Here is a 54,557-nt window from a genome sequence, read left to right on the forward strand (position 1 = left end):
CCAGGCGAGACGAACTGTCCCATCTGCCGCAACGGGTCCTTAACGCAACGGTAAGCACACCACTACCAGCGGATACCCGAATGCGGCAGACGTCACCCTCGATACCTGTTACCCAAGGTAACACTTACCGTCCGCTGATCCGAGCCTTCATCGCGGCAAGCCTCGCAGCGAACTCTGGAGTGTCGATCGAAGCGACCTGTGGGATCAGCTCGAGTTCGACCGCTTCCGCGTGGTCGTGCATTGCATCGGTCGCCCGCATCGTCGCCTTGATCGTCCGGACGAGTTCCGCCGGCGCCTCGGCAGAGGCCCTCGCCAGCTCTTTGGCCACCGCCAGTGGGTCTTCGGCCCTGGCGTAGGCGAGTCCGTGCGCGACGGCCTGGTCGGCGTCCAGGATCTGCCCGAACAACGTCATCGCCGTGGCGGTCTGAGGGCTGGTGATCCGCTGCAACATCCACGTCATGCCGCCGCCGGGATGGATGCCGAGCTGCAGGAACCGCGCGTCGAACCGCGCCTTGGGCCCGGCGATCCGGACGTCCGCCGCGAGCGCGAGGTTGAGCCCGGCACCGACCGCCGCACCGTTGACCGCGGCGATCGTCGGGATGGTGGCGTTGGCCACCGCGAGGAAGCCCTGGTAGATCTTCTTGAGGCCCTCGTCCTTGGAGTTGCCGAGCTGGGTGAGGTCCGCGCCGGCGCAGAACGCGGGCGGCGCACCCGTGATGACCAGCGCGTTGGCCACCCGTTCCGCTTCCCCGACCTTGTCCGCGAGCTCCTGCGACAGGTCGATGGTCAGTGCGTTGCGCCGCTCCGGATCGTTGATGGTGATCACGGCGACGGAATCGTGGTGCTCCAGCAGAACCTCAGCCATGCCCGAACCCTAAGGCGCCAGCGGCCGGTCCAGGAGCCGGGACAGCACGACCGTCGACACGGTCCGGTCGATGATCTCGACGGCCCGCAGCCGCTCCAGCGCCGTCTCCAGGTGGTGGATGTCCGCAGCCCTCAGGTGCACGATCGCGTCCGCGGCCCCCGACACCGTGTAGGCAGCGCTGACCTCGGCCATCGGCTCCAGCCGGTGCTGGATGTCGTGCGGCGCGACGTTCCCCTTGCAGTGCACCTCGACGAACGCCTCGGTACCCCACCCCAGCGCCTCCGGGTCCACCACCGCCGTGAACCCCCTCAACACCCCCGTGTCCAGCAGTTTGTCGACCCGCCGCTTCACCGCGGGCGCGCTCAGCCCCACCTCCTTGCCGATCTCCGCGTAGCTGGAACGGGCGTTGGCCATGAGGCACGAAATGATTCGCTGGTCGATGCTGTCCACACGCAACATTCTGCCCTAGTTAACGCAATGTCGCGGCGTTGTTCGATGGTCTAACTGCCGTTTACATTTCGATCCATGACCGTATCCATCTCCGGGCCCGGCGAGCCGATCACGCTCGACATCGCCGCACCCCTCACGGCGGCACAGGATCTCCTTCCTGGGCGCGTGCCCACGACCCGTCGGTACCTCATGTGCCCGCCGACGTACTTCACGGTGGAGTACGCCATCAACCCGTGGATGGATCCCACCCAGCCCACCAGCACAACGCTGGCCGTGGAGCAGTGGACCGCGCTCAAGGAGACCTACGAGCGCCTGGGCCACGACGTACAGGTAATCGAGCCGGTACCGGGCCTCCCGGACATGGTCTTCTCAGCGAACAGCGGCACCGTCATCGACGGCAGAGTCCTCGGCTCCAGGTTCAGAGCCTCCCAGCGCTCGGCCGAAGCCGACCACTTCCGCAGGTGGTTCCTGTCGTCGGGCTACAAGTCCGTCGTCATGCCCACCGCCGTGAACGAGGCAGAGGGCGACTTCACCTGGACCGGCTCCCTGCTCCTGGCCGGCACGGGCTTCCGCACCGACCCCGGCGCACACGGCGAGGCCCAGGAGGTCCTCGGCGTCCCGGTCGTGTCCCTGCAACTGGTCGACCCGCGCTTCTACCACCTCGACGTGGCGCTGTTCATGCTCGACGACCAGTCCCCGTCCCCCCTGGTCGCCTACTACCCGGAGGCCTTCTCGCCGGGCTCACAGCAGGTACTGCGCCGGTTGTTCCCGGACGCCGTGATCGCCAACGACGACGACGCGGTGTGCCTCGGGCTGAACGCGGTGTCCGACGGCAGGCATGTCGTCATGCCGGTTGAGGCGACGCATTTGGCTGAGCAGGTGGCGCGGCGCGGGTTCGAGCCCGTGTTCGTGGACATCTCGGAGCTGCGCAAGTCGGGTGGTGGCCCGAAGTGCTGCACGATGGAGCTGCGCGGCTGACCTCGCCCACGCAGTCGTCGCCGAATGCCCCCGTCAACGACGCCGGGGGCATTCGGCTTTGTTGGCTACTCCTCGTCCTCGTCGGACGATTGTGAAGATGTGTCCGCGCCGCCAACCGGGTCCTTTGACTCCGCACGGGCGCCCTGGATTGTCTTCAACGCCCCGCCTTCCTTGCGCCACATCGCCAGAGCGCTGCGGTAATCGCGCTTCTCCGGATAAAGGATCGCGTAGCCGGGCAAGGCTGTCGCTTGCCAGCCGTGTGGCAACGCCTCGACGGCAAGGCTCAGCAATTTGCTGGCGGTCAAGGAATCCGAAGGCACCTGAACAATGATGTCCGTCAGCTCACGTACGTTCTGGTCGAACCGGAGCAAGTATGGGAGAGCCAATTTCACCGCGTCGAGGAACTCGTCGATCTTGTACGGTCGTACTTCCAGCCCATGGACATCTTTCATGAGGTCGATGGGGTACAATGCGTCGAAATGCTTCGCTGCTACCAGGGAACCGTCGCGATTGCGTCCCGGATCTTTGTTGCCGAAGCCGTTGGTGTTCCACGGCACTTCGCCAATCTTTCGATACTTTTTGATCAGCAATGTTTCGGGTGCGGCGGCTTCCAAGTCTTCGTCAACGTACAGGCACAAGAACCCGATCGTAAGCGGGTCTATGCCTGCCCTTCCTGAAAGTTTGATCAGGTGGTTGCGGAGCCGTGTTCGCAGATCCTTGCTTGCCTTACCCACGTAGACACGCTTGTCGCCTACGTAGAGTTCATACACCCCGGGACGGCTTTGGAGGGTGTCGACCTGTCCTGCTATGAGGGGTGCTGGTTCAAGTAGTGACAAGGCTTCGGCAAGCTGGTCAGCCAGCGCGCGTGTGATGCTGAGCTTGAACTCCGCACTGGCATTGGGGAACAAATCGCCGGTCATGTTCGGAATCTACCGCACGCTGTTGGCGATTCAAAGTGCAGCTGGTATCGGCGAGTCAGACCTTGTGCAACCGCAAGTGTGGTCGATCATCTTCTATGGCTCGTCATGGAATGGAATCTCGGCAGTAGACACGTGGCGATAGTCCGGAGCATTTACGCCAATTCGACGCAGTTCGGCAAGAAATCTTTCCTCGTCGGACACGAGTAGCCGCTTGTCTCGAGTGCCGCGTTTCGGGAGACCCCATATCACCGGTGGCTTTTGCTCTCTCAGCTCGACAATTGCATTATCTCGATCTTCACTCTCGTTCATTAAGGAGATCTCGACCCCCTTGCGAACGCGTGCTCGTACTTCATCGAGTGTCAGTTGTCGGTTGGGCAATTCGCCGGCACGTCGTCGGCCTGGATGCATGGTGTCCCAGGTCGACTTGGGGTTCTTCCTGGCTTCGCCAGAAGGGTTCGATCCGAAGCCGTTGATGACGGAGTTCCACAACACTGGCCGATAGGTGCGAAGGAGCGCGCGCTCTCCTAGTACGATCCAAGCATCCTCCAGCGGAAGATACCTGACTTTGAAATCTTCTTGGCGCAGATTGCCGTTGATGGATGCTCCGACTTCTCCTATCGACCTCGCGTGCTCCCTAATACGCTGATACAGTTTATCGGAGCCATAATCAGGCTCGTACCCGTAGCTGCTGGTCTCGGCTGCAGCCTTTCCGACATAAACGGGAATCTTATGATCGTTGTAGTAACTCTCGACGAGTGGTCGGTACTCGGGAACGCGATCTCCCACGTAGTACAAGGCGTACAGTCCAGCGCCTGAGAACCGCCGGGGTGGGAAATCTTCTGGTTCCTGCTGCTCGAGGCGATCGCGCAAGATCGAGCCGATCGCGATTGGGTCCAGCGGGTTGAACGGGTCCGTCCTTGGCGATTGTCTGGGCTGCGATTGAGGCACGGGTCACCTTTCAACAGATCGCTGAATGAATCGGCTGTGCTGCGGAAGTATGTCGGCGACGCTTGGTGTGGTAGTGGTTGCGACGGATGCCGGACTGCCTGGACGTGAACTCGCCGCACGAGCGTCGGCTCGGTGGTTGTGTTGATCACTGACAACAACCCTATGGCGTTGCCCACTCGAGGTCGACCCGTTTGAGTGATCTGCTTGGATATCGGTGATCTCCGCGGTATGATTCCAGCATGGTTGACCAGCCAAAAGAAGCGTCGCAGCCTCGCACCAGTGTTGAACTTTTCGCCGGTGGGGGCGGCCTTGCCATGGCGGTCCACCAGGCAGGCTTCCGCCCCTTGCTCTTCAACGAGTTCAACAACCGTGCTTGCGAGACGCTCGTCGCGAGCGCGAAGAAGACGCTTGGGGTCGATGGGCTTGAGCGCAGCTTGGAAACCAAGCCGAGCCCTCCGGAGGAGGGCAAGCCCGCCCCGCTTTACCCCGGCGATGTTCGCGACCTCGACCTAAGTGCCCTCCAGGGCAAGGTGGATATATTGGCTGGCGGACCACCATGCCAGCCTTTCAGTGCTGGAGGCATCGCCAAAGGTGATGAGGACAAGCGCAACATGTTCCCCGCCGTGTTCAAAGCAGTGCGCGAGATGCGTCCCAAAGCGGTCATCTGTGAGAATGTCCGGGGGCTGTTGAGGCCATCATTCGCGGAGTATTTCCAGTACATCCAGAATGAGCTCCGTCTACCGTTCGAGAAGCGCAATGATGAAGTCTCGTGGCAGGAGCACAACTCCCATCTTACGAGCATCCTCGGCAAACTGGCAGATGAAGATGGGAACCCTGATCACTACAAGGTGGTCATGGTCCCCGTGAACGCGGCGAATTATGGCGTGCCGCAGGTTCGCAACCGCGTCGTCCTGGTGGCTTTCAGGTCTGATCTTGGCGTCGACGTGGATGCTTTTGAGAAGGATGTCAAGACCGAGCGCTTCTCCGAAGCCGCACTTCTTCGGTCCATGCGCGATGAGGACGGATCCTACTGGCAGCGGCATGCGAGTGTGCCGGATCATGTTCGCGAGAAGGTCAGAGCACGGATTCCTAAGGTAATCAGAGAAGATGACTGCCGACCGTGGCGGACGCTCCGCGACGCGATCCAGGGATACGGCACAGATGTGAAACTTCCTGCGCTTCCTGCTGTTGATTTGGCGCGGCTGGACGAGAAGTTCGACTTCGGCAAGGAGATCGATGTGGTTGATCACATCGGGTGGCCAGGCGCTCGTATCTACAAGGGCCACACACCCAACGACCTGGATCGACCCGCGAAGACGGTCAAGGCTGGCGTGCACGGTGTCCCCGGTGGCGAATCGGTGATGCTGCTCGACGAGCGAGTCCGCGACACCTCGGTAGAAGGTGGCTGGACCTACCTGCATCGCTACATGACCGTGCGCGAGACCGCCAGAGTGATGAACTTTCCTGATGAGTGGCTTGGATCGGGTCCTCGTGGCGAGCAGATGCGTCAGCTGGGAAATGCAGTTCCTGTACTTCTCGGCGAGTTCTTTGCCAAGGCAGTAGCAGACGCACTGGCTGCTGCAGGGCACTGATCGGCATGTCTGAGAAAACTCCGGGAAAAGGCTGGAAAGAGCGATTTCCTCCAGAACGCGCGTACAAGCGCAGGGCCGATGCTCCGTCTCCCGCCATCGAGCAAGATCGAGCCGCCGGCGGTCGTCATCGGCGAAATGTCGAGTTGGGCGACGGACAGCACGCGTGCGGTTCGATGACGCTGCGTCTGTATCGGCGAACCAGGCGCATCCGTGCCTATCTTCGGTGGTCTTTCGAAGGAAAGACGCAGGAGAAGTACGTGTGCGAGGTGGAGTTTGACGCCCGCGGGAAGAACTTGACTGAGGCATGGCGGCAGGCGCGCCTGAAAGGGTTGCTCGCGGACGAGGTTCTGCCGCCTGGCTCGAAGGCCTCTTCTGTAGAGGTCCGCGCTTCGATGCGAGGGAATCGAGGTAAGGACACCCGGCCTGAGTTGATGCTCCGCAGCCTTCTTCACCGGCGTGGCCTGCGCTATCGGGTCGATGCGCGGCCAATCGCGGATGTGCGTCGCAGGGCCGACGTCGTCTTCCCCGGTAACCGCGTCGCGGTCTTCGTCGACGGTTGCTTCTGGCACGGTTGTCCAGAGCACCATCGCCCAGCCACGAAGAACGCGGACTTCTGGCGGGAGAAGATCGACGGCAACAAGTCCAGGGACGTCGAGACGACGAGGACCCTGACGGACGCGGGCTGGACCGTCATCCGCGTGTGGGAGCACGACGACGTGGAGCAAGCGGCAACTCAGATCGAGGAAACCGTTCGTCGAACACGTTTGTGATCAGACCTCCAGCGCCCACCGCACGAAGCGCATCGCCGAGGTGAAGCCCGCTCGCTCGAAGATGCCGAACGCCCCAGTGAAGTTCTCCGAATCCACGCTCAGCAGCGCGCGGTCATAACCCTGCTCGGCGGCCGCCCGAAGCGCATGGCCAAGCAGAGCGCTCGCAACGCCACGGTTCCGATAGGCAGGCAACGTCCCGATGACCATGAAGTGCGCGTCACGAACACCGGTGGCCTCGGTATCTGCCTCCCAGTTCATCGTCACCAACAGCCCAGCCGCCACCCCGCCACCATCGCGCAGCAGGAAGCTGGCGGAGGGCCGGAACGTCTGGTTGGTGACCTTGTTCCTCCAGAGCTCCACTGGCATCGGCGTCGAGCCCCAGTTCTCGCGGTACGCCTCGTTGCGCACACGCCGGAACTCCTCGTCGGTCGCCTCCGACCACGGTTCGATCCGCGGGTCTTCGGACAGCCCGACGTTCAGGAGCGCGTGCTCCATGCGCTGGAAGTAGCGGACCGGGGTGAATCCGGCAGCACCGAGCAGTTCCGGCACGCCCGAGATGTGCTCGGCCTTGTGGACGTTGATCGCGAGCCGAAGCGTCGGGTGGTGCAACGCGTGCAGGACGCGGGCCGACTCGATGCCGGCCTGCACCAGCCGGGTGCCGATGCCCTGGCGGCGATACGTCGGGTGGACGCCGCCGTCCAGGGAGACGCGGTGGACCTCTGAGGCGGTCGGCCGGTACTGGATCTTCATGTAGCCGACCATCACGTCGCCGTCGAAGGCCGCGAGGCTGCCGCGTTCCAGGTCCGCGTACGGATCGACCAGCTCGGTGAGGGTGTCCTCCGCCGTGTAGTTCTCACCGATCTTGTCGACCGCCTCGATGGCGTTGAGGAGGTCGGCCGACGTCTCGGCGTCATCGCGGCTGAGGGCGCGCCAGGTAAGGCTTGCGATCACGCGCCGAACGTAATCAGGCCCGCGCGGGCCGTCTCCCGAGTTTGTGGTCGGCAACTGGTGGCCTCAGTAACTTCGGACAGGTGCCCAACATCCTCGTGATCGGCTTCGATCCCCACACCATCCCCGGCTTCGACCCGGCCCCGGTAGCCGCCGGCATCGAGCACGCCAGCAGGGCGTTCGCCGAACTCGGCCTCACCGAGGACCTGTTCCTCGTCGACTTCGCGGAACTGGACGGCCGAGCCCAGGCCAAGCTCATCGAGAAGCTGGAGAACAAGCAGTACGACGCGGTCGTGGTCGGCGGCGGCATCCGCAAGGGACCCGGTCTGCTGGAGCTCTTCCAGGTCGTCGTCAACGAAGTGCACTGGCGCCAGCCGGACGCCGCGATCGCCTTCAACGACAGCCCCGGCGACAGCCCGGACTGGGTCCTCAAGGCGCTAGAGCAGAAGCGCAAGAGTTAACCCACAACATCGGGTGAACCGGACGGGCAGCCTCTCCGTACCCCTCGTCAGACCCAGAAAAACGCTGTCCAGCGATCAAGTCCCCGCAGGTCAGCACCTCACACCCCAACACAACTACGAAGCGTGACAGCACCACTCGATCGAGTGGTCGTGGACGTAACCCATAACGAGAGCCGGACCAGTACCGAACTAACAGACAGCTCCGCCAGTTCGTCAGGAGGCAACGATGAACTTACGCAGGACGCACACGGCTTGTTGACTGTCTGTCAGCAACGGATAGCCCAGCTCATCGGAAACGTGACGAGAGTCACCCAACGGGCGCTCAAGCTTGCCTGCGCTCGTGACGCGAGGTTACGTTCTCGCCCGCCGATAACGGTTTGGTCACCGGCAGGACACAGGACCAGTAGTACCTAGGGTCCAAAGTCCGGCTCGGAATCCCCCGCCGAGACAGCCCGGTGGCCAAGCTCCCCGACGCAGGAGGCTCCCCCTTGGCCCGGCACAGCAAGGCCGATGGCCGAACCGTGTACACGGTCGTGCCCAAGCAAGAAGTCAAGCCCGGCGCTCATCGCGTCGAGGACGACAAGGTTCCGCTTGCCCACCGTGTGAGCGCGATCGTCGTCGCCGCAGGTGTCGCCGCCGGCACCGCGGCCATCGCCAACGCCGCCACCAGCGGTACTCCGACCGACCTTGCCGCGGGTGCGGCCGAGCTGGGCGCTCTTCCCGACCAGCAGGTCAAGACCATCCAGACGGTTCACGACGTGAACCCTGGCAGCCAGGTCGGCCGTCTCCTGCAGTTCCAGCAGATGTACGCGCAGCAGACGTTCGAGCAGGCCACGAAGGTCGCCGCGGACGCGCACGCTCAGCGTGAGGCGGCTGCCAAGGCCGAGGCCGAGCGTCAGATCGAGATGCGCAAGCCCGCCAAGCAGCGCGAGGTCGAGGCCTGGATCAAGGACGCCATCAAGATCCTGCAGGCCAACGGCACCAACATCGACAACGGCTCCGTCGACGAGATCTACACGATCATCATGAAGGAGTCGAACGGCAACCCCAACGCCGTCAACAACTGGGACTCCAACGCGATGCGCGGCACGCCGTCCAAGGGCCTGATGCAGTGCATCGACCCGACGTTCCGTGCGTACAAGCTGGCCGGCTACGACAACATCCTCGCGCCGGTCGACAACATCATCGCGGGCGTTCGCTACACCTACGCGCGCTACGGCGGCTTCCACAACCACCCAGGTCTGGTCAACATGAACCTGGGTGGCGGATACCTGGGGTACTAAAGGACCCGAATTCGTCGTGTCGGGGTGCGGGAAACCTATCGGCGGACGATGCTGTCAAACAGGTTCACCCACAAGCATGGCGGCCCTAGCGGGCACACGCCCGGTAGTGCTCCCATCGAACGCGATCCCCGAACGCAGGGAGTGGCCGATGAACGAGCAACAGGCACGCGACGACGAGCTGGAGAAGATCCGCTCGGAGGCGACGAGCTGGCTGGCCAAGATGGCCAAAGCCCAGCACCGTCCCAGCGTCGAGCAACGCAGGCCTGAACACGACGCCATGACACCCGCGAAGAAGTAGTCAGGAAAACGACGGAAGCGCCCCGGTCACGACCGGGGCGCTTCCGTTTTCTCCGAGGCAGCGCCAGGCGTTCACAGGGGCGGAGCCTCCCGCTCGAACGCGGCCCACAGGAGCTTCAGCGGGTGGTCCGCCGGGTGCTTCGCCAGCGCGTCGGTCCGCGCGAACACGCCCACGAGCCGTTCCAGCGAGTCGTCGACGAGCTGGACCACGCGCAGGCCGCTGCCCTCGCGCAGCTCGTTGTTCGCCGCCACCACCCCGAGGCCGGACGTGACGATCATGGCGCCCTTGACGAGGTTCGAGCGGAGCAGGGAGATGCCGTACTGGATCTCGTCGATCTCCGCGGCGATGTCGAGACCCTGCCGGTAGTCGGGGCCGAACCAGCCGCGCAGGAACTCGGCGATCAGCCCGGCGCCCGGCACGACCAACGGCACCGACCGCAACGCGGGCACGCGCACGCGGTCCCCGACGACCGTCTCCGGCAGGTTCGTCAGCAGGGCGAGGCCACCACGCCGCCACTGGATCACCTCGAACTCGGGGCGCTCCCAGCCCTGGCCTGCCCGCGTCACGACGCTGCCGCAGACGACGTCGACCTCCTGCGTCTCCAGCTTCGTCCAGATGTCCTTGGTGCGGATGTGCACGACCTTGAGGTCCACGTCGCGCTCGCGGAACTCGTCCGCCACGTGGTGCCACGCCTTCGCGAGCGTGTCCAGCATGTATCGGGTCGTGCCCACGGTGACCGTCGTGCCGAGCTTGCGGCGGCACTCGTGAATTCCGTCCAGCCACTCCGCGAGCGTCTCCCGCGCCAATTCGACGATCGACTCACCAGTCGGCGTGAACAGCACGTCTTTTCCGCGGCCCTGCTTCACCACGAGCGCTTCGCCGCACAGTTCCAGGAAGTTCCTGTTCAACGTGTCGAGCTGCTTCTGCACGCTCGACTGCTCTCGTCCCAACGCCCTGGCCGCGCGTAGGGCCGAACGGGTCTCATGCACCGTGAGCAGGGTCCTGAGCTGGTCCATCGTGGTATCCAGTAGTGCACCGGGCATGTTCAGCAAACGGTGCAGCGAGGTGCTGGTGGGAAGCACCAACTGGGACGAGCCGGACATCGAGACCCTCTCTTGTGTTCTGTCGATCAGCTGAACTGAACTTGACCACATTTCGCCGACAAATTATCTGCAGATCCTGTTGGCAAATCCCTGGACACTTATGTCGCGGTGTACAAAGCTATCGGCGGCGACCACGCGTGGGAGCCGATTCCGGGGGGAATCATTGGGGGGTGGGGGTCCGCAGGTGCAAGCCGGCGGGCCCCCAAGTATTACCCTCGGCAGTTGTGACGGCTTCCGCTCGCCTGGAATGGGGCACCACCTACCAGGTCACCGTGCTCGAACTCGGCCTCGCCTGCTGCGGGGTCGAAGTGATGGCAGCTCTCGACCGCCTTCCCGACCTCGGCGTCACGCCGGTCGACGGCGCGGGCGAGGCGCACGTTCTCGTTGTCTCCGGCACCGTCACGGACGTCATGTTGCCCGCTGTCCTCCGCAGTTACGAGGCCATGCCCGAACCCCGTTACGTGATCTCCGTGGGCGCGTGCAGCAACACCGGCGGCCCGTACTGGGATTCCTACAGCGTCACCAAGGGAATCGACCAGGCCCTGCCGGTCCACGTCGCCGTTCCCGGTTGCCCGCCGCGGCCAGAAGCACTGCTCGAAGGCCTGAAGGCACTGCACCGGCTGGTGAACGCATGACGACCCCGAAGACGGCGTTCGGCCAGACCGTCCACCACGTGGAACTCGCCGACTGGCTCGCCACGGCCACGGCCCACCACGCCGACGGCTACGTCATGTTCGACTGGCTCGGCGTCGAGGACGCGGGCCGGCCGGGCGCCGCAGGTCAGCGCCACGCGGTGTTCCTGCACGTCATCAACCCGCAGACACGCGAGGGCGTGATGCTGCGGACCGAAATCGCCGAGGCCGACGCGCTGCCGAGCATTGCCCACCTCTGGAAGGGCGCGCAGTGGCACGAGCGCGAAGCGGCGGAGATGTTCGGCGTCACGGTCGACGGCAAGCCTGAACACCTGCTGCTCCCGGACAGCTTCGAGGGCCACCCGCTGCGCAAGGACTTCGTGCTCGCCTCCCGTGTCGTGCGCCCGTGGCCAGGCGCTCTCGAACCGGGCGAGGACAACACGAGCGCCCCGAGCCGCCGCCGCACCGCACCACCTGGCGTTCCGGACCCGTCCTGGGGCCCGCGCCGCGAAGAGGAGCCGCAGTCGTGACGAACCTTCCACCGCGCACGAGAGGCGTCATCGCGCTGCTGGAGGCCAACTGCACGGTCTGCATGATCTGTGCGCGCGAGTGTCCCGACTGGTGCATCCACATCACGTCGCACACCGAGGTCGAGCAGCAGCCCGGCAGCGCCCGCCCGCGCAGCCGCAACGTGCTCGACCGGTTCGCGATCGACTACGGCCAGTGTCTCTACTGCGGCATCTGCGTCGAGGTCTGCCCGTTCGACGCCCTGCACTGGGCGCCGGAGTTCGGCTATCCGGGCACGGGCTCGATCGACGGCGAGGGTGCCGTCGCGGAGCTCGTCCACGAACGGGACGTGCTGTCCACATGGGTCGAGAAGGTGCCGCCGCCACCCCCGCTCGACCCCGCCGCGGAGGCCGCGCCCGAAACGGCCACCGGAACCGGACGGCGGCCTGGTTCGTTGAGGGGTTGGACGTAAACCCGGAGGCGAAAACCGTGCACAAGCACTTCAACGGGTTGAAGACGGCCGTGTTGCTCGGCGGGATGAGCGCGCTGATCGTTCTGGTCAGCAGCCTGTTCGGCCGGACGGCACTGGTCATCGGCCTGGTGTTGGCCTTGGGCGTGAACGCCTACGCGTACTTCAACTCGGACAAGCTCGCCCTGCGCGCGATGCGGGCGATACCCGTGTCGCAAGTGGAGCAGCCAGTGCTCTACGCCATCGTGCGTGAGCTGTCGCAGAAGGCGCGCCAGCCCATGCCGAGGCTCTTCCTGAGCCCGACGATCGCGCCGAACGCGTTCGCGACGGGCCGCAACCCGCGCAACGCGGCCGTGTGCTGCACCACGGGCATCCTCGACCTGCTCGACGAACGTGAGCTGCGTGCCGTGCTCGGCCACGAACTCGCGCACGTCTACAACCGAGACATCCTGATCAGCTGCGTGGCCGGCGCGCTGGCCGGCGTGATCACGATGCTCGCGAACCTGGCCCTGTTCGCCGGGATCTTCGGCGGCGGCGACTCGGACGACGACGGCCCCGGTCCGCTCGGCCTGCTGCTGATCGCACTGCTCGGCCCGATCGCGGCGGCCGTCGTGCGCCTGGCCGTGAGCCGCTCGCGCGAGTTCCAGGCCGACCAGTCGGGTTCCGAACTCACCGGCGACCCGCTGGCACTGGCCTCGGCGCTGCGCAAGATCGAGCTGGGGACGCGGGCGGCACCGCTCGCGCCGGAGCCGCAGGTGGTGTCGCAGAGCCACCTGATGATCGCGAACCCGTTCCGCACCGGGGAACAGTTCTCGAAGTGGTTCTCGACCCACCCGCCGATCGCCGACCGCATCCGCAGGCTCGAAGAGATGGCGCGCAGGGCTGGTTAACGCCCTGCCTTCGCCACGGCCATGAGGTACTCGCCGTACCCGGACTTGCCGAGCTTCTCGCCGAGCGCGTAGCACTCCTGCGCGGAGATGAAGCCCATCCGCAGCGCGATCTCCTCGGGACACGCGATGCGCACGCCGGTCCGGTGCTCCAGCACCTGCACGAACTGCCCGGCCTCGAGCAGCGAGTCGTGCGTGCCGGTGTCGAGCCACGCGAACCCGCGGCTCAGTTCCACCAGCTGCGCCCGGCCCTCGTGCAGGTAGGCGAGGTTGACATCGGTGATCTCCAGCTCGCCGCGCGGCGACGGCTTGAGCTTCCGCGCGATGTCGACCACACCGTTGTCGTAGAAGTAGAGCCCGGTGATCGCCCGGTTCGACTTCGGCTTCGCGGGCTTCTCCTCGATGGACAGCAGCCTGCCCGTCGCGTCGACCTCGCCCACGCCGTACCGCTCGGGGTCCTTCACCTGGTAGCCGAACAGCACACAGCCGTCCAAAGAGGACGCGTGCTGCTGCAGCGTGGTGGCGAAACCCTGGCCGTAGAAGATGTTGTCGCCCAGGACCAGCGCCACGTCGTCGTCCCCGACGAAGTCCGCGCCGATGACGAACGCCTCCGCGAGCCCGTTCGGCGCGGCCTGCTCCGCGTAGGAGAAGGCCATGCCCCACTGGGACCCGTCACCGAGCAACCGCCGGAACAGCGGCAGGTCGGTCGGCGTCGAGATGATCAGCACCTCGCGGATGCCGGCGAGCATCAGCACCGACAGCGGGTAGTAGATCATCGGCTTGTCGTACACCGGCAGCAACTGCTTGGAGACGGCCTGCGTGATCGGGTGCAGACGCGATCCACTGCCACCGGCGAGGACGATGCCCTTCACCGGTAGTTGGTGAACTGGAGGGCGATGCCGAAGTCAGAACCCTTCAGCAGTGCGATGACTTCCTGCAGGTGGTCCTTCTTCTTGGCGGACACCCGCAACTGGTCGCCCTGGATCTGCGCCTGAACGCCCTTGGGCGCCTCCTCGCGGATCTTCTTGGCGATCTCCTTGGCCTTCTCCGACGTGATGCCCTGCACGAGATTTCCGGTGACCTTGAACACCTTGCCGGAGATCGCGGGCTCACCCACCTCGAACGCCTTCATCGAGATGTTGCGCTTGACCAGCTTCTCCTGGAAGACGTCGATCGCCGCCTTGCAGCGCTCCTCGGTCTCGGAGGTGAAGGTGATCGCCTCCTCGCCGGCCCAGGCCACTGTGGTGTTGGTCCCGCGGAAGTCGAAGCGGGTACTCAGCTCCTTCGAGGCCTGGTTGAGCGCGTTGTCGACCTCCTGCCGGTCCACCTTGCTCACCACGTCGAACGACGGGTCCGCCACGACTTCACTCCTCAACGCTCTCGGGATCACAGCCAGCGTCGATGCTACTGGGGGACCCCGATTTGGGGCCTCCCGGCGGGGTTATGTATTGTTCTGCCCGCACCGTTACGGCGGTGTGGGGCGGGTTGCCCGAGCGGCCAATGGGAGCGGACTGTAAATCCGTCGCGAAAGCTACAGAGGTTCGAATCCTCTACCCGCCACAACAGCACAAAGACCCCCGTGACCAGGCATGACAGGTCACGGGGGTCTTTGCGTGTTGTCCGGCTGTGTCCGACCGATTCCGGCGTTCTCCGAGTGGCTGTACCGAGGACGTACCGAAGTTATGCGGCGGTCGGTCCGCCTAGCGCAGCCTGAACGCGCTGCCGCGCCGTCTCCTCTCCACCATCAATGCACTTGGCGTACGTGCGCAGCAGCACATTCAGGCTGTGACCTGCCCACGCGGCGACCCGAGGTGCCTCAACGCCCGCGTTCAGCCACATAGACACACAGGCATGGCGCAGGTCATACGGCCTCTTGGCGAGCGGTGACGCGGCGACCGCAGGCGTGAACGCTGCCTCACGCGCCAGTGCCCACGTGCGGCCGTAGGTCGAGCTGCCGATGCGTCCGCCGCGCTCTGCAACGAACAGCCGGCCGCCTGGCGCGGTGGCGAACTCGTCGAGGTGCGCGTGAAGGATGAGGGCCAGTTCGGGGGAGCAGGGCACCGGACGGCCCTCGGTGTCCTCGCGGTGCTTCAGCCCGCGTTCCTCGTCGCGTTCTCCGCTGTCCGTCCATTGGGGTCCAACTTCCGGCGCGGCACCGTCGAGGTGGATCTCTCCCCAGTCGCGCACTTCCCAGCGGCCAACCGACTCGTTCCACTCGCGAGGCGGTAGCGCCAGGTGGCTGCGCCGGACGTTGCTCACTTCCTCCGGTCGCAGCCCAGCGAAGTACATGAGCGCGAAGAACGCGACGAGCTTGCGGCCGGTGCGCCCACCGTTCGGCACCTCGCGCAGAACCGTGCGGAACTGAATCGGGTTGGCGACCGATCGCCGGTCAACCTGGTGAACCACGGTCTTGCGCTTCTTCAACTTCACCTCGGTCAGAGGGTTGTCAGTGAGTGCCTTCCTTTCGACGGCGTAGTCGAGCGCGTTGCCGAACGTCGTGCGACGCAGCCGAATCGTGTCTGGCGCGGCACGCTTCCCGTCGAGCTTCTTCTCGTACTGCGTGGTGACTTGCCGCAGAACGTCCGGCTTTGCGAGGTCGGAAACCGGCCTCGTGTTCCGCGAGAGCCACTCCAGGGCCGTTGCGATGTCGTTCGGCTGCGTCACCGACCGCTGATTGGTGTTGAGAGCGACACGGAGCGCTCGACGCAGCACCGAGTGTTCCGGCCTGCCTCGATCGGTCGTGAGCATTGCCTCCGTTACCGGGGCCAAAGCGTCCGCGATGGACTTGCGGTGCGTCGGCGCAGCATCCGGCCACTTCATGTCTACGAACGAGCACACGAGGTCGAACCACGACATAGCGGTTGTGTCCTTGCGAAGCATGGAGACCGGTAGGCCGGTTTCGACGCAGAACGCCTCACCCTTGTTGGCGGCGGTCAGCAGCTCGGCACGGACGCTGCTGGCGAGCGCGTCGGTCTTAAACGGCTTCTTGAACCGTTGACCTGCCACCGACCACTGAACCCAATGAGTGGTCGTGCGCTTGCCCTTGTACACGTCGATCACGTAGATGCGGACGTCATAGCTTGTCGTCGTCACGCTGCCACCTCGCAAGAGCCGTACCAGGATTCGATGTCCGAGCGGTTGAACCGCAGTTGGCCGTTCGGCAACTTGGCGTGACGCGGTGCGAGACCCTTTGCCAACCACTCGTAGAGGGTCGAGCGCGACACCTTGAACTCCTTGCAGAACTCGGCAACCGTCAGCAATTCGCGTCGGCTCATGGCTGTTCCCCCTCCGAGTTCTCGTCTGCCTTCGTCTCGGGCAGGTAGCGCGCCCATGCGTCGCCCAGCCCGTGAGCGCCGTCGATGACGTAGCCCTTGAATGTCTTGGCGCCGTTCTTGAACGCGGTGACCTTGACGCCGTAGGCGCTGAGTTCCGTGGCCAGTTGGCGGGCGTTGATGGGCCGGCCGTAGAAGTCGCCCCACGGTGCTTCTTCCATGCTGTGCAGGACGGCGAGGATTTCGACGGTGCTCATGCGGGAGACGCCACGGTCGGCGAACACGGTGCGGAGATCGGAGAGCAGCCGGATTCGGTCGGACGTCGGGTTGGTCTGTGCGGCTGTCACGAAGTGCAGGCACGCGGCACGCGCGGTCTCTGGCCAATGCCCGCCCGCCATGTCCGCGATTGCGAGTAGCGGTTCCCAGATTTCGGCTGCGCGGTCGGTGACGCCCTCGGGCATGTCGGGGTAGGCCGCGCCGACGCGTTCGCCCACCACTTCCATCCACGTGGCCAGGGCCTCACGGATCGGTGCGGACTGTTCCTCCACCTTCCGTTCGCGGAACGCCTCGACTCGTTCGTCGGGACGTCGCCGGCGCATGTGGATGGTGATGGCGCGGGTGGTGATGGTGTCGGGCATGTTCCCGGCGATGCCCGCCAATGCGGCGGGGGCGTAGACCGGGAACCGCTCGATCACCATGTTCCCCGCGTCGCCCTTGCAACGGGCCACGGTCGCGGAGCGCTTGTAGCCGGCGTTGACCAGCGCGCGGAGGTCTTCGTTGCCGCCACCCTTGTTGTCGAAAATGGCGTCGACCTCGTCGAACAGGATGGTGAGCGGTCCGGCACCGACCATGCGGAACAGCGCGGCGGGCGTAGCCGAGAACGTCATCTCCGGCGTACGGACCAGGTGACGGGCGACCTCCAGAACGCGGGTCTTACCCGAGCCGGGCTCCGCGCTGGACAGCACAACGCGCGGCGTGATGTAGAAGTGCTCGGCTCCCCAGGTGTGGGCGTACCAGAGCGCGAGCATGGGCGCGCAGTGCTCATCGGGGAAGGCGTTGAACCGCGACAGAAACGCCTGGACGTCGTCGAGGATCTGCGCGCCGTTGAGCGTGGTCGTGGTCATGCCGCGTGCCTCCAGTTCGTGTCTGCGGTGACGATCAGGCGGCCGACGAGTTCGGCGACGTGGGGGACGACGGCGTTTCCGAGGGCGCGCAGACCGGGGGCAACCACCCGCTTGGAAAGCCCATGAGCCACTCGACCCACTGCGGGTTCAGGTATCCACCGCTCTGGCCGCGCATAGCCACGCGCTGTTCCAGCGCCGGCGCGTCCGCCCTGTACTGAGGCCTGTAGGTGCAGTGGTTGTTGGCCATCGACGCACGCGGGGTGGGCCAGTAGGAACAGGCGGTCACGTGCGTGTGGAGCACCCACGGAGCACGCGGAAACAACTGTCCACTGCGCATCGAACCCGAGCTGGTGAAGGTCACCGAGCATCCATGCGAAGGCGTCTCGATCTCGAACGAGAGCTGAGACGTTTTCCACGAGGACGTAGCGGGGTCGAACCACGCGTACGACGTTGGCCATCCACGGCCATCCCCAGCGTTCGTCGTCGATGCCGAGTCGACATCCGAGTTTGCTGAAGGGCTGGCAGGGAAAGCCGCCGGCGACGAGGTCGACGCAGGGCCGTTGCTGGGACTGCCACCACTCGGGGGCGGTGCGGACGTCGTCATGACGGGGAACCTCCGGCCAGTGTCGGGAGAGCACTTCTCGGCAGTAGGGGTCGAGTTCGACCTGTCCGGTGACGGTCATCCCGGCGCGTTCCAGGCCGAGTTCGAGACCGCCGATGCCGGAGAACAGCGAGAGGACGTTCACGCCGCACCTCGCGCGTCGAACATGGGCGTGGCGGCCGGGGCGGGACGTTCGGCGCCCGGCATCTGACGCGGCCGTGCGGTGCCCTCGGTGATGCCGTTGCGGATGCTGCGGCGCACCTTGGCCTCGGTGCAGTCGCACTCCCCGTTGATCAGGGGCGCTGCGGCTGCCACGAGGTGAGCTTCTGCTGTAGCCGGAGGGAGAACGCCCGCGCCGACGAGTTGCCCGAGGGCGATGCCCGCGACGAACGCTGCCCTGTCGTGACCGCCTGAGACGGCCGTAGAGAGCTTGCGGCACTCTCCGTCGACTGCGGCGGTGACGTAGCGGGGCAACCGTTGTGAGGGCACCACAACGGGCGCTGAGACGGCCGTACGCGGCCTGGGAGTGAGGCAGTGGACCAACCACACCGGGAGGGGCAACGGCGCGACGTCGTTGGTCGGCCAGTACGTGCCGTCCGAGGTGGTCGAACCCGGAGCGACGACGTAGCCGCCGTGCGCGCGGGTGTCGACCTTCCATCCGAGGCCGTTGCCGTGCTCTCCCTCGGTGTTGCGCAGCTCCACAGTGGACGGCTCACGGAAGTACAGATGCGTCCCGCCACGGGCGGTGCGGACCGTCCGGGTCTCCCACGGGACGTCTTCCCGTGCCTCCGCGCAGAGGGCGGCGAACACGTCGTGGCCGTCGCGAATCCCCTCCCGGCTCCAGCGTGGCGGAGGGACGTCGGTGGGTGACTTTGGGGTGTCGAGGTCGATCACGACCAAGCCGCTCGGTCCGGTGGCGATGCCGATGTTGAATGGCCCTGCCGACCAGCACCGCTCGATCACGTCCAGGTCGACGGTCGCGCGCTGCTCCCACCCGAGGTGCCTGGCGCGGCACACTCCGGTCCGGGGACACCGCTCCGCGCTGTGCAGGGCGGGGCGCTTGGTCTTGGCGCGCAGAGGGAAGACGTAGAGGCCCGTCTGTGCGGCGGTGAGTGCGTGGTGCATGAGCCTGTCGCGGTCTCGTGAAGCGCTGCTCATCACATCTCCCGAGGTGACTGTGCGTAGTCGCATGTGGGTGTGCGAGGGGGAGGCCTAGGACCCGCGAACGAGTCCAGGCCGTGGCTTTGGGGGTGTTTTCGCTGGTAGGGCGTTCCGCGGACTAGAGGTGCTAGTGCGCAGGCCAACCGATGTGCGCGGCCCTAGTGGCTGCCCCTAGGGCTAGGGTCGGTGACGGCTAGAAGTCAGCCGATCCCTAGCCCGGAGCATGTTCACCGTGCGTGATCGATGCGGGCCGACTGGGCGGCCACGACGGCGTCGCGCTTGTAGCCCTGGCGGTTCTTCTTCTCGCCCTCGGGCGTGGTGCCCCACACCTGCGTCGGCTCGACCCCGTAGGCCTTGAGCGCGCCGGCCAGCGTGCTGCCCGTCCACCCGTCGTAGAACTCCGGCCGCATCTCCGCGAGCCGCGCGAGCACGACCTCGGTGTGCGCGCCGGCCGCGTTGCCCGCCACGGCGGTGAGCGCGTTGGCCACGTCGTCCAGGACGCTCCCGGTCGTCTCCACGGTCGGTGCCTCTCCGGCCGCCATGCCCTTGAGCAACCCGAGCGCGGAGCGCAACGCCCGTCCCCGGTCGCACATGACCTCCACATCGGCGGAGGACAGCAGGTGCGTGCGAGTGATTTGGCCACCCTGCTCGGCAAGCTCCGAGTCGTCCGACCCGAGCAGGATGCCAACACCCTTGTGGGAGCGCGAGAGCTTCGAGGCGTCCATACCGGCCTGGTAGCTGCCGGCACCGAGGATGGTGTCGGAGGCCTGCCACGTCATGACCTTCATGGCGAACCGGGAGCCGATCTGTCCACGCAGGCTGTCCGGGATGACCTTCCCGTCCGGCTTCTGCGTCGCCAGGATCAGCATGTACCCGGCCGCCGGGCCGACCTTGACCAGATCCGTAAGCAGCGCAAGGACTTCCGCACCGTACTCGGGGTGCTCCAGGTACCGCTGAACCTCGTCGATCGAGAGCACCGTGAGCGGCATGTTGAGGCGCTTGTTGCGTGCCATCGCCGGCGTGAGCTTGGCCTCGGGGCACACGTCGACCGGGAGCTTGGCCATGCGCTCGAACCGGTCGTTCATGTCCGCGACCATCTTGCGCAGCGTCGTGACGAGTAGCTCCATCACCTGGTCACGAACGCCCGCGCCGTAGGCCACGGCGACCTTCTCGAACGCCCGCCACGCGCCGTCACCCTTGCCGTTGAACACGAAAAGCTCGACATAGGGGTCGAGCGCGGCAGCGGCGGTCGGGATGCGGGCGCTGAACGTCTTGCCCATGCGCGGGATCGCGCCGACCAGCAGCGACGACCAGATCAGCGGCAACGTCACCTTGCGGTCGCGGGCGTCCAGGCCGAACGGGATCGGCTGCCAGAAGTCGAACTCTTCCATGCCCGCCAACGGAGACGTCACGGGCTTCTGCGCAAACACGTCCACATCAGACACCCACAACCGCACACGACGTGCGGAGACCTGGTCAGGATCGATGAACACCGTGATCGGGTTGACGTTCAGACCAGAGGCGAGCGACTCGCGCTTGCCGACAGCCTGAGCGGCATGCTTGCCGTACGGAAGATCGACCACGGCCAGCCAGCCGCGTCCGTCGCGCTGGATCGGCTGCGCGAACGTGACCGGGGTGTCCTCCTTGCACAAGCCAGCACCGACGAACGCCCGCACCACCACGTCCGGCGTGAGCTTCGAGGCCTGCTGACCCAGCACAGCGGTCTTGACGATCGGCTTGTCCTCACGCCGTCCGAGCAACCCGAACGCGATGATGGAGACCACGACCGTCCACATGAGGACCGTCTGCATGGCCTCGGGGTACATCAGCCACACCACGCCCAGCCCGAGGGCGGACAGGAACGCGGTGACTGCGCTGACCCGCAGCCGCGTCCGCACGTGGTCGTCACGCTGCCTCGACAGCGCGAGATAGGCGGACGGGTCGGCAGCGTCGATAGTGGACTGACGCAGCGCGCGGGACTCCGTGTCGAACGCCCAACGCTGCCACGTCATCACCGCGCGGCCCATTCCGCGGGGAGACGCTGCGGTGAGCTTGAGCGTGTACAGCGGGACCCGAACAGCGTGGTAGCGGGCCGTGTGGTGGCAGTAGGTCCACGCCCACCGCACGGTCGCCTGGAACTGGTCGCGGTCGGCAAGCCACGCCGGGATGATCGGCAGCAACTCACGGCGGGCAGTCCCCGCCAGCACCGCCGGCACACCCGCGTTCGGTGCCTCGTCCTCGTCGACGATCTCGCCGTCGAGCACCTCGACCTCATTGGCCTCGGTGATCTCGACCAGCGCACCCGAGTCCTCGACCTCGTCAGCGTCGGTCTGCTCGGTGGAGGGAAGGGGGAAGGCAACCACGTTGCTCACCTCCGTGTCGTCGGTCAGGTCGGTGTCGTGGGTGGGGTGGCTCATCGCTGCGCCTCCGTGTCGTCGTCGTTCAGGAGGTGGGTCAGCGCAGCACCACAACCGAGCACGACCACCGGAAGGCAGGAGACGAACGTGGTGATCCACCACGGAGCCGTGGTGACGCCGGCCGCGACCATGAGGTGGTAGGCCACCTGTCCGGCCGCACCGAGGATCAGAGAGCCGATCGCGGACCAGCGGGCGAACCTGCGGGCCTTGTTCGACCGGGTCCGCCCGGACAGCCAGACCCGCAGGGCGTACGCGGCGTAGGCCTCGACACCGATCGGGAGCGTGATCGCGGAGTTGATGACGAACGAGTCCGCGATACCCGGCAGCAGCCGGATCGGACCGAACCCGGTCAGCTCACCCAGACCCACCCAGCCACCCCAGATGGCCACGAACGCACCCGCCGCGAGCAACAGCAGCGGCCACGACCGAACCGGCTTCGCTGGCGCCGTAGCCACCGCGTCGACCGTCTCGCGCTGCTCCACAGGAGCGGGAACCGGGTCCGCAACCGCGCTGACCTCGACAACGGACGCGGCCTCGACCACGGGGGCGGGAACCGGCTCGTCTACTGCCACGGGCTCGGGCTCCGTGCTGGTCTCCTCGACCCGAGCGGGCTCGGAGACGACCGGGGTGGGCTCGGTGGCGGGCACCGAGTGCAGGCGGACCACCGGGGCCACCGTGTCAGCCGCGTCCGGATTGGTGGGGTCGAACCCAGCCTCCTCCAGCGTCGCGAGCACGGCGTTGGCCTTGGGCGCGCCCACCTTGAACTCGGTCTTGATCCGGTTGCGGGAGGGGATCTCGCCCTGCTCGATCGCGAAGGCCTTCACGCGCTCGGTCAAGTCGTCCACGTTGATCGGGTACGCGCTGGTCATCGCTTGCCTCCCTTGGCATGGGCGTGCTCGGTGGTGGTGACGGTCAGGGTCCGCACGACTCGCGCGGAGGTGACGAACGCGGGCACGGCCAGCACGACCGCGATCACCCGCCAGTCAGTGGCGTTGGTGAGAATCAGCCACTGCACGCCACCGATCACGGCCGTGCCCAGCAGCGTCCGCAGCACGTTGCCGCCCGTCCGCGACACCTGCTGCGTCTTGCGCACGGTCTTGGCGGTCGCGCGCATCACGGCGATCAGGGCGAGCACCCCGAGAACGAGGGCTACGAGCATCCACGGCTCGATCCGATCCACGATGGTGTTCACCGCCCGTCCTCCTTGCTGCGCAAGCTGATCGCGGTCTGAGCGGCCTTGGCGGCGAAGTGCCGCGCCTGGTCGTGCTCGGGGTGGTCGGGGTCCTCGGTGATCGGCCGCAACAGCTCGGTCTTGAGCTCGAACCAGGCGGCCACGACGTCATCGGCGGCCGACACGTCCGGGGTCTTCTCGGTCCAGACGGCGAGGATCTCCGCCAGTCGCGGCGGCTGGTCCGCCATGTCGTCGTGTGGTGTCGTGATGGACACTGGTGTGGCCTTTCGGTCTGGTGATCGATCGGTGGAACCCGAATCGGCGGTGTCTCTTGCCGGAGTTGGCCGCCGGTTCGGGCAGATCAGAAACGCGAGTGGATAGGACCCTTCGGGCACGGTTTGCCCTGGTCGTACGTCTCGTCGTAGGCGTGGTCAGCGGGAATCAAGATCTCGATGTGCTCACCACGCTCGGCGGGGTCACGGGCGAGATCGCTCTCGACGACGCACACGACGGCGTGCTGTCCGCTGCCACGGGAGTAGGTCACCGACAGCACCACCCACGGCTCAGTCGTCTCGGTCGGTGCGGGCTGCACGGGCGTGCACGCTGCGAGTGCGGCCGTCACGCCGATCAGGCACGCGGCCAGGGTTCGGATCGACATCACGCACGCTCCGTGCGGTTGCGCACCCGACCGGACACCGTGCGCGTGTTGGACGCGACCAGCACGCCGCGTTCGGCGCTGATGCGGATGTCACCGGAGACGGAGTTGGCGTCCACACTGGACGGAGCTACGGCGTGAACGCTGATGTCACCGGACACCGAGCGCACGCCGGCGGTCTTGACCAGCTCGGCGACGTCCACGTCACCGGAGGTCGTGTTCACCACGACGTCGTCGGACGCGCCCAGCTCGACATCACCGGAGATCGTGTGCACGTGGGCGGTACGGACGTAGGCGACGCTCACGTCACCCGAGGTCGTGTCGACGTCGACCAGGTCCACGCGGTCGGCGGTGAGGTCACCCGAGGTGGACCGGAAGCGCAGACGCGGCAGGCTGCCCGTGGTCACCACGGACGCCGTCTCCGACTCCACCGACAGCGTCGACCCCAGCGGCAGGCGAACCTGAACGCGGACACCGCCAGCGGACGCAAACACGCCCCCACCGGAGACGATCTGACCGTTGACGATCGTCGCGCCCACCACGGTGCCGCCGAAGTGCACGTCACCGAACGTCTGCGAGACGACCACACCACGGCCGGACCGGACCACAGTCATGCCGCCACTGGACGCGCCACGCGGACGCGGCAGCCTCACCGAGAGCCTGTCGCCCGACTCGGTCACCGCCACGTCGGCGATCAGCCGCGCGGCCTCCGTGTCGCTCGGCTCCAACGGCGACAACACGATCTGAGCGTCCTCATAAGACTCAGACGCCCACACCTCTACGGAACCGTGAGCAACGTCCAACGCCAGGTCAACGCGGCCGGAGTGAGTGATGGTGTGCATCAGGCGGCCTCCGTCCCGAACGGCACGGACGTGACAGCCTGAACCCGCAGAACGCGGACCCTGCTGCTGAGCAACCTCTTGGCCTCGCGGCGCTCCTGGCGGTGCTCCCGCTGCTCCAACGCCGAACCGTCCAGCAGTGCACTGGTCGGACGCGGCGCGTCGGCGGCGAGTCGTTCGGCGAACATCCACCTGATCTCGTAGGCGGTCAGCCCGTCCGGGCTGAACCTGCCCTGGCTGTCCGTCTTGAAGTCCATCTCGTCGAGCTGTTGCACGCTGTCCTCCGGCGCCTAGTCCTAGAGACGTTCAGACGTCTGAACGTCTGGAACACAAGCTAGGGCGCGTGCGTTGGAGTTGTCAAGACGTCTGAAGGACTTATGCTGAAGACGTCTCTACCTCGATCGATGGGAGGCGGGCGTGGCCGCCAAGTACGACCGGATTGCTGCGGACCTGCGGACGCAGATCCTCGCGGGCAAGCTTCAGCCTGGAGAGCGGATGCGGGCTGAGGATGAGTTGGTCGGCGAGTACAGCGTGAGTCGGAACACTTTGAGGCAGGCGCTTGCCGCTCTGGAGTCGGAAGGCCTGATCGTGCGAAAGCACGGGACCGGAACGTTCGTCCGTATGGCGCGGCAAAGGATCTGCCGCACTACGGATCGGTATCAGTGGGAGAAAGATCGCGTTCTGCTTTCACAGGAGGAACGCGGATCGACTGGTGCGACTGAAAAAGATACTGGCCTCGAAATGAGTGACCTAAAATTCAGTGCGGTCTATTCCGAATTGGCTGCGCCGAATGATCTAGCGAAGGTGTTCGAGGTTGAGCTCGGTTCAAAACTGTTGCGACGCGTGTACACCACGCGCAAGCATGATGAGAAATCGCCGCTCAGTGTAGTGACGTCCTACCTCGTGCATGACGTCGTGGCACAGAATCCGGATCTGCTGAAGTCTGAGAACGAACCGTGGCCTGGCGGAACTCAGCATCAGTTGTCGACTATTGGGATTGAGCTCGACCGGATTGTCGACAACGTGACGGCTAGGCCGCCGACGGCTGAAGAGGTTGAGTCGCTTGATATTGGAGTAGGCGTAGCGGTCATGGTGATGCGGAAAGTATCTGTCGATACGACTGGGCGAACCGTCGAGGTTTCAGACATCGTGTGGCCTGGTGACCGAATTGAGCTGCAGTACACGACGCAGCTCACGCCTTGGCCCAAGCGTCCGAAGCGTTCACGTGCTCCCGGTTCGAAGAACTGAGGTCTTTTCATGCCGGTTGTGTCGATTATTACGGCTGCGTATGCGCCGTCCGCGCAGTTCCTCGGTGAAACGGCGCTGAGCGTAGCTGCTCAGGAAATGCCGGATGGCTGGAGCGTCGAGTGGATTGTTCAAGAGGACGGTGAGCAGCCTGAGCTGTCAAGGCTCTTCGATGATGTGCCGAACGCGAGGTATGAAGCGAATGGTGGGCAGCTCGGGCTTGCGGTGACCCGCAACCTAGCGCTTTCTCGGGCTACTGGTGGACTTGTGCAAGTGTTGGACCACGACGACTTGCTACTGCCTGGAGCTACCGCGTTGCTTGCGTCGAGGTTCGTTGAGAACCAGATTCATTGGGCTGTAGGGCAGGCGGACGACTTGATGCCTGATGGTGCAAGGCTTAGCTATCCGTCGGCACTCGGATTTGGCATAGTCGCTGCCGGGGTGGCGAATGACTGGGCTGCTGAGCGAAACGGCAACTGGCCCATTCACTGTGCTGGCCTGATGATGAGAACCGAATCTGTGCGCGTATTGGGAGGATGGGCGGGCCTTCCGGCGGAAGACGACATCTCGCTGTTCGCCGCTTTGTCAGAGGTCACGGACGGCTATTGCGAAGAGAGCATGACGTGGCTCTATCGGCAACACGCCACACAGACCTACCGGTCCGAAGCATGGCGGTCACGAAGTGCTGTTGGTCGGCGTGCCGCGCTTCAGCGAGCACGCGCTATGCGATCTGCACGCGTGCAGATCGGTGCGGTGTCGTTGGAGCGTGAGAGTGCTCCCGACGTAGAAGTGGGTCGCTCAATCAAGACACCGCGTCAGCTTTGACGCTCCCCAGGACTGCTGTAGCCGGGAGGGGGTTCCGGAACGTCGGTAACTGCGGTAACTGCGGTAACCGAGCAGGTCAGACGGTTACCGCAGAGGGGGCGGTTACCGATCGCTGCGGTAACCCGAGTGCCTTGACGGCGTGCAGGGTGAGGCGCCTCGGTAGGCATTGGTACTTACCGCGGAAACCGTGAATCCGCTGGCCGGCACAACTGTCTTCGCTGGTGAATGGATCGCGGGCCACTCGGATGCTGCCGCCGAACATCGCCATTGGTTCACCCCTCCCCGGCTTCAGCGGTTGTGTCGTTGTGTGACATGGGAGCGACGTCGCTGGTTACCGTTCCGATCGGTAACCGCACCTCTATCGGTAACCGCCTGACCTGCGCGGTTACCGCAGTTACCGCAGTTACCGATGTCTGAGAGGCAGAGGAGCGGCTACAGCAGCGCGAGGAACTCGGCGGGTGTCAGCCCTGCCTGCCGGATGATCGAGGCGAGCGTTCCGCGCTTCACGGTCCCGTGCATGGGCACGATGACCGTGCGGCCATCGTCATGCCGGTAGACGGCGTGGCTGCCCTTGGTACGGGTGTGCTCGAATCCGAGCGATTCCAAGACGCGGGTGACCTTGCGGACGGCAACGTCCGACAGCGCAGGACTCACGCGGCCGTTCCCGGTACCTGGAACGAGGTCACCAACGGCGTTGCGGTGACCGGAGGCTCGGGCACCTCGGACAGGTACAGCTCGACTGCTTCACGGAGGTTGCTCAGCGCTTCCTCGATCGACTGACCCTGACTGGCCACGTCGATCTCAAGACACTGAGCGATGTACCAGTCTTCCTCTTGGTGCACCGCTGCTGTCAGCGTCCGCTGTTCGCTCATGGCTCCTAGTGTGCCTGGCTGCGTTCGGTTTCGGCACCGCGCAAACCGAACGGGTGCCGTTGTCGGCGGATGAACGTCGAGCCTGGTACGCACGGGCCTCGTGAGGCTGATGTGGCCGAGAACGCGACTCATGGACGTCTGAGACGGCCGCAGACGCGCTAGCGGCGAACCGGTGGTGTGTTAGTAGGGGACGAACCGCAGAGGGCCACTGAGGGCCACGCCTACCGAGAGGCGTGCAGCGAAGTTCGAGCCACACTCCTACCGAGGACGTACCGAAATTGGGCGCAGTGTAGGTTGCTCCGCAGGTCAGGGCGGGTGCTCACGCGAGTCTGTAAATCCGTCGCGAAAGCTACAGAGGTTCGAATCCTCTACCCGCCACGCAAGACTGATGGGCCTCTGACCGGACAGGTCAGGGGCCCATAGTCGTATCGTCGTAGCGGGCCGAGGGGATCTCAGTGCGTACGCAGATGGCAACAGAGGCCGGCAGAACGACGGCGCCGAGCGAGGACCGGGCACTGGTCGGCCCGAACCTGCTCGCCGTGCTAGACGGTGTGACGGCGAAGCCCGAGACCGGGTGCGAGCACGGTGTCGGCTGGTTCGCCGACCAGCTCTCCGGGGAGATCCTGCGGTTCGCGCACCTCGAACCGGGCGTGGCGCTCGCGAAGGCCGTCGAACAGGCCGCTGAGCTGCACTCCGGCACCTGCGACCTCGATCATCCGGACTCGCCCAGCGTGGCGATCGCGATGGTGCAGACCAAGGACGACGTGCTGCGGTACCTGGTGCTTGGGGACGCCACGGTCGTGGTCGACGCCAAGAGTGAGTTGCTCGTGGTGAGTGACACGCAGACGAAGCGCACGGCCGGTGCGAAGGTCGCTGACGTCGGGCATGCGTTGACGGGTGAGGTGCCGTTGCGGGACGTGCGGCGCGTCGCGATCCTGTCCGACGGGGCCGCGCGGGCGGTCGAGTTGTTCAATCTCTTCGATTGGCGTCAGGCGCTCGAACTGATGGCGGCGAACGGGCCGGACGACCTCATCCGCAGAATGCGCGCGGTCGAAAAGGAAGACGTCAAGGCCGTTGAATGGCCGCGCAAGAAGATTTCCGACGACGCGACTGTCGTGTTCCTCGACCGCTAGCGCTCCACGACGCGTCAATGCCTGGGTGCGGGCTCGACGCCACGGCGGTGCGCGATCGCAGCCATGTTGTCCTCGCCCCAGTCGCCCAACGGCAGCAGCGCCTCGTTCAGCCGCACGCCCAGCGGTGTCAACGAGTACTCGACGCGCGGCGGCACCTCGTGGAACACCTCGCGGTGCACGATCTTGTCGGCCTCCATCTCGCGCAGCACCTGGATCAGCATCTTCTCGCTGATGCCGGACACCAGCCTGCGCAGTTCGCCCGTGCGCACGGGGCCGTGGTGCAGCGCCCAGAGGATCAGGGCCTTCCAGCGGCCGCCGATCACGTCGATGGCCGCGTCGAGGCCGCACGAATACTGTCGTGGCTTCATGCTGGATCCTTACCGAAAGGTGGGTACCTGACAAAATAGTAGGTACTTGTCGATCCGCCAGTGTCAGAACGAGTATTCACGGCATGGGGATCAAGAAGACCGTGAGCGTGCTCGGCCTGGGCCGGATGGGCAGCTCGCTGGCGAAGGCCCTGGTCGACCAGGGCTACGAAGTGACCGTGTGGAACCGCACGCCGAAGGAACTGCCGAACACCAGAAGCGTTGCCACGCCACAAGAGGCGTTCAAGAGCGACGTCGTCATCACCTGCCTGTCCACGTACGACGCTCAACAACCGTTGCTCACCAACGAGATCAAGACGCTCGTCAACCTGACGTCCGGCACGCCGGAGCAGGCCCGCGCCACCGCGCGGTGGGCGAAGGACAACGGCGTCGAGTACGTCGACGGCGTGATCATGGCTGTGCCGCAGCAGATCGGTACCGAACAGGCGAAGATCTTCTTCAGCGGCAGCGAGAACCATCATGTGCTGCAAGCGTTCGGCGAACCGGTGTACGTCGGCGAGGACGACGCTGGGCTCGCCGCGCTGTACGACCTCGCCCTGCTCGGCATCATGTGGGCCATGTTCGGGGGCTACCTGCAGGCGGTCGCGTTGGTGGGCAGCGAGGGCATCGCGCCGGAGCGGTTCACGCCGATGGCCATGAGCTGGCTGAACGAGATGAGCACCCTCCTGCCCGAGATGGGCGAGGAGACGCGGACCAGGCAGTACGAGACCGACGTGTCCGCGCTGGACATCAACGTGGCCGGACTGCGCATGCTCACCGAGGCCAACCGCGAGCAGGGCCTCGACACCACCATCCCGCAGGCCCTGCACGACCTGTTCGAACGTGCCCAGCGCCACGGCCACGGCACGCACAGCATCGCAAGCGTCATCGAGGAGATCCGGAAATGAAGTACCTGGGGAAGAAGGCCGTCGTCACGGGCGGCACGCACGGCATGGGCCGCGCGGTGGTCGACAAGCTGATCGAGGGTGGCGCCGAGGTGCTGCTCACGGGACGCAGCACGGAGAAGGCCGAGGGCATCAAGGCGCACGCCATCGCGTCGGACGCGGCGAACCTCGACGACATCGTCAAGCTCGGAACCGAAGTGCGGGAACGACTGCAGGAGATCGACCTGCTCTTCGTCAACGTCGGCTACTCGACGCTGACACCGTTTCCCGACGCCACCGAACGCGACTACGACCGCACGTTCGACATCAACACCAAGGGCGCGTTCTTCACCGCGCAGCAGCTTGCTCCGCTCCTCAAGGACGGTGGCGCGATCGTCTTCACTACCAGCGTCGCCACGGAGCAGGGCGCGGAGGGGCTGACCCTGTACGCGGCCGCCAAGGCGGCTGTGCGGTCCTTCGCACGGGGATTCGCCGCGGAACTCGCTCCGCGCGGCATCAGGGTCAACGTCGTCAGCCCCGGCTTCATCGACACCCCGTCCATGGGTGTCGTCGGTGCTCCGCCTGAGGTGCTGCAGCAGTTCAAGGAGATGGGCGACCGCATCACGCCCCTCAAGCGCCACGGCACGATGGACGAGGTTGCGGACGCGGTGCTGTTCCTGGGGTTCGACGCCACCTTCACGACCGGTGCCGAACTCGCCGTCGACGGCGGACTGGGCCAGGGGATCAGCGCCTAGGAAAAATCTTCGGACGACCTGTCACACCTTCGTCGCCTGCCGGGTCGAGAGAGTGGAAGACGACGAAGACAGGGAGAACGAAGATGAGGATCGCCAACCCGATCATGTCCGTGCCCGGCGCCATGAAGGCTCTGCTGGATCTGTCGGAGGCAGCGGGGAAGACGGGTCTGGACAAGGACTACGTCGAGTTGATCTGCCTGCGCGTCAGCATCATGAACGGCTGCGGCACGTGCATCGACTACCACACCAAGCTGCTGCGTCAGGCGAACGTGGCGGACGAGAAGGTCTACGCCGTCGCGGGGTGGCGGGACGTGCCGTACTACACCGACGCCGAGAAGGCCGGGTTCGCGCTGGCCGAGCAGATCACGCGCGTGCACGTGAGCGACGACGTGTGGGACGAGGCGGCGAAGCACTACACCGAGGAGCAGCTCGCCGGTCTCGTGATCGCGATCGGCGCGATCAACCTGTGGAACCGCATGAACGTGGCCACGGGACAGAAGGTGGCCTGAGCAAAGGTTGAAGCCGGCGCGCAAGAGCTTCCTCTCTCTTGCGTGCCGGCCTCAGCGCGAGCCTACCCCATATCGAACAAATGTTCGATCACTGGGCGATCGACACGCGGATCAACTCGCGGCAAGTGCCGCCCGGCCGTCGTCGGTCAGTTCGGCGCAGACGCGAAGGCCGAAGCTCGTTGGCTGCGAAGGGCGCAGCAGTCCCGCGTGCACGAGGTCGTGCGTCGCCATGCGGTCACAACAGGGCAGCCCGTCGACGTACAGGTCGGGCTCCGTGCCGCCGGTCACCTCGGCACGTCCTGCGGCGACAGCCCGCAGCATCGCTCTCGCTCTTCCGCTGAGTTCCATCTCGACCCCCAGGTGTGGCGTCCGAATCCACTTACCCCTTTGTCGAAATAGAGGCCGGATTCGTTCCACAAGTACGGGTTCGTTTGGGTTCTTCGCTTGTGTGAACGGGTAGATCATGTCCCACTAGGCCGTTCGGGTTGCGCCGACACGCCGGAAGAAGAGCGCAGCGCGGGGCGGCGAACCCACAGCGTCCACCGTGGCCGGTAGCCCTGCGAGTACCAGAACGGCGTGGAGCGCGGGTTCGGCAACGCGTGGTGGAGCAGCGTCGATGCCACTCCGGCCGCGTCCAGGACGCCGTGCGCGTGAGCCGCGAGAGCGCTGCCCGCACCCGTGCCGCGCACATCGGGCCGCACGCCGAGATGGCCGAGATAGGCGAACGGCCGCGCCGACGCGTACTTCTCCATCCACCCCGCGTCCTGCGGCATGTCGACGTAGACCATGCCGACGGGCGTGTCGCCGCTCAGCGCCAGCCACATCGCCTCGTGGTCGCGGTCGAGCACTTCGGCCAACGCCGTGCGCAGGTGCTCCGCGGTGTTCGGGCGCTCGGTCACCAGACCGAACTGGGCGTCGTACCGGACCGTGTGCAGGTTCAGTTCGACGGCGACGTCCAGGTCGGCGCGCGTGGCGGGGCGGATGCTCACCCCGGACGGCCGCGGCGCGGGCGAACGGCCGGCGAGGCGTTCGGCGACCACCGTGAGCGGCGCGAAACCCCGGTCGATCAACGTCCGTGCGCCGACCGTCTCGTGGCTGGGCAACTGCACGATCGCCGCGGTCTCCGGGTCGTCCAGGCCGGTCAGGCGGGCGTCCCACTCGTCGAGCAACGCCGGCAGGTCGCAGCCCGGCTGCCAGGTCAGGCCGTGCGTGCGCAGGGGTCCCCAGGTGAGGAGCAGGGAGTCCGGATCGGTCTCGCGGTAGGAAAAGATCTCGCTCACATCCCATCTGACCATGGCAGGGTCGGGCGTGTGGAGATCTACGTCGTGGACTCGTTCACCAACAGGCCCTTCGCGGGCAACCCCGCCGGAGTCGTGCTCCTCACCGAACCACGTGACGACGCCTGGATGCAGCACGTCGCCGCCGAGATGAAGCACGCCGAAACGGCCTTCGTCACCCCGGACAACCACCTCCGCTGGTTCACGCCGGAGGTCGAGGTGGACCTCTGCGGGCACGCCACCCTCGCCACCGCGCACGTGCTGGGCGGAGAGCAGGCGTTCACCACGCGTAGTGGGGTGCTCACATGCGCAAATGACGATGGGTGGATCCGGATGGACTTCCCGGCAGACCCTCCAGAGTTGACTGACCCGCCAATCGGTCTAGCGGAAGCGCTGCCACATGCGACGATCAAGTCCGTGTCGCGCGGGCGGTTCGACTTCCTGATCGAGTTGGAAAGCGCGGCGGAAGTCCGATCCCTGCGACCTGACGTCCAAGGATTGGCACAAATCCAGTCACGCGGAGTAATCGTGACGGCTGTCGGAGACGGCGACGCGGACGTCGTCAGCCGGTGCTTCTACCCGGCCGTCGGCATCCCGGAGGACCCCGTCACCGGATCGGCCCACTGCACCCTTGCGTCCTATTGGGGGTCTCGGCTCCAGTGCGCTGACCTGCTGGCGGAGCAGGCATCGCCGCGCGGAGGGTTCGTCAGGACGACCCTCGCCCAAGATCGCGTACTGCTCTCGGGGCAGGCCGTGACGGTGCTCCGGGGGCACTTGAACGTGTAGCCACGTCTGGGTGAATCAAAGTCACTAGGGGTGCTCGACCTGCCATTTCGTCCCCCGAGCGGGGTACATTAGTGCCCCTGGAGGGGTCCTGATCGCGAAGTGCGGGACCCCTCAGTCACGCCTAGAGGCCCCCCACCCAGGCCGACGAGGAGGCTGGATGTCCGACCGAGCGTCGGCCCCCGTGTCGGACTCGGCCGCCTGGTCGGCCAAGTCGACCAACCGTGCGTTCAGCGCGTTCGCCATCACCCTTCTGGTGGCCGGCGTCGTCTGCGCGGGCATGGTCGCGGCCTGGCTTCCGGAGAAGGAGAACGTCTCCCTCTTCTGGATCGGCCCACTTCTCGTCGTCGGCTTCCTGCTGGCGGAGCAGCTCGCGATCAACGTCGACGTCCGCAGCGGCGTCGCGTGGACGATCTCCTTCACCGAGATCCCGCTGGTCCTGGGCCTGCTCGTGGCCCCGTTCGAGATCGTGCTCGCTGCGCACGTGGTCGCCGGCGTCGGCACGTTGCTCGGCAGGCGGATCCTCGACCGGGCCGTCTACAACGCGGGTCTCATGTTCATGGAGATCTCCGTGGCGTTCGCCGCCGCCGAGGCCGTGAACCGGATGATCGGCGCCGGTGGCCCGTTCTGGGCGGGCGCGTTCGTCGGAACGATCACCGTGCCGCTCCTCGCGAGCGTGCTGGGCCTGTGCGCGTTGCGCCTCATGGGCAAGTCGATGCGGGTCAGCAACAGCGCCCGTCTCGTGCTGCAGACGCTGGTCGTGGCGCTGCTGAACACATCGGTCGGACTCGTCGGCTTCCAGATCGTCGCCACCACCGAGTGGGGCGGCGTCCTGATCATCCTGGTGCTCGCGGGCATCGTGGCCACCTACCTCGCCTATTCCGGGCTCCTGCGCGAACAGCGCGACCTGGAGGCGTTGAGCGAGGTCAGCCTCCGTGTCGCGAGATCGGGACAGCACGGCACCGGCCCGCGCCAGCCCGACGACGACCTCACCACGGGCGTCGAAGAGGACGAGTGGCAGCTCATCGCGGAACGCATCCGCGAGCAGCTCAACGCGAACAGGGTCGTGCTGCGCCTGCGCACCGACCCACAGGAAGCCATGATCACCCTCGTCGCCGGCGAACCGCTGCCCGACGAGATGACCGCGACGGACCCTCGTGCCGTGCGCGAGGACCCGGTACTTCAGTTGCCGGGCACGCACGTCCGCTACTACCGCGTGGCCGATGCGACCGAGGACGTCACCGAGGCCCTGCTGCGCCGCGACGCGCAGGAAGCCCTGGTCGTCCCGTTGCGCGGCGCGACCCAGCTGCTCGGCGCCGTCGAGGCGCACGACCGGCTGTCGCGCTGGCGCGGTTTCGGCAGGGCGGACATCCAGCTGCTGCGCACGCTGGCCTCGCACCTCGCGACGGCCGTCGACAACCGCCGCCTGCTCGCCCGCCTGCGCCACGACGCCTACCACGACCCGCTGACCGGCCTGCTGAACCGGGCGGGCCTGCGCGAGGCGTGCGCCGAGCCGTTGCGCGAGTCCCGCAGCGGTGTGGTGCTGCGCATCGACCTCGACATCCTGTCGACGGTGTCCGATGCGCTGGGCCAGGCCTGGGGCAACCGGATGGTCGTCGCCGCCGGACGCCGGCTGCGGGACGCTCTCGGAGCGGACGTGCCGCTGGCGCGCCTGGAGGGTGGCTCGTTCGCCGCGTACCTCGACGACGAGCGCGCTCAGACCGCCCACGAGACCGCGGAACGGTTGCGCGCCGGGCTTTCCGTGCCGTACCCGGTCGACCGCCTGACCGTCGAGGCCTCCGCGGTCGTGGGTTACGCGTCCAAAGCGGACTCCGAGACCGAGGACCCGGACCCCGACGTGTTGCTGCAGCGGGCAGATGTCGCCGTGCGTGCGACGTCCGAGGGCACGCCCGTGAAGGCCTACGCGCCGTCGATGGGCCACCTGTTCCTGCGCCGCTTCCAGCTCGTGACGCAGTTCCGCCAGGCCGTCGAGACCGGGCAGATCTCGGTGCACTACCAGCCGAAGGTCGCCCTGCCCTCACGCCAGGTCGTGGGTGCGGAAGCGTTGGTGCGCTGGACACATCCGGAGTTCGGCCGCGTCGACCCGGACGAGTTCGTGCCGGCCGTCGAGGCCACCGGTCTCGTGGACGTGCTGACGGACTTCGTGATGGACCGCGCTCTGGAACGCGTGCGCCGCTGGCTCGACCGCGGCCTGCGGATGTCCATCGCGGTGAACCTCTCCGTCCGGACGCTGGGCGACGAGGACTTCCCGAACCGCGTCGAGGCCGCCCTGGAGCGCCACGACGTGCCGTCGGGGCTGCTGACCTTCGAGCTCACCGAGTCGGGCGTCATGGCCGATCCCGAGCGCGCTCTGCCGGTGCTGCGGCGCCTGCATGCGATCGGCGTCGTGCTGGCGGTCGACGACTTCGGCACCGGCTACTCGTCGCTGGCGTACCTGCGGCAGCTGCCCGTGGATGAGGTGAAGATCGACAAGTCGTTCGTGCTCGGGATGGGCTCGGACCTCGGCGACATGGCCGTGGTCCGGTCGATCGTGGAGCTCGGGCACTCGCTTGGCCTTGTGGTGGTGGCCGAGGGCGTCGAGGACGACGCCGCGCGCGACCAGTTGGTCGGGATGGGCTGCGACGTGGCCCAGGGCTACCTGATCTCCCGGCCGCTGTCCGAAGATCGCTTCGAGGCCTGGCTGCGCGCCCGAACGGTGCAGGTCAGGGGTGCTCGTGATGAGACGGTGCTCACGCTGGTGCACTGAGGCACCCCCCGGATTTCGTTCTTGGTTGCGAGGTGTTGTAGAGTTCTCCTCGCTCGGCAAGAACGAAAGAGCAAGCCCCTTTAGCTCAGTCGGCAGAGCGTCTCCATGGTAAGGAGAAGGTCTACGGTTCGATTCCGTAAAGGGGCTCCACTACTGGCCGCAGTGCTGAGCGCTGCGGCTGTAGTTGTGTAAAGCGGTGTAGCTCAGTTGGTAGAGCAAGCGGCTCATAATCGCTGTGTCGCCGGTTCAAGTCCGGCCACCGCTACTTCACAAGATCCCCGCCAGGCGGTAAGCCCGCACTGGGTGTTCGGGGCCCGTGTGCTCTCAGGAAGGCAAGGACCGTGGCTGCAACCGACGTACGCCCGAAGATCACCCTCGCGTGCGAGGAGTGCAAGCACCGGAACTACATCACCAGGAAGAACCGGCGCAACGACCCGGACCGCCTGGAGATGAAGAAGTTCTGCCCGAACTGCAAGACGCACCGCGCGCACAAGGAAACCCGCTGAGCGCGTAGCGACTCTTCGACGAGGCCCGTCCCACACCGTGGGGCGGGCCTCGTCGCATATAGGCTCCTCCGGTGCCTCTCGACCCCGCTTTCATCGGACGTAGTTATCCGCCGTCGCAGCCGTACGACGTGAGCCGCGAGAAGATCCGCGAGTTCGCCGGGGCGATCGGCGCGACCAGCCCGGCCTACCTCGACGCCGAAGCAGCGAAGGCCTTGGGGCACAGGGACGTCATCGCGCCACCGACGTTCGCGATCGTCGTGTCGATGAAGACCAACGAGACGGTCATGTTCGACCCGGAGCTGGAGCTCGACTACAGCCGCGTCGTGCACGGCGACCAGAACTTCACCCACCACCGGCCCATCACCGCGGGCGACCAGCTGGTGTGTGTGGCGCACATCGACGCCATCACGTCCCGCATGGGCAACGACATGGTGACCGTGCGGACGGAGATCAGCACGGTCGGCGGCGAGCCCGTCACCACCGCCAGGTCGATGCTCGTCGTGAGGGGAGAAGACGCATGACGTACGAGGTTGGCACTGAACTGCCGGCGCTGTCCGTGCGCCTCAAGCGCGACGACCTGGTGCGTTACGCGGGCGCCTCGCTGGATTTCAACCCGATCCACTGGAACGAGAAGACGGCCAGGGACGTCGGCCTGCCGGACGTGATCGCGCACGGGATGCTGACCATGGCCGTGGCCTCGCGGATCGTCGCGGAGTGGATCGGCGACCCCGGCGCGATCGTCGAGTACGGCTGCCGCTTCGGCCGGCCCGTCGTGGTGCCCAACGACGACGAGGGCGCGCTCGTCGAGGTGACCGCGAAGGTCACCAAGGACCTCGGGGACGGAACTGTGAAGGTCAACATCAACGCCGCTTTTGACGGCAAGTCGGTGTTGACGGGCGCCTTCGCGCGCGTGCGGATCAGCTGATCTTGTGATCAAGAACACCACCGGACGACCTGGTCCGGTGGTGTTTGCGGTGTTCACGGGAGATTCGGAGCAGGTCGGAGCAGTGGTTGCCCGACCCTGATTCGTCTTCTCGGCTCGCATATGGGTAGGCTGTGTGACAGGCCGCTCGGCAAGTGCTTGAGCGGTCTGGTTGGAATGGACGGGGCAGGCTCCCGTACACTTCCTGCTTGGCCAGGGGATCCCACTCGGGATCTCAAAGGGGTGTAGCTCAACTGGCAGAGCAGCGGTCTCCAAAACCGCAGGTTGCAGGTTCAAGTCCTGTCGCCCCTGCTGTCGAAGCGCGTCATGGGTGGAGTGGAGGCACGGCATGGTCGAGGGCCGCGAGCAGGACCAGCCGGAGGAGCGCGAAGGCGCTGTCCGGCCGTCCACTGCTGCGGCGCGACGTGAGCGTCGTGCCTCCTCTCGCCCGGCCGCCCGCAAGGACGGCAGCAGCGCTGAGTCGAAGAAGAGCGTCGCCAAGTCCGAGGAGTCGGACGAGGACGCGAAGAAGGGTCGCCCGACCAAGACCCGTGATGGGCAGGAGAAGCGGCCCTCGCTGATCGGGCGGGGCTTCCGCTACATCCGCGAGGTCGTCAGCGAACTCCGCAAGGTGATCTGGCCGACGCGCAAGCAGCTGATCACGTACACCGGCGTCGTGCTGGTCTTCGTGGTCGTCATGGTTGCGATGGTGTGGGCTCTCGACCTCGGCTTCGGCGCGGCTGTTTTCGAGTTGTTCGGCTGAGCCGGACAGCTGCCGCTGCAATCAGGAAGCGAGATCCACAGTGACCTCCGATAACGGCGTCGACGCCCAGGAGAAGACCGACCTCATCGACGACGAGGTGTCCGAGGACACCGCGGCGGACGAGACGGTCGAGTCGGAGGCTGTGGACTCCGAGGACGTCGCGGACGAGAGCGCCGAGGAGTCCGCGCAGGACGCCGACGTGCTCGCGATCGACGAGACGCCGATCGACGAAGAGCCCGAGGACCCCGCCGAAGAGCTGCGCCAGGCCCTGCGCCGCGCGCCCGGCGACTGGTACGTCGTGCACTCGTACGCCGGTTACGAGAACAAGGTCAAGGCGAACCTCGAGACTCGTATCCACACGCTCGACATGGAGGACTACATCTTCCAGGTCGAGGTGCCGACCGAAGAGGTCACCGAGATCAAGAACGGCCAGCGCAAGCTGGTGCAGCGCAAGGTGCTGCCCGGCTACATCCTGGTCCGCATGGAGCTCACCGACGCGTCCTGGAGCGCCGTCCGCAACACGCCGGGCGTGACCGGGTTCGTCGGAGCCACCTCGAAGCCTTCGCCCCTCACGATCGACGAGGTGCTGAAGTTCCTGCTCCCGCAGCAGGAGCAGAAGCCGGCCGAGGGCAAGAAGGCCGCCGCCACCACCACGTCGAAGCCGACCATCGAGGTCGACTTCGAGGTCGGCGAGTCGGTCACGGTCATGGACGGCCCGTTCGCCACGCTGCCCGCCACGATCAGCGAGGTCAACGCGGACGGCCAGAAGCTGAAGGTCCTGGTGTCGATCTTCGGCCGGGAGACGCCGGTCGAGCTGTCGTTCAGCCAGGTCTCCAAGATCTGAGCGGTTTTCCCTGACCGGAAGGCCGATCGGCCACGCTGCGGCTGGCAGAGCCGCGCGCGGACACTGCAATAACAGGAAGTACGGACAATGCCTCCCAAGAAGAAGAAGCTGTCAGCGATCATCAAGCTGCAGATCAAGGCTGGTGCCGCCAACCCGGCGCCTCCCGTTGGTCCCGCGCTGGGTCAGCACGGCGTCAACATCATGGAGTTCTGCAAGGCCTACAACGCCGCGACCGAGTCGCAGCGTGGTCAGGTCGTGCCGGTTGAGATCTCCGTGTACGAAGACCGTTCGTTCGACTTCAAGCTGAAGACCCCTCCGGCCGCGCGACTCATCCTCGCCGCCGCTGGTGTCGACAAGGGCAGCGGCGAGCCGCACCGCGTCAAGGTCGCCAAGGTGACCATGGAGCAGGTGCGCAGCATCGCGCAGGTCAAGATGGTCGACCTGAACGCGAACGACATCGACCAGGCGGCGAAGATCATCGCCGGCACCGCCCGTTCCATGGGCATCACGGTCGAAGGCTGACCACACCCTCTTTCTAGTAAGCGTGGGAGAGCCGAGCGCGGCTCATTCACCACGAACTGATCCACGGTAAGGACAGAGCATGAAGCGCAGCAAGGCCTACAAGGCCTCCGCAGAGCTGGTGGACCGGGAGCGGCTGTACTCGCCGCTGGAGGCCACCAAGCTCGCCAAGGAAACGTCCAAGGTGAAGCTCGACGCCACCGTCGAGGTCGCGATTCGCCTCGGCGTCGACCCTCGCAAGGCCGACCAGATGGTCCGCGGCACCGTGAATCTGCCGCACGGTACGGGCAAGACCGCCCGCGTGATCGTCTTCGCAACCGGTGACAAGGCCGCTGAGGCCGAGGCCGCCGGTGCGGACGCTGTCGGCTCCGAGGACCTGATCGAGCGCATCCAGGGGGGCTGGCTCGACTTCGACGCCGCGATCGCGACCCCCGACCAGATGGCGAAGGTCGGTCGCATCGCCCGCATCCTCGGCCCGCGTGGCCTGATGCCGAACCCGAAGACCGGCACCGTGACCCCCGACGTCACGAAGGCCGTCAACGAGATCAAGGGCGGAAAGATCAACTTCCGCGTTGACAAGCAGGCCAACCTGCACTTCGTCATCGGCAAGGTGTCGTTCGACTCCGAGAAGCTGGTCGAGAACTACGCCGCCGCGCTGGACGAGATCCTCCGCGTCAAGCCGTCCGCGGCCAAGGGCCGGTACCTCAAGAAGGTCACCGTCTCCACGACGATGGGCCCTGGCATCCCGGTCGACCCGAACCGCACCCGCAACATGCTGGTGGACGAGGCCTGAGCCTCCCGGTTCGCAGCTAGCCTTTGAAAAGGCCCCCGGTTCGCCGGGGGCCTTTTCGCATGTCAGGCCTGGTGCCGCGGGAACGCCTGCCGGTAGTCGCTCGGCGATTTCCCCACCTGCTTGAGGAAGTGGTGGCGGAGGTTGTTCGCCGTGCCGATGCCGCTCAGGGCCGCGATCTTCTCCACGGACAGGTCGGTGGACTCCAGCAACGCCTGCGCCCGCGTGATGCGTTCGTTGAGCAGCCACTGCAGCGGTGTCGTGCCGGTGGTGGCGTGGAGTTTGCGGTAGAAGGTCCGCGGGCTCATCGCGGCCTGGCGGGCCAGAGCCTCGATGGTCAGCGGTTCGTCGAGGCGGGCGCGGGCCCAGTCGAGCACCGGGGTCAGGCCCTGTTCGTCGCTCGCGGGGACCGAGAGGTCGACGTACTGGCCCAGGTTGCCGGGGCGATGGCCGGGGACCACCATCCGGCGGGCGAGCTGGTTGGCGACGTGGGCGCCCAGGTCGCGGCGGACCAGGTGCAGGCAGAGGTCGAGTCCGGCGCTCATGCCCGCGCTGGTCAGCACGTCACCCTCGTCGATGTAGAGCTTCGAGGAGTCGACCTGGATCTCCGGGTAGCGCTCGGCCAGCAGCGCGGTGTGCATCCAGTGCGCGGTGGCCTTCTTCCCGTCGAGCAGTCCGGCTTCGGCCAGTGCGTACGCGCCGACACACGCCGACACGATTCGCGCGCCGTTGGCGTGCGCCCGGCGCAGGGCGGAGACCAGCTCGGGCGGGACGGGCGCGTTCTCCTCGAAGACCTCGTCCGGCACCCACGACACGATGACGGTGTCCGCGCGCACGATGTCTTCCAGCCCGTGAGTGCTGTGCAGGGTGAAGCCCGGCATGGTGTCGCGGCTGCGATTTCCGGTGCCGCACAACCACAACTCGTACCAGGGGTCGGCGAGGTCGGGCTGCGGCGTGCCGAAGACGGCGGCGGGAATGCCCAGCTCGTAGAGGTCCGCGACGCCGAAGTCGCTGGGCACGACCAGGGCGACTGATCCAGCGCTCATGCGATCCAGCCTATGGCAGGAATTTGGCGGAAGGGGTCATTCCGGTCACTGGCCGAGTTGATCACGTGCCGCGAGGCTGGAGCCATGACATCTGAAGCGATCACCGTGCTCGGCCTCGGCAACCTCGGACGCGCGCTGGCGGAGGCGTTCCTGCGGGAGGGCCACCCCGTGACGGTCTGGAACCGTTCTGCCGCAAAGGCTTCCGAACTCAAGGTGCCCGGAGCCGTCGTGGCCGGGACCGCGGCGGAGGCGGTCGCGGCCAGTGGGCTCGTGATCGTGGCCGTGCTCGACCACCAAGCGGCGCAACGGGTTCTCAGCGGCGCGGACGTGCGCGGACGGGCGTTGGTGAACCTCACCTCCGGCACTCCCGGCGAGGCTCGTGAACTCGCTGACTGGGCCGCCGCGAACGGAGCCGAGTACCTGCACGGCGCGGTGTACGCGGTGCCCCAGACGATCGGCACCGACGCCTCGTCCATCATCTACAGCGGCTCCTCGGCCGTGAGCGAACGTTGGCAGAAGCAGTTGGCACTGCTGGGAAAGGTCACGTTCCTGGGTGCCGACGCCGGCCGCGCCTCCGGGTACGACGTGGCGATCCTCTCCGGGATGTACGGCCTCATCGGCGGCTTCCTGCACGCCGCGGCGCTGGCACGGACCAACGGCATCAAGGCCGCCGAGCTCACGCCGATGTTGTTGTCCTGGCTGACGGACATCCATCCCGCGCTCTCCACGTTCGCCGAGGAGATCGACGGCGAGAGCTACGACAACGCGGAGTCGAGCCTGGCGATGAACCAGTCCGGGCTGGCCACGCTCATCCGGGCGGCCACGGCGCAGGGCGTTCCGTTCGCCGCGCTCGACTCGCTCAAGGCGCTCGTCGACCAGCAGGTCGGCGCCGGGCGCGGACAGGAGAGTCTCGCCCGCGCCGTCGAGTCGCTGGGCGTTGCGTCACAACGGTTTGCGGGCTGACCGCAGGAAGATCGTCACCGAGGCCTGGAAGCCGCCGTCGCGCAGTTCGGCCAGCCGGCCCTCACCGTCCGCACGCTCGATGGGGGGCACCTCCAGTGCGTTTGCCATGCACCCCAATCAACCACAGGTGCTGGGCGACCAGTCGGTGATGACCCAGCCCGCGCCGACCTTCTCCACGACGAACGTGCCCAGGCGCGGGCCGCCCTCGACGGTCAGCGCGCAGGAGTCGATGGTGACCTTGGTGGTCGTCGGGGTCTTGAGCATGTCCGGCGGGAACATCACCTGCTGGTACCTGTCGACGCTGGTGACCTTGGTCTTCAGGTCGTTGACCGCACCGGCGCAATCGCTTGCGCCATAAGCGTTCGCGAACTTCTGACGGGTGTCGTCGCGCAGGAAGAGCGTGCAGGCACGGGTCGTGTCGGCGAACGACACGTGCTTGTAGAACATGCCGACGGTGCCCTGCAGCCCGGCCGGTGCGGAGAGGCCCTGCGCCGCGCCCGTCACGCCGCCGCTGTCCTGCGCGATGTCGCCGGGGTCGTCCACGCCGAAGAAGTGGTTGTAGGCCCACACGGCAGAGAAGACGACCAGCAGGAAGAACAGCGCACGCCAGAAGATGCCGCTGCCGAGCACGACGAGCCACCAGCGCTTGCCGCCGGGTTGCTTCGGGGCCTGGCCCGTCGCCTCCTGGTAGCGCTGGAACTCCTGGAAGCGCTGGAACTCCTGGAACTGCCGCAGCTGCTCCGGGTCCACCGGCGGGGTCGGTGGCTGCGGGGCAGGCGGCTGGCGGGGCGCGAGGTCCTTGCCGGGCTCGTCGGTCACACGTCACATCATGCCGATTTGGAGCGGCAGTACACAGTCGAGTACTGTTTTGGATGGTTCTACCGAAGACCGCAGGTTTTCTCCGTGAGGAGAACGAAGGCCCCGTTGCAACACGGGCGGCCCGCGCAGGGAGGACGAGGCTCAGTTCCTGTGTGACGCCCCGTGCTGCTTGTGCGCGAGGGCGTTTTTGTTGTTTCGGGACCTTCTCCAGGCCGGCGGTCTAAACCCAGCCCAGAGAGGAGGCGATCATGGCGAAGCCCACGAAGGTTACGGCGGTCGCTGAGCTTGCGGATCAGTTCCGCACCAGCTCGGCAGCGGTTGTCACTGAGTACCGTGGCCTCTCCATGGCGCAGCTCACGACGCTGCGTCGCGCTCTCGGCGCGGGCACCAAGTACACCGTCGCGAAGAACACGCTGGTCAAGCTGGCCGCTGCGGACGCCGGCGTGGAGGGCCTCGAGGCCCTTCTGTCCGGTCCGACCGCCATCGCGTTCGTCGAAGGCGAGCCCGTCGACGCCGCCAAGGCGATCCGCGACTTCGCGAAGGACAACAAGGCCCTGATCATCAAGGGCGGCTACATGGATGGCCGCCCGCTCTCGGTCGAAGAGGTCGCCGCTATCGCGGACCTCGAAAGCCGTGAGGTGCTGCTCGCGAAGCTCGCGGGCGCGATGAAGGGCAACCTGGCCAAGGCCGCGGGTCTGTTCAACGCCCCGGCTTCCCAGGTCGCTCGCCTGGCCGCTGCCCTGCAGGAGAAGAAGGCCGCTGCGGCTCCCGCCGCCGAGGCCGACGCTCCCGCCGAAAGCTGATCACCCAAAGACACGCCCGACGCTTTCGCGCGGGAGATTAGAAAGGACCGCCGATCATGGCGAAGCTCAGCACCGAAGAGCTGCTCGACGCGTTCAAGGAGATGACCCTCCTCGAGCTGTCCGAGTTCGTGAAGCAGTTCGAGACGACCTTCGAGGTCACCGCCGCGGCGCCCGTCGCCGTTACCGCTGCCGGCCCCGCGGCCGCCGCCGAAGAGGCCGAGGAGCAGACGGACTTCAACGTCGTCCTCGAGTCCGCGGGCGAGAAGAAGATCCAGGTCATCAAGGTCGTCCGCGAGGTCGTCTCTGGTCTGGGCCTGAAGGAGGCCAAGGAGCTCGTCGAGTCCGCTCCGAAGGCGATCCTCGAGGGCGTGGCCAAGGACGTCGCCGACGCCGCCAAGGAGAAGCTCGAGGCTGCCGGCGCCAAGATCACCGTCAAGTGATCTCAGCCCCTTTGGGGGCTGGCGTTTTGCCTTGTAGTGCTTGAACGGGCGTGCATCCCTGTTGGGGTGTGCGCCCGTTTTTGTGTTTTCTGAGGCGCGGCTTGTGCTGTGGTCGCCTTGCGGGCGGCGTGGTCGCCTTGCGTGCTTCCCCTGGGGGCGCTGCCCCCAGACCCCCGGCAATCTGATCAGGGGGTCCACGCCGTGCGTAGGTAGATGGCACGCCTGTTGCTTTGGGCGGCTGCCTGTTGGTTAGAGAGTGCGTTGGCGGTGGGGTCCCATCACGAGCCGAGCCAAGAGCGGGCCACATGTGAGAAGGGGTGTCAACTCGACGAAAAGCGTGTCGAGTTGACACCCCTTCTCACATGCAGCAAGAGCTATGGCGCGACTCGTGATGGGACCCCACCGCCTGGCCCGTTCGGTAAAGACGGCTCGCCTACGGCTTCGCGTGGGGGAGGACGGCTTGCCTTCGGCTTCGCGGTGATCTGTGTTTGGGGTCACATGGGTCTCGTAAATCTCGGTTGGTAGGCCGTGGTCTAGGTCTTCGTGACCGTTTTGCGAGGTCACCCTGTGTGGTGTTATCTGAACGCAACCGCCGTTAGGCCAACTGGTGAGTAACCTGCCGCGAACGAACTCGTTGCCCAGGTGTGACGCCGATCGCTGCGGCGTCCTCGGGCGTGTGCGGAGGTGCGGATGGGCGTCGAGGTGGTCGTCGAGGGTTTGACCAAGTCCTTCGGCAAGCAGACCATCTGGCAGGACGTCACGCTCACGTTGCCGCCGGGTGAGGTCAGTGTGATGCTCGGGCCGTCCGGTACTGGCAAGAGCGTGTTCCTGAAGTCGTTGGTGGGGTTGCTCAAGCCGGAGCAGGGCAAGATCATCATCAACGGCACGGATCTGGTTCGGTGTTCTGAGCACCGGTTGTACGAGATTCGGAAGATGTTCGGCGTGCTGTTCCAGGATGGTGCGTTGTTCGGGTCGATGGACCTGTACGACAACATCGCCTTTCCGTTGCGGGAGCACACTCGCAAGACGGAGGCCGAGGTTCGGCGGATTGTTCTCGAGAAGATGGAGATGGTCGGTCTCGTCGGGGCGGAGAAGAAGCTGCCCGGTGAGATCTCCGGCGGTATGCGCAAGCGGGCTGGTCTTGCCCGTGCGCTGGTGCTCGACCCCGAGATCATTCTGTGCGATGAACCCGACTCCGGGCTGGATCCGGTGCGCACGGCGTACCTCAGTCAGTTGCTGATCGACCTGAACGCACAGATCGACGCGACCATCCTGATCGTCACGCACAACATCAACATTGCTCGTACGGTGCCGGACAACCTCGGGATGTTGTTCCGGCGCGAGCTTGTCATGTTCGGGCCTCGCGAGGTGTTGCTGACCAGCGACGAACCGGTTGTCGAGCAGTTCTTGAACGGGCGGCGGCTCGGGCCCATCGGCATGTCCGAGGAGAAGGACACGGCCACGATGGCGGCCGAGCAGGCTCATGCGGATGCCGGGCACTCGGACGGCTCCACGTCGGAGGACGTGCGGGGGATCATTCCGCAGATCGAGCCGACGCCGGGGCTGCCGTTCCGGGACGCTGTCCGGCGGCGCAAGGACCGGGTCATGACGATCATCCACCAGCTGCCGCACCAGGCTCAGCAGGGGATCATCGAGAGCCTCACGGCTGAGGAGCAGATGCGGTACGGCGTGCATGCCGGGGCGTCCACGCCCAGCCCGTGGCCTCGGCAGGGTGGTGTTCTGTGACCACACAGGCCTCGTTCCCCGGTGCTGGTGCGCTGCGGGAGACCGGGAAGCTGTGCCAGCTCGGGATCGACGTCGTGCGCACTACGTTCCGGCGGCCGTTCCAGCTTCGCGAGTTCATTCAGCAGAGCTGGTTCATCGTCAGTGTGACGGTGCTGCCTACGGCGCTGGTGTCCATTCCGTTCGGTGCGGTCATCGCGTTGCAGCTCGGGTCGCTTACGCGGCAGATCGGTGCGCAGTCGTTCACGGGTGCGGCCAGTGTGCTCGCGATCATCCAGCAGGCCAGTCCGATCGTGACGGCGCTGCTGATCGCCGGAGCCGGTGGCTCGGCCATCTGTGCGGATCTTGGTTCCAGGAAGATCCGCGAGGAGATCGACGCGATGGAAGTGCTCGGGGTGTCGCCGATCCAGCGGCTTGTGGTGCCTCGGGTGCTGGCGGCGATGCTGGTGTCCGTGCTGCTCAACGGCATGGTCAGCGTCGTCGGTGTGATGGGTGGCTACTTCTTCAACGTGATCATGCAGGACGGCACGCCCGGCGCCTACCTCGCGAGCTTCAGCGCGCTGGCCCAGCTGCCCGACCTGTGGATCAGCGAGTTGAAGGCACTGATCTTCGGGTTCATCGCGGGCATCGTCGCCGCTTACCGGGGCCTCAACCCGGCCGGTGGGCCCAAGGGCGTGGGTGACGCGGTGAACCAGGCCGTGGTCATCACGTTCCTGCTGCTGTTCTTCGTCAACTTCGTCCTCACCACGATCTACCTGCAGGTCGTACCCGCGAAGGGGAGCTGATGGCGAACAAGGTGCTGTCCACCCTCGACGGTTTCGGCGACCAGCTGTCGTTCTACATCAAGGCGCTGGCCTGGACGCCGCGCGCGCTCAGGCGGTACTCCAAGGAGACGATGCGGCTGCTGGCCGAGGTCAGCTTCGGGTCGGGAGCGCTCGCGGTCATCGGCGGCACGATCGGCGTGATGGTCGGGCTGTCGGTGTTCACCGGAACCGTGGTCGGCCTCCAGGGCTTCACGGCGTTGAACCAGATCGGCACGTCGGCGTTCGCCGGGTTCGTGTCGGCCTACTTCAACACCCGTGAGATCGCGCCGCTCGTGGCCGGGCTGGCGTTGTCGGCGACGGTCGGGTCCGGGTTCACGGCGCAGCTGGGTGCGATGCGGATCTCCGAGGAGATCGACGCGCTGGAGGTCATGGGCATCCCCAGCCTGCCGTTCCTGGTCACCACGCGGATCATCGCCGGGTTCGTCGCGATCATCCCGCTGTACGTGATCGGCCTGCTGACGAGTTATCTGGCAGCCAGAACGATCACCGTGGAGTTCTACGGGCAGTCGGCGGGCACGTACGACCACTACTTCAATCTGTTCCTACCGCCGATCGACGTGCTCTGGTCGTTCGGCAAGGTGCTGATCTTCGCGGTCGTGATCATCATGACCCACTGCTACTACGGCTACCGCGCGTCCGGCGGTCCGGCCGGCGTCGGGGTCGCGGTCGGGCGTGCGGTGCGGACCGCGATCGTCACGACGGCGCTGCTCGACTTCTTCCTGAGCCTCGCGATCTGGGGCGCGACGACGACGGTGAGGATCGCGGGATGAGGAAACGCGTGTTAGGCATCGCCTTTCTCCTCGCGATCGCCATGTTCCTGTCGCTCACGGTGGCGCTCTACAAGGACGTCTTCAGCGACTACGTGAAGGTCACGCTCAAGACCGACCACATCGGCAACCAGTTGCAGACCGCGAGCGACGTCAAGGTGCGCGGGCTGATCGTCGGGTCGGTGAAGGCCATCCGTACCAGCGGGGACGGCGCCGAGCTGGAGCTGGCGCTGGAGCCGGACAAGGTCGACCAGATCCCGGCGAACGTCAGCGCGCGCCTGCTGCCCAAGACGTTGTTCGGCGAGCGGTACGTGAACCTCGTGCTGCCGCAGCAGAAGAGCGCGGCCATCACCCAGGGCGCCGTCATCGAGCAGGACCGGACGAGCAGCGCGATCGAGCTCGAACGCGTGCTGGGCAACCTGATGCCGGTGCTCCAGGCGATCCAGCCGGAGAAGCTCGCGACCACGCTGACGGCGTTGTCGCAGGCGCTCGACGGACGGGGCAAGCCGCTCGGCGAGACGCTGGTGTCGCTGGACGCCTATCTCGGTGAGCTCAACCCGCAGCTGCCCGCGCTGAAGGAGAACATCTCCAAGCTCGCGGACGTCGCGAACGTCTACTCCGACGCCGCGCCGGACCTGTTGCAGGCGCTCAACGACATGACCACGACGACCAAGACCGTCGTCGACCAGCGCGAGAACCTGCTCGCGCTCTACGGCTCGCTGACCACGACGTCGCAGGACGTCACCAGCTTCGTCACGGTCAACAAGAACAACATCATCGCGCTCGCCGACACCAGCCGGCCGACGCTGGAGCTGCTCGCGAAGTACGCGCCCGAGTACCCGTGCCTGCTCAAGGGGCTCGCGGAGTTCGAACCGGTGATCAGCAAGGCGTTCGGCGAGGGCACCAACGAGCCGGGCCTGCACATCACGCTGGAGATCACGCAGAACCGCGGCAAGTACAAGCCGAACCTCGACGAGCCCGAGTACAAGGACAAGCGCGGACCTCGTTGCTACGACCTGATCCCGCGGCCCGACCCGTTCCCGCAGTACCCGCCGGAGGGTCCGGTGCAGGACGGGGCGAGCACGCCGCCGCCCGCCCGCGTCGCGAACGACGGGATCCTGCCGCCGGCCAACGCCGGCAACGTGACCGTGCCGCAGTCCGCTGACGTGCTGCGGCTCGCCAACTCGCCGGAGGAGGCCAGGTTGATCGCGGCGCTCTTCGGACCGCGCGTCGGCGTCGACCCGCGGGACATGCCCGGCTGGTCGAGCCTGCTGCTCGGGCCACTGGTTCGCGGAACGGAGGTGACCGTCAAGTGAAGGGACTGCTGGCCCCGCTGCTCAAGCTGATCGCCTTCGCGGTGGTCACGATCCTCGCCACGTCGTTGCTCGCGGTCACCATCGCCAACGTGAACCTGGCCAGTGCCACCGAGTACAAGGCCCAGTTCACCGACGTCACCGCGCTGAACGAGGGTGACGACATCCGCATCGCCGGCGTCCGCGTCGGGCAGGTCGACGGAATCAGGGTCGTCGACCGCAAGACCGCCGAGGTGGCGTTCTCCATCGACGGCGACCGCAAGCTGCCCGAGGCGGTGACCGCGACGATCAAGTACCGCAACCTGGTGGGGCAGCGGTACATCGCGCTGGAGTCCGGCACCGGTGACACCAGGGCGGTGCTGGCCGAGGGCGGCACGATCCCGTTGGAACGCACGAAGGCCGCGCTCGACCTCACCGTGCTGTTCAACGGCTTCAAGCCGCTCTTCCAGGCACTGTCGCCGGAGGACGTGAACAAGCTGTCGTTCGAGATCATCCAGGTGCTGCAGGGAGAAGGCAGCACGATCGACAGCCTGCTGCAGCACACGGCCTCGCTGACCAGCACGCTGGCGGGCAAGGACAAGGTGATCGGCGAGGTCGTCGACAACCTCAACACCGCGCTGGAGACCGTGAACTCGCGCGACGAGGACTTCAACAACCTCGTGATCACGTTGCAGACGCTGGTGTCCGGACTCGCGCAGGACCGTCAGCCGATCGGTGAGGCGATCACCGCGCTCGGTGACCTGACCCAGGCCACCTCCGGCCTGCTGGAGCAGGGCCGCGAGCCGTTGAAGAACGACATCGCGCAGCTCGGCATCGTCTCGAAGACGCTGGGCGACAACGAGGTGCTCGTCGACGGGATGCTGCAGCGCCTGCCCAACAAGCTGGAGACGATCACACGGACCGCGACCTACGGTTCGTGGTTCAACTTCTTCCTCTGCGAGGGCACCGGCCAGATCGCGGTGCCGCCGGTCATCCCCGACCCGATTCCGATCACGGCGCTGCCGGTGACCCAACAGAGGTGCCGCCGATGAGGACGAGCAACCCGATCAGGACCGGCGCGGTCAGCCTGACGCTGATCGTCCTGCTGTTGCTGGCCGCGTTCTACTCCGACGACCTGCCGATCGTCGGCGGCGGCACGAGCTACGCCGCGGACTTCAGCGAGGCCGCGGGGCTGGTGCCCGGCAACGAGGTCCGCGTCGCCGGCGTGAAGGTCGGCAAGGTCACCAAGGTCAAGCTCAACGGCGACAAGGTGCGGGTGACGTTCAAGGTCAAGGACGCCTGGGTGGGCGACCGGACGACCGCGATGATCCGCATCAAGACGTTGCTGGGGCAGAAGTTCCTGTCGCTGGACCCACAGGGCACCCAGCCGCTGTCCCCCGGCGACCCGATCCCCAAGGAACGCACGCTCGCGCCGTACGACGTGAACGAGGCGTTCAACGGGCTCGCGACGACCGTCGGCCAGATCGACACGAAGCAGCTCGCGGACAGCTTCACGGTCCTCTCGGACACCTTCAAGAACTCGCCGGAGCACGTCCGGGGCGCGCTGGACGGCCTGTCCGCGTTGTCCAAGACGATCTCCTCGCGCGACGAGCAGCTGGCGAAGTTGCTGGACAACACCAGGCAGCTGACCAGGACGCTGGCCGACCGCAACGCGGAGTTCGAGAAGCTGCTGGCGGACGGCAACCTGCTGCTCGGCGAGTTGCGCAAGCGCCGCGAGGCGATCAGCGCGCTGCTGACCGGCACGCGGAACCTCTCCCGTGAGCTGAGCGGACTCGTGACCGACAACCAGAACCAGCTGGGGCCCGCGCTGGAACAGCTCGGCCGGGTCACCACGATCCTGCAACGCAACCAGGACAACCTCGACCGCAGCCTCGCGCTGATGGCGCCGTTCTACCGGGTGTTCGCGAACACCCTGGGCAACGGTCGTTGGTTCGACACCTACATCTGCGGTCTGCTGCCGCCCTCGGTGAACCTCGGCGTCGTCGGGTTCAACGAGGAAGGCTGCCTGCCTCCGGGGGTGCAGCGATGACTACAGCAGTGAACAGCAAAGTCGGCCGGTTCATCGCGATCGCGTGCGTTTTCGCGCTGGTCGTGACGGCCGGGCTCTGGTGGGTCTTCAACGGCATGAACGGCCGCAAGGTCACCGCGCACTTCGCGGCGGCCGTCGGCGTCTACCCCGGCGGTGACGTGCGGATCCTCGGCGTGAAGGTCGGCACGATCGACGAGGTCACGCCGGAGGGCAAGACCGTGAAGGTCGTGTTCACCGTCGACCGCGACGTGCGGGTGCCGGAGAACGCGCAGGCCGTCGTGGTCTCGCCGAGCGTGGTCAGCGACCGGTACGTGCAGCTCGCGCCCGCCTACACCGGCGGGCCGACGCTGGGCGAGAACGCCGTGATCCCGCGCGAGCGCACCGCGACGCCGGTCGAGCTGGACGAGCTGTACTCGTCGCTCGACAAGCTCACGACCGCGCTGGGGCCCAACGGCGCGAACGCCGACGGCGCGTTGGCGGACCTGCTGAACTCGGCGGCTCGCAACCTCGAAGGCAACGGCCAGGCGCTCAACGACACGTTGAAGAACCTGGGCCAGGCGACCCGCACCCTGTCCGGGTCCAAAGAAGACCTGTTCGCCACGGTCGACAACCTGCAGAAGTTCACCGCGATGCTCGCCGCGAACGACAGCCAGGTGCGCGACTTCAACTCCCAGCTCGCGGACGTGTCGAAGATGCTGGCCGACGAACGCGGTGACCTCGGCGCGGCGCTCTCAGAGCTCGCGACCGCGCTGGGGCTGGTGCAGGGGTTCATCAAGGACAACCGCGAGGTGCTCAAGTCCAATGTGGACAAACTTGCCTCGATCACGCAGGTGCTGGTGAACCAGCGAGCAGCGCTGGCGGAGACGCTCGACGTCGCTCCGCTGGCCCTGGGCAACCTGCAGAACTCCTACAACGCGGCGTCCGGCACGCTCGACACCCGCGCGAACATCAACGAGCTGAACCAGCCGCCGATCGTGCTGATCTGCAAGCTGATCCAGCAGGCGTCGCCGAACAACGTGCCGCCGATCCTCGCGCAGACGTGCAAGCAGCTGGAGCCGATCCTGACCGGCGTGGTACCGCTGAAGCCGCCGGCCGAGGTCATCAACGACCTCAACGCGGGCAAGCTGCCGTTGCCCCTGCCGCTCGCGGGGGTGCCCCAGTGAGGAAGCTGGCCGTGGTTCTTTCCGTGCTCCTGCTCGCCGGCTGCGGCTCGGGCGGGTTCGACGGCGTGTACAACATGCCGTTGCCGGGCGGTGCCGACATCGGTGATCACCCGTACCGGGTCAAGGCGCAGTTCAAGGACGTTCTCGACCTGGTGCCGCAGGCCGGTGTGAAGGTCAACGACGTGCCGGTCGGGCGGGTCGAGAAGATCGACCTGGGTGCCGACGGCTGGACCGCCGAGGTGACCATGCTGGTCAACGGCGACGTCCAGTTGCCCGCCAACGCCTTTGCGAAGCTGCGCCAGTCCGCGTTGCTCGGTGAGAAGTTCGTGGAGCTGGGCAAGCCTGCCAAGAATGATCGATCACAGCCTGCGGAGGGCAAGCTCGCCGACAACGCCGTGATCCCGCTGGACAGGACGAACCGCAACCCCGAGGTCGAAGAGGTCTTCGGGGCGTTGTCGATGTTGCTCAACGGCGGTGGCGTCGCGCAGTTGCAGAACATCACCAAGGAGCTCAACGCGGCGATGGAGGGCAACGAGAAGGAGATCCGCTCGTTGCTGGGCAACCTCAACACGTTCGTCGGGGAGCTCGACAAGCACAAGGCGGAGATCGTCCGCGCGCTCGACTCCATGAACCGGTTGGCGGGGACCCTGGCGCAGCAGCGCGACAAGATCGCGGTCGCGCTGACGGACCTGGAGCCCGGCCTGAAGGTGCTGGCCGAGCAGCGCACGCAGCTCGTGACGTTGCTGCAGTCGTTGGACAAGCTCTCCGACGTCGCCACGGACACGATCAACAGGAGCCGTGACGACATCGTGGCGGACCTGAAGGCGTTGCAGCCGACGCTGACGAAGCTCGCCGAGTCGGGGCAGAACCTGCCGAAGTCGCTGGAACTGCTGCTGACCTACCCGTTCCCGGACGCGGCGGTCGACGGCATCAAGGGCGACTACACGAACCTGTACGCCGATCTGGACCTGAACCTCGGCACGATCCTCGACAACCTCGGGCGCTCGCGGCAGTCGCCGTTCGACTCGCTGGTCCCGAGCCACGGCACGCCGTTGCCGATGCCGAACATCCCGCTGCCGACCCCGGGGCACGACACCGGGTCCGGGCTGGGCGACGTGCTCGGCGGTCTGCTGGGAGGTGGTCGCAGGTGATCACGCGCGGAACCAAGCTCAAGATCGGCGCGTTCGTGGTCGTCGCGTTGCTGGGCGTGTCCTACGTCAGCGCGACGTACGTCGGCCTGTTCAAGTCGTCGGCGACGGTCGTGACGATGCAGCTCGCCGACTCCGGTGGCATCTTCACCAACGCCGAGGTCACGTACCGCGGCGTTCCGATCGGCCGGGTCGGTCAGCTACGGCTGACCTCGGACGGCATCGAGGTCGACCTGGAGCTGGACGCGGACGCGCCTCGCGTGCCTGCCGCGACCGAGGCCGTGGTGGCCAACCGGTCGGCGGTGGGCGAGCAGTACGTGGACCTGCGGCCGAAGAGCGACGGTGCTCCGTACCTGGAGTCAGGTTCGGTCATCCCGCGCTCGGCCACGAAGACGCCGCCCCCGGTCGACGGACTGCTGTCGAACCTGGACGCCTTCGCGTCGTCGGTGCCCACGGACTCCTTGAAGACCGTGGTCGACGAGCTGCACACGGCGTTCAGTGGGACCGGCGGCGACCTGCAGGTGCTGATCGACAACACCGCGGCGTTCACGGCCGCCGCTCGCGAGCACCTGCCGCAGACCACGCGGCTGTTGCAGGACGGGCGGATCGTGCTGGCCACGCAGGCCGCGTCCGGTGGCGCCATCCGGTCGTTCAGCGGAGACCTGCGGTTGCTCGCCGAGCAGCTCAAAGCCTCCGACGGCGACCTGCGGCGGTTGATCGTGGCCGTGCCGCCGGCGTCCGAGCAGGTGTCGGCGTTGCTCAAGGAGAGCGGGCCGAACCTCGGGGTGGTCTTCGCGAACCTGCTGACCACGTCGAACATCCTCGTGACCAGGCGTGATGGTTTGGAACAGATCGCGGTGACGTATCCCATCGCCGTCGGCGGTGGGTTCTCCGTGGCGCCGGGTGACGGGACGGCGCACTTCGGGCTGGCCTTGAACGTGTTCGACCCGATGCCGTGCACCGTCGGATACGAGGGCACGACGATTCGTTCCGGTAACGACACTTCTGCCGCACCGCTGAACACGCAGGCGTACTGCGCTCTCGCGCGCGGGTCGGCGACCTCGGTGCGAGGCTCGCAGAATGCGCCATATGGTGGAACACCGACCACGCCGGTCGGCAGCGCGACGACACAGCCGGGTCAGGAGCAGACGGGACAGACCGCCGGGCCGGAGGTGCCGTTGCTGACGTCGCTGGGCCAGCTGCTGGGCTTGCCGGAGGGAAGGAAGTAGTGCGGATCTTCACGGTGATCGCCGCGGTACTGGCGGTGCTGACGTTCGGCTTCGCCGCGTACTCGGGCGTGGCCTGGTACTCGGCGGCGCACTCGTCCGAGGCGTCGTTCGCCGCGGTGCGCGACGAGGCCCTGCGGTCGGGCCAGGTCGGCGTCACGAA

At 66.2% G+C, this 54,557-nt stretch carries 65 protein-coding genes, 4 tRNA genes and 1 pseudogene (1 of these 70 cut by a window edge); 42 read left to right on the plus strand and 28 right to left on the minus strand.

Going from position 1 to position 54,557, the window contains the following annotated elements; genetic code table 11:
- Positions 1–124 precede the first annotated feature (124 nt).
- Together BLR21_RS35085 and BLR21_RS35090 are read right to left on the minus strand one after the other, a co-directional pair.
- Entirely contained in the window at positions 125–865 is a 741-nt protein-coding gene (locus tag BLR21_RS35085) for an enoyl-CoA hydratase (protein ID WP_090013216.1), read from the minus strand.
- Positions 866–874: 9 nt separating this feature from the next.
- Entirely contained in the window at positions 875–1,315 is a 441-nt protein-coding gene (locus tag BLR21_RS35090) for an Lrp/AsnC family transcriptional regulator (protein WP_035913697.1), read from the minus strand.
- Between the two features lie 75 nt (positions 1,316–1,390).
- On the opposite strand from BLR21_RS35090, the gene ddaH reads away from it, so the two are divergent.
- On the plus strand, positions 1,391–2,293 hold the full coding sequence (gene ddaH / locus BLR21_RS35095) for a dimethylargininase (RefSeq protein ID WP_090013219.1): 903 nt from the start codon (positions 1,391–1,393) through the stop codon (positions 2,291–2,293).
- A gap of 65 nt (positions 2,294–2,358) precedes the next feature.
- Here the strand turns inward: ddaH and BLR21_RS35100 are convergent, their stop codons facing one another.
- Together BLR21_RS35100 and BLR21_RS35105 are read right to left on the minus strand one after the other, a co-directional pair.
- Positions 2,359–3,213: a GIY-YIG nuclease family protein gene (locus BLR21_RS35100; protein WP_090013221.1), complete on the minus strand. Its 855-nt coding sequence runs from the start codon at positions 3,211–3,213 to the stop codon at positions 2,359–2,361.
- A 93-nt stretch (positions 3,214–3,306) separates the two neighbouring features.
- Complete coding sequence (locus BLR21_RS35105) at positions 3,307–4,161, minus strand: Eco29kI family restriction endonuclease (RefSeq protein WP_090013224.1); 855 nt, start codon at positions 4,159–4,161, stop codon at positions 3,307–3,309.
- Between the two features lie 239 nt (positions 4,162–4,400).
- Between BLR21_RS35105 and BLR21_RS35110 the strand changes: the two genes are divergently transcribed.
- Positions 4,401–5,753, plus strand: coding sequence for a DNA cytosine methyltransferase (locus tag BLR21_RS35110; RefSeq protein WP_090013226.1), 1,353 nt, complete (start codon positions 4,401–4,403; stop codon positions 5,751–5,753).
- A gap of 5 nt (positions 5,754–5,758) precedes the next feature.
- Positions 5,759–6,523 (plus strand): DNA mismatch endonuclease Vsr, encoded by a 765-nt coding sequence (locus tag BLR21_RS44565; protein ID WP_090013228.1) that lies wholly within the window; start codon positions 5,759–5,761, stop codon positions 6,521–6,523.
- Here the strand turns inward: BLR21_RS44565 and BLR21_RS35120 are convergent, their stop codons facing one another.
- On the minus strand, positions 6,524–7,474 hold the full coding sequence (locus BLR21_RS35120; protein WP_256335137.1) for a GNAT family N-acetyltransferase: 951 nt from the start codon (positions 7,472–7,474) through the stop codon (positions 6,524–6,526). It lies immediately after the preceding gene.
- An 80-nt stretch (positions 7,475–7,554) separates the two neighbouring features.
- On the opposite strand from BLR21_RS35120, the gene BLR21_RS35125 reads away from it, so the two are divergent.
- The 3 genes and pseudogenes from BLR21_RS35125 (at position 7,555) to BLR21_RS42890 (ending at position 9,513) form a co-directional block, all read left to right on the plus strand.
- Positions 7,555–7,932, plus strand: coding sequence for a beta/alpha barrel domain-containing protein (locus BLR21_RS35125; RefSeq protein ID WP_090013230.1), 378 nt, complete (start codon positions 7,555–7,557; stop codon positions 7,930–7,932).
- A 932-nt stretch (positions 7,933–8,864) separates the two neighbouring features.
- A pseudogene (locus BLR21_RS35130) lies at positions 8,865–9,215 on the plus strand (transglycosylase SLT domain-containing protein); the annotation flags it as partial.
- 148 nt (positions 9,216–9,363) lie between these two features.
- The gene (locus BLR21_RS42890; protein ID WP_176929933.1) at positions 9,364–9,513 is read left to right on the plus strand and encodes a hypothetical protein; all 150 of its coding nucleotides are present in this window, start codon (positions 9,364–9,366) and stop codon (positions 9,511–9,513) included.
- A 71-nt stretch (positions 9,514–9,584) separates the two neighbouring features.
- Here BLR21_RS42890 and BLR21_RS35140 read toward each other — a convergent pair whose 3' ends face one another.
- Positions 9,585–10,529, minus strand: a complete 945-nt coding sequence (locus BLR21_RS35140; protein ID WP_338061084.1) for a LysR family transcriptional regulator — start codon at positions 10,527–10,529, stop codon at positions 9,585–9,587.
- A 311-nt stretch (positions 10,530–10,840) separates the two neighbouring features.
- Between BLR21_RS35140 and BLR21_RS35145 the strand changes: the two genes are divergently transcribed.
- Genes BLR21_RS35145 through htpX form a run of 4 tightly spaced genes read left to right on the plus strand, consistent with a single transcriptional unit; the run spans position 10,841 to position 13,114 of the window.
- Complete coding sequence (locus BLR21_RS35145; RefSeq protein WP_036015288.1) at positions 10,841–11,251, plus strand: NADH-quinone oxidoreductase subunit B; 411 nt, start codon at positions 10,841–10,843, stop codon at positions 11,249–11,251.
- A complete protein-coding gene (locus tag BLR21_RS35150) occupies positions 11,248–11,778 on the plus strand; it encodes an NADH-quinone oxidoreductase subunit C (RefSeq protein ID WP_090013239.1) in 531 nt (176 codons plus the stop codon). The genes BLR21_RS35145 and BLR21_RS35150 overlap by 4 nt, the downstream gene beginning before the upstream one ends.
- The gene (locus BLR21_RS35155; RefSeq protein WP_090013240.1) at positions 11,775–12,227 is read left to right on the plus strand and encodes a 4Fe-4S binding protein; all 453 of its coding nucleotides are present in this window, start codon (positions 11,775–11,777) and stop codon (positions 12,225–12,227) included. The genes BLR21_RS35150 and BLR21_RS35155 overlap by 4 nt, the downstream gene beginning before the upstream one ends.
- Before the next feature lie 17 nt (positions 12,228–12,244).
- Positions 12,245–13,114, plus strand: coding sequence for a zinc metalloprotease HtpX (htpX, locus tag BLR21_RS35160; RefSeq protein WP_090013241.1), 870 nt, complete (start codon positions 12,245–12,247; stop codon positions 13,112–13,114).
- On the opposite strand, the gene rfbA is transcribed toward htpX, so the two are convergent.
- Complete coding sequence (gene rfbA, locus BLR21_RS35165; protein WP_090013242.1) at positions 13,111–13,983, minus strand: glucose-1-phosphate thymidylyltransferase RfbA; 873 nt, start codon at positions 13,981–13,983, stop codon at positions 13,111–13,113. The two genes, htpX and rfbA, sit on opposite strands and share 4 nt — an antisense overlap.
- The gene (locus BLR21_RS35170) at positions 13,980–14,471 is read right to left on the minus strand and encodes a YajQ family cyclic di-GMP-binding protein (protein ID WP_030478254.1); all 492 of its coding nucleotides are present in this window, start codon (positions 14,469–14,471) and stop codon (positions 13,980–13,982) included. Before BLR21_RS35170 ends, rfbA begins: the two co-directional genes overlap by 4 nt.
- 119 nt (positions 14,472–14,590) lie before the next feature.
- On the opposite strand from BLR21_RS35170, the gene BLR21_RS35175 reads away from it, so the two are divergent.
- A tRNA-Tyr gene (locus BLR21_RS35175) sits at positions 14,591–14,671 on the plus strand.
- A 120-nt stretch (positions 14,672–14,791) separates the two neighbouring features.
- Here BLR21_RS35175 and BLR21_RS35180 read toward each other — a convergent pair.
- From BLR21_RS35180 to BLR21_RS35235, 12 genes are all read right to left on the minus strand, one after another.
- On the minus strand, positions 14,792–16,171 hold the full coding sequence (locus BLR21_RS35180) for a tyrosine-type recombinase/integrase (protein WP_256335138.1): 1,380 nt from the start codon (positions 16,169–16,171) through the stop codon (positions 14,792–14,794).
- Between the two features lie 29 nt (positions 16,172–16,200).
- Positions 16,201–16,386, minus strand: a complete 186-nt coding sequence (locus tag BLR21_RS35185; protein WP_090013244.1) for a helix-turn-helix transcriptional regulator — start codon at positions 16,384–16,386, stop codon at positions 16,201–16,203.
- Positions 16,383–17,507 (minus strand): DUF3631 domain-containing protein, encoded by a 1,125-nt coding sequence (locus tag BLR21_RS35190; RefSeq protein WP_090013246.1) that lies wholly within the window; start codon positions 17,505–17,507, stop codon positions 16,383–16,385. The genes BLR21_RS35185 and BLR21_RS35190 overlap by 4 nt, the downstream gene beginning before the upstream one ends.
- A complete protein-coding gene (locus BLR21_RS44180) occupies positions 17,504–18,253 on the minus strand; it encodes a DNA cytosine methyltransferase (RefSeq protein ID WP_090013248.1) in 750 nt (249 codons plus the stop codon). Before BLR21_RS44180 ends, BLR21_RS35190 begins: the two co-directional genes overlap by 4 nt.
- Positions 18,250–19,266, minus strand: a complete 1,017-nt coding sequence (locus BLR21_RS44185) for a bifunctional DNA primase/polymerase (RefSeq protein WP_090013250.1) — start codon at positions 19,264–19,266, stop codon at positions 18,250–18,252. Before BLR21_RS44185 ends, BLR21_RS44180 begins: the two co-directional genes overlap by 4 nt.
- A gap of 230 nt (positions 19,267–19,496) precedes the next feature.
- Positions 19,497–21,686, minus strand: coding sequence for a hypothetical protein (locus BLR21_RS35205; RefSeq protein WP_090013252.1), 2,190 nt, complete (start codon positions 21,684–21,686; stop codon positions 19,497–19,499).
- Positions 21,683–22,555 carry a hypothetical protein gene (locus tag BLR21_RS35210; protein ID WP_090013256.1) on the minus strand — a complete coding sequence of 291 codons (873 nt, stop codon included), beginning with the start codon at positions 22,553–22,555 and terminating at the stop codon, positions 21,683–21,685. The genes BLR21_RS35205 and BLR21_RS35210 overlap by 4 nt, the downstream gene beginning before the upstream one ends.
- Positions 22,552–22,878, minus strand: a complete 327-nt coding sequence (locus tag BLR21_RS35215; RefSeq protein ID WP_090013258.1) for a hypothetical protein — start codon at positions 22,876–22,878, stop codon at positions 22,552–22,554. Before BLR21_RS35215 ends, BLR21_RS35210 begins: the two co-directional genes overlap by 4 nt.
- Positions 22,875–23,132 (minus strand): hypothetical protein, encoded by a 258-nt coding sequence (locus BLR21_RS35220; protein WP_090013260.1) that lies wholly within the window; start codon positions 23,130–23,132, stop codon positions 22,875–22,877. Before BLR21_RS35220 ends, BLR21_RS35215 begins: the two co-directional genes overlap by 4 nt.
- Before the next feature lie 86 nt (positions 23,133–23,218).
- A complete protein-coding gene (locus BLR21_RS35225) occupies positions 23,219–23,515 on the minus strand; it encodes a hypothetical protein (protein WP_090013262.1) in 297 nt (98 codons plus the stop codon).
- Complete coding sequence (locus BLR21_RS35230) at positions 23,515–24,252, minus strand: DUF4097 family beta strand repeat-containing protein (protein ID WP_176929934.1); 738 nt, start codon at positions 24,250–24,252, stop codon at positions 23,515–23,517. The genes BLR21_RS35225 and BLR21_RS35230 overlap by 1 nt, the downstream gene beginning before the upstream one ends.
- 101 nt (positions 24,253–24,353) lie before the next feature.
- Positions 24,354–24,626, minus strand: coding sequence for a hypothetical protein (locus tag BLR21_RS35235; protein WP_090013266.1), 273 nt, complete (start codon positions 24,624–24,626; stop codon positions 24,354–24,356).
- A gap of 142 nt (positions 24,627–24,768) precedes the next feature.
- Between BLR21_RS35235 and BLR21_RS35240 the strand changes: the two genes are divergently transcribed.
- The gene (locus tag BLR21_RS35240) at positions 24,769–25,599 is read left to right on the plus strand and encodes a GntR family transcriptional regulator (RefSeq protein ID WP_090013268.1); all 831 of its coding nucleotides are present in this window, start codon (positions 24,769–24,771) and stop codon (positions 25,597–25,599) included.
- A gap of 9 nt (positions 25,600–25,608) precedes the next feature.
- On the plus strand, positions 25,609–26,421 hold the full coding sequence (locus BLR21_RS35245) for a glycosyltransferase family 2 protein (protein WP_090013270.1): 813 nt from the start codon (positions 25,609–25,611) through the stop codon (positions 26,419–26,421).
- Positions 26,422–26,853: 432 nt separating this feature from the next.
- Here BLR21_RS35245 and BLR21_RS35250 read toward each other — a convergent pair whose 3' ends face one another.
- Positions 26,854–27,075, minus strand: a complete 222-nt coding sequence (locus BLR21_RS35250; protein WP_090013272.1) for a type II toxin-antitoxin system HicA family toxin — start codon at positions 27,073–27,075, stop codon at positions 26,854–26,856.
- Positions 27,072–27,293 (minus strand): type II toxin-antitoxin system HicB family antitoxin, encoded by a 222-nt coding sequence (locus BLR21_RS35255; RefSeq protein ID WP_090013274.1) that lies wholly within the window; start codon positions 27,291–27,293, stop codon positions 27,072–27,074. The genes BLR21_RS35250 and BLR21_RS35255 overlap by 4 nt, the downstream gene beginning before the upstream one ends.
- 455 nt (positions 27,294–27,748) lie before the next feature.
- Here BLR21_RS35255 and BLR21_RS35260 point away from each other — a divergent pair, with 455 nt between their 5' ends.
- Positions 27,749–28,426 carry a protein phosphatase 2C domain-containing protein gene (locus tag BLR21_RS35260; RefSeq protein ID WP_143028021.1) on the plus strand — a complete coding sequence of 226 codons (678 nt, stop codon included), beginning with the start codon at positions 27,749–27,751 and terminating at the stop codon, positions 28,424–28,426.
- A 14-nt stretch (positions 28,427–28,440) separates the two neighbouring features.
- Here BLR21_RS35260 and BLR21_RS35265 read toward each other — a convergent pair whose 3' ends face one another.
- Positions 28,441–28,794: a winged helix-turn-helix transcriptional regulator gene (locus BLR21_RS35265; protein ID WP_090013278.1), complete on the minus strand. Its 354-nt coding sequence runs from the start codon at positions 28,792–28,794 to the stop codon at positions 28,441–28,443.
- Between the two features lie 83 nt (positions 28,795–28,877).
- Between BLR21_RS35265 and BLR21_RS35270 the strand changes: the two genes are divergently transcribed.
- The 3 genes from BLR21_RS35270 (at position 28,878) to BLR21_RS35280 (ending at position 30,939) form a co-directional block, all read left to right on the plus strand.
- The gene (locus tag BLR21_RS35270; protein WP_256335139.1) at positions 28,878–29,699 is read left to right on the plus strand and encodes an NAD(P)-dependent oxidoreductase; all 822 of its coding nucleotides are present in this window, start codon (positions 28,878–28,880) and stop codon (positions 29,697–29,699) included.
- Positions 29,696–30,430, plus strand: a complete 735-nt coding sequence (locus BLR21_RS35275) for an SDR family NAD(P)-dependent oxidoreductase (protein WP_090013280.1) — start codon at positions 29,696–29,698, stop codon at positions 30,428–30,430. The genes BLR21_RS35270 and BLR21_RS35275 overlap by 4 nt, the downstream gene beginning before the upstream one ends.
- 83 nt (positions 30,431–30,513) lie before the next feature.
- The gene (locus BLR21_RS35280; protein ID WP_090013282.1) at positions 30,514–30,939 is read left to right on the plus strand and encodes a carboxymuconolactone decarboxylase family protein; all 426 of its coding nucleotides are present in this window, start codon (positions 30,514–30,516) and stop codon (positions 30,937–30,939) included.
- A 111-nt stretch (positions 30,940–31,050) separates the two neighbouring features.
- Here the strand turns inward: BLR21_RS35280 and BLR21_RS35285 are convergent, their stop codons facing one another.
- Both BLR21_RS35285 and BLR21_RS35290 read right to left on the minus strand, forming a co-directional pair.
- Positions 31,051–31,260: a hypothetical protein gene (locus BLR21_RS35285; protein WP_245815883.1), complete on the minus strand. Its 210-nt coding sequence runs from the start codon at positions 31,258–31,260 to the stop codon at positions 31,051–31,053.
- A 140-nt stretch (positions 31,261–31,400) separates the two neighbouring features.
- On the minus strand, positions 31,401–32,219 hold the full coding sequence (locus BLR21_RS35290) for a GNAT family N-acetyltransferase (RefSeq protein ID WP_176929935.1): 819 nt from the start codon (positions 32,217–32,219) through the stop codon (positions 31,401–31,403).
- Between the two features lie 30 nt (positions 32,220–32,249).
- Between BLR21_RS35290 and BLR21_RS35295 the strand changes: the two genes are divergently transcribed.
- The 12 genes from BLR21_RS35295 to rplA all read left to right on the plus strand — a co-directional run bounded on the left by BLR21_RS35295 (position 32,250) and on the right by rplA (position 40,113).
- Positions 32,250–33,002 (plus strand): PhzF family phenazine biosynthesis protein, encoded by a 753-nt coding sequence (locus BLR21_RS35295; RefSeq protein ID WP_090013288.1) that lies wholly within the window; start codon positions 32,250–32,252, stop codon positions 33,000–33,002.
- Positions 33,003–33,159: 157 nt separating this feature from the next.
- Positions 33,160–35,766, plus strand: coding sequence for a putative bifunctional diguanylate cyclase/phosphodiesterase (locus BLR21_RS35300; protein ID WP_090013290.1), 2,607 nt, complete (start codon positions 33,160–33,162; stop codon positions 35,764–35,766).
- 74 nt (positions 35,767–35,840) lie between these two features.
- Positions 35,841–35,916 (plus strand) — tRNA-Thr (locus BLR21_RS35305).
- A 42-nt stretch (positions 35,917–35,958) separates the two neighbouring features.
- Positions 35,959–36,031: transfer RNA gene (locus tag BLR21_RS35310), tRNA-Met, on the plus strand.
- A 76-nt stretch (positions 36,032–36,107) separates the two neighbouring features.
- A complete protein-coding gene (gene rpmG / locus BLR21_RS35315; protein ID WP_030478264.1) occupies positions 36,108–36,272 on the plus strand; it encodes a 50S ribosomal protein L33 in 165 nt (54 codons plus the stop codon).
- A 71-nt stretch (positions 36,273–36,343) separates the two neighbouring features.
- A complete protein-coding gene (locus BLR21_RS35320) occupies positions 36,344–36,793 on the plus strand; it encodes a MaoC family dehydratase N-terminal domain-containing protein (RefSeq protein ID WP_090013292.1) in 450 nt (149 codons plus the stop codon).
- Positions 36,790–37,197 (plus strand): MaoC/PaaZ C-terminal domain-containing protein, encoded by a 408-nt coding sequence (locus tag BLR21_RS35325; protein ID WP_090013294.1) that lies wholly within the window; start codon positions 36,790–36,792, stop codon positions 37,195–37,197. Before BLR21_RS35320 ends, BLR21_RS35325 begins: the two co-directional genes overlap by 4 nt.
- Positions 37,198–37,433: 236 nt before the next feature.
- A tRNA-Trp gene (locus BLR21_RS35330) sits at positions 37,434–37,506 on the plus strand.
- Between the two features lie 37 nt (positions 37,507–37,543).
- The gene (gene secE, locus BLR21_RS35335; RefSeq protein WP_090013296.1) at positions 37,544–37,957 is read left to right on the plus strand and encodes a preprotein translocase subunit SecE; all 414 of its coding nucleotides are present in this window, start codon (positions 37,544–37,546) and stop codon (positions 37,955–37,957) included.
- A gap of 40 nt (positions 37,958–37,997) precedes the next feature.
- The gene (gene nusG / locus BLR21_RS35340) at positions 37,998–38,801 is read left to right on the plus strand and encodes a transcription termination/antitermination protein NusG (protein WP_090013298.1); all 804 of its coding nucleotides are present in this window, start codon (positions 37,998–38,000) and stop codon (positions 38,799–38,801) included.
- 87 nt (positions 38,802–38,888) lie between these two features.
- Positions 38,889–39,323 carry a 50S ribosomal protein L11 gene (rplK, locus tag BLR21_RS35345; RefSeq protein WP_030478269.1) on the plus strand — a complete coding sequence of 145 codons (435 nt, stop codon included), beginning with the start codon at positions 38,889–38,891 and terminating at the stop codon, positions 39,321–39,323.
- A 79-nt stretch (positions 39,324–39,402) separates the two neighbouring features.
- A complete protein-coding gene (gene rplA, locus BLR21_RS35350) occupies positions 39,403–40,113 on the plus strand; it encodes a 50S ribosomal protein L1 (protein WP_090013302.1) in 711 nt (236 codons plus the stop codon).
- 62 nt (positions 40,114–40,175) lie between these two features.
- Here the strand turns inward: rplA and BLR21_RS35355 are convergent, their stop codons facing one another.
- Complete coding sequence (locus BLR21_RS35355; protein ID WP_090013304.1) at positions 40,176–41,156, minus strand: helix-turn-helix domain-containing protein; 981 nt, start codon at positions 41,154–41,156, stop codon at positions 40,176–40,178.
- Positions 41,157–41,240: 84 nt separating this feature from the next.
- Here BLR21_RS35355 and BLR21_RS35360 point away from each other — a divergent pair, with 84 nt between their 5' ends.
- Positions 41,241–42,119: an NAD(P)-dependent oxidoreductase gene (locus BLR21_RS35360; RefSeq protein WP_090013306.1), complete on the plus strand. Its 879-nt coding sequence runs from the start codon at positions 41,241–41,243 to the stop codon at positions 42,117–42,119.
- On the opposite strand, the gene BLR21_RS44190 is transcribed toward BLR21_RS35360, so the two are convergent.
- Both BLR21_RS44190 and BLR21_RS35365 read right to left on the minus strand, forming a co-directional pair.
- Entirely contained in the window at positions 42,099–42,227 is a 129-nt protein-coding gene (locus tag BLR21_RS44190; protein WP_256335140.1) for a hypothetical protein, read from the minus strand. The genes BLR21_RS35360 and BLR21_RS44190 overlap by 21 nt on opposite strands.
- Before the next feature lie 9 nt (positions 42,228–42,236).
- Positions 42,237–42,938, minus strand: a complete 702-nt coding sequence (locus BLR21_RS35365; RefSeq protein WP_090013308.1) for a hypothetical protein — start codon at positions 42,936–42,938, stop codon at positions 42,237–42,239.
- A gap of 248 nt (positions 42,939–43,186) precedes the next feature.
- Between BLR21_RS35365 and rplJ the strand changes: the two genes are divergently transcribed.
- The 12 genes from rplJ to BLR21_RS35425 form a co-directional block, all read left to right on the plus strand.
- Complete coding sequence (rplJ, locus tag BLR21_RS35370; protein ID WP_090013310.1) at positions 43,187–43,741, plus strand: 50S ribosomal protein L10; 555 nt, start codon at positions 43,187–43,189, stop codon at positions 43,739–43,741.
- Positions 43,742–43,797: 56 nt separating this feature from the next.
- On the plus strand, positions 43,798–44,181 hold the full coding sequence (rplL, locus tag BLR21_RS35375; protein ID WP_090013312.1) for a 50S ribosomal protein L7/L12: 384 nt from the start codon (positions 43,798–43,800) through the stop codon (positions 44,179–44,181).
- A gap of 690 nt (positions 44,182–44,871) precedes the next feature.
- Positions 44,872–45,927, plus strand: a complete 1,056-nt coding sequence (locus BLR21_RS35380; protein WP_090013314.1) for an ABC transporter ATP-binding protein — start codon at positions 44,872–44,874, stop codon at positions 45,925–45,927.
- Positions 45,924–46,709, plus strand: a complete 786-nt coding sequence (locus BLR21_RS35385) for an MlaE family ABC transporter permease (RefSeq protein ID WP_090013316.1) — start codon at positions 45,924–45,926, stop codon at positions 46,707–46,709. The genes BLR21_RS35380 and BLR21_RS35385 overlap by 4 nt, the downstream gene beginning before the upstream one ends.
- Positions 46,709–47,518, plus strand: a complete 810-nt coding sequence (locus tag BLR21_RS35390) for an MlaE family ABC transporter permease (protein WP_030478277.1) — start codon at positions 46,709–46,711, stop codon at positions 47,516–47,518. Before BLR21_RS35385 ends, BLR21_RS35390 begins: the two co-directional genes overlap by 1 nt.
- Entirely contained in the window at positions 47,515–48,831 is a 1,317-nt protein-coding gene (locus tag BLR21_RS35395; protein ID WP_090013318.1) for an MCE family protein, read from the plus strand. Before BLR21_RS35390 ends, BLR21_RS35395 begins: the two co-directional genes overlap by 4 nt.
- Positions 48,828–49,859: an MCE family protein gene (locus BLR21_RS35400; RefSeq protein WP_090013320.1), complete on the plus strand. Its 1,032-nt coding sequence runs from the start codon at positions 48,828–48,830 to the stop codon at positions 49,857–49,859. Before BLR21_RS35395 ends, BLR21_RS35400 begins: the two co-directional genes overlap by 4 nt.
- Positions 49,856–50,857 carry an MCE family protein gene (locus BLR21_RS35405; protein WP_090013357.1) on the plus strand — a complete coding sequence of 334 codons (1,002 nt, stop codon included), beginning with the start codon at positions 49,856–49,858 and terminating at the stop codon, positions 50,855–50,857. The genes BLR21_RS35400 and BLR21_RS35405 overlap by 4 nt, the downstream gene beginning before the upstream one ends.
- Positions 50,854–52,020: an MCE family protein gene (locus BLR21_RS35410; protein ID WP_090013322.1), complete on the plus strand. Its 1,167-nt coding sequence runs from the start codon at positions 50,854–50,856 to the stop codon at positions 52,018–52,020. Before BLR21_RS35405 ends, BLR21_RS35410 begins: the two co-directional genes overlap by 4 nt.
- Positions 52,017–53,171 (plus strand): MCE family protein, encoded by a 1,155-nt coding sequence (locus BLR21_RS35415; protein WP_090013325.1) that lies wholly within the window; start codon positions 52,017–52,019, stop codon positions 53,169–53,171. The genes BLR21_RS35410 and BLR21_RS35415 overlap by 4 nt, the downstream gene beginning before the upstream one ends.
- Positions 53,168–54,397: an MCE family protein gene (locus BLR21_RS35420; protein WP_090013327.1), complete on the plus strand. Its 1,230-nt coding sequence runs from the start codon at positions 53,168–53,170 to the stop codon at positions 54,395–54,397. The genes BLR21_RS35415 and BLR21_RS35420 overlap by 4 nt, the downstream gene beginning before the upstream one ends.
- Positions 54,397–54,557, plus strand: partial view of a hypothetical protein gene (locus BLR21_RS35425; RefSeq protein ID WP_090013330.1) — the beginning only. It continues 340 nt past the right edge of the window; 161 of the gene's 501 nt are visible here — the first part of the coding sequence; its start codon is at positions 54,397–54,399; its stop codon lies beyond the right edge, outside the window. Before BLR21_RS35420 ends, BLR21_RS35425 begins: the two co-directional genes overlap by 1 nt.

Origin of the sequence: Lentzea albidocapillata subsp. violacea, assembly GCF_900100275.1 — a bacterium.
Taxonomy (GTDB): domain Bacteria; phylum Actinomycetota; class Actinomycetes; order Mycobacteriales; family Pseudonocardiaceae; genus Lentzea; species Lentzea violacea.

Excerpts from the sequence above, each read along its gene's own strand:
- BLR21_RS35275 (WP_090013280.1), top strand. The coding sequence starts at position 29,696 with ATGAAGTACCTGGGGAAGAAGGCCGTCGTCACGGGCGGCACGCACGGC.
- BLR21_RS35100 (WP_090013221.1), bottom strand. The coding sequence starts at position 3,213 with ATGACCGGCGATTTGTTCCCCAATGCCAGTGCGGAGTTCAAGCTCAGC.
- BLR21_RS35110 (WP_090013226.1), top strand. The coding sequence starts at position 4,401 with ATGGTTGACCAGCCAAAAGAAGCGTCGCAGCCTCGCACCAGTGTTGAA.
- BLR21_RS35300 (WP_090013290.1), top strand. The coding sequence starts at position 33,160 with ATGTCCGACCGAGCGTCGGCCCCCGTGTCGGACTCGGCCGCCTGGTCG.
- ddaH (WP_090013219.1), top strand. The coding sequence starts at position 1,391 with ATGACCGTATCCATCTCCGGGCCCGGCGAGCCGATCACGCTCGACATC.
- BLR21_RS35325 (WP_090013294.1), top strand. The coding sequence starts at position 36,790 with ATGACGTACGAGGTTGGCACTGAACTGCCGGCGCTGTCCGTGCGCCTC.
- BLR21_RS35405 (WP_090013357.1), top strand. The coding sequence starts at position 49,856 with ATGAGGACGAGCAACCCGATCAGGACCGGCGCGGTCAGCCTGACGCTG.
- secE (WP_090013296.1), top strand. The coding sequence starts at position 37,544 with ATGGTCGAGGGCCGCGAGCAGGACCAGCCGGAGGAGCGCGAAGGCGCT.
- BLR21_RS35360 (WP_090013306.1), top strand. The coding sequence starts at position 41,241 with ATGACATCTGAAGCGATCACCGTGCTCGGCCTCGGCAACCTCGGACGC.
- BLR21_RS35190 (WP_090013246.1), bottom strand. The coding sequence starts at position 17,507 with ATGACCACGACCACGCTCAACGGCGCGCAGATCCTCGACGACGTCCAG.
- BLR21_RS35355 (WP_090013304.1), bottom strand. The coding sequence starts at position 41,156 with ATGAGCGCTGGATCAGTCGCCCTGGTCGTGCCCAGCGACTTCGGCGTC.
- BLR21_RS35140 (WP_338061084.1), bottom strand. The coding sequence starts at position 10,529 with ATGGACCAGCTCAGGACCCTGCTCACGGTGCATGAGACCCGTTCGGCC.
- BLR21_RS35285 (WP_245815883.1), bottom strand. The coding sequence starts at position 31,260 with ATGCTGCGGGCTGTCGCCGCAGGACGTGCCGAGGTGACCGGCGGCACG.
- BLR21_RS44190 (WP_256335140.1), bottom strand. The coding sequence starts at position 42,227 with ATGGCAAACGCACTGGAGGTGCCCCCCATCGAGCGTGCGGACGGTGAG.
- rplA (WP_090013302.1), top strand. The coding sequence starts at position 39,403 with ATGAAGCGCAGCAAGGCCTACAAGGCCTCCGCAGAGCTGGTGGACCGG.
- rplJ (WP_090013310.1), top strand. The coding sequence starts at position 43,187 with ATGGCGAAGCCCACGAAGGTTACGGCGGTCGCTGAGCTTGCGGATCAG.
- BLR21_RS35085 (WP_090013216.1), bottom strand. The coding sequence starts at position 865 with ATGGCTGAGGTTCTGCTGGAGCACCACGATTCCGTCGCCGTGATCACC.
- BLR21_RS35390 (WP_030478277.1), top strand. The coding sequence starts at position 46,709 with ATGGCGAACAAGGTGCTGTCCACCCTCGACGGTTTCGGCGACCAGCTG.
- BLR21_RS35280 (WP_090013282.1), top strand. The coding sequence starts at position 30,514 with ATGAGGATCGCCAACCCGATCATGTCCGTGCCCGGCGCCATGAAGGCT.
- BLR21_RS35270 (WP_256335139.1), top strand. The coding sequence starts at position 28,878 with ATGGGGATCAAGAAGACCGTGAGCGTGCTCGGCCTGGGCCGGATGGGC.
- BLR21_RS35410 (WP_090013322.1), top strand. The coding sequence starts at position 50,854 with ATGACTACAGCAGTGAACAGCAAAGTCGGCCGGTTCATCGCGATCGCG.
- rplL (WP_090013312.1), top strand. The coding sequence starts at position 43,798 with ATGGCGAAGCTCAGCACCGAAGAGCTGCTCGACGCGTTCAAGGAGATG.
- BLR21_RS35150 (WP_090013239.1), top strand. The coding sequence starts at position 11,248 with ATGACGACCCCGAAGACGGCGTTCGGCCAGACCGTCCACCACGTGGAA.
- BLR21_RS35185 (WP_090013244.1), bottom strand. The coding sequence starts at position 16,386 with ATGAGCCGACGCGAATTGCTGACGGTTGCCGAGTTCTGCAAGGAGTTC.
- BLR21_RS35210 (WP_090013256.1), bottom strand. The coding sequence starts at position 22,555 with ATGACCAGCGCGTACCCGATCAACGTGGACGACTTGACCGAGCGCGTG.
- BLR21_RS35265 (WP_090013278.1), bottom strand. The coding sequence starts at position 28,794 with ATGAAGCCACGACAGTATTCGTGCGGCCTCGACGCGGCCATCGACGTG.
- BLR21_RS44565 (WP_090013228.1), top strand. The coding sequence starts at position 5,759 with ATGTCTGAGAAAACTCCGGGAAAAGGCTGGAAAGAGCGATTTCCTCCA.
- BLR21_RS35255 (WP_090013274.1), bottom strand. The coding sequence starts at position 27,293 with ATGAGCGAACAGCGGACGCTGACAGCAGCGGTGCACCAAGAGGAAGAC.
- BLR21_RS35225 (WP_090013262.1), bottom strand. The coding sequence starts at position 23,515 with ATGTCGATCCGAACCCTGGCCGCGTGCCTGATCGGCGTGACGGCCGCA.
- BLR21_RS35245 (WP_090013270.1), top strand. The coding sequence starts at position 25,609 with ATGCCGGTTGTGTCGATTATTACGGCTGCGTATGCGCCGTCCGCGCAG.
- BLR21_RS44185 (WP_090013250.1), bottom strand. The coding sequence starts at position 19,266 with ATGAGCAGCGCTTCACGAGACCGCGACAGGCTCATGCACCACGCACTC.
- BLR21_RS35395 (WP_090013318.1), top strand. The coding sequence starts at position 47,515 with ATGAGGAAACGCGTGTTAGGCATCGCCTTTCTCCTCGCGATCGCCATG.
- BLR21_RS42890 (WP_176929933.1), top strand. The coding sequence starts at position 9,364 with ATGAACGAGCAACAGGCACGCGACGACGAGCTGGAGAAGATCCGCTCG.
- rplK (WP_030478269.1), top strand. The coding sequence starts at position 38,889 with ATGCCTCCCAAGAAGAAGAAGCTGTCAGCGATCATCAAGCTGCAGATC.
- BLR21_RS35380 (WP_090013314.1), top strand. The coding sequence starts at position 44,872 with ATGGGCGTCGAGGTGGTCGTCGAGGGTTTGACCAAGTCCTTCGGCAAG.
- BLR21_RS35205 (WP_090013252.1), bottom strand. The coding sequence starts at position 21,686 with ATGAGCCACCCCACCCACGACACCGACCTGACCGACGACACGGAGGTG.